The sequence below is a fragment of the Streptomyces sp. NPDC059371 genome (genome assembly GCF_042751995.1).
Lineage (GTDB): Bacteria > Actinomycetota > Actinomycetes > Streptomycetales > Streptomycetaceae > Streptomyces.
Map to the genome: position 1 here is coordinate 129,188 of NZ_JBHYXD010000002.1, position 44,084 is coordinate 173,271.

At 71.2% G+C, this 44,084-nt stretch carries 35 protein-coding genes and 1 tRNA gene; 14 read left to right on the forward strand and 22 right to left on the reverse strand.

Features of this window, described 5'->3' with window-relative positions:
- Nucleotides 1-165: 165 nt before the first annotated feature.
- From ACFXGX_RS01820 to ACFXGX_RS01835, 4 genes are all read right to left on the reverse strand, one after another.
- Nucleotides 166-1,101, reverse strand: coding sequence for a class I SAM-dependent methyltransferase (locus ACFXGX_RS01820; RefSeq protein WP_384783593.1), 936 nt, complete (start codon nucleotides 1,099-1,101; stop codon nucleotides 166-168).
- Nucleotides 1,098-2,321 carry a glycosyltransferase family 4 protein gene (locus ACFXGX_RS01825; RefSeq protein ID WP_384783595.1) on the reverse strand — a complete coding sequence of 408 codons (1,224 nt, stop codon included), beginning with the start codon at nucleotides 2,319-2,321 and terminating at the stop codon, nucleotides 1,098-1,100. Before ACFXGX_RS01825 ends, ACFXGX_RS01820 begins: the two co-directional genes overlap by 4 nt.
- Entirely contained in the window at nucleotides 2,318-2,716 is a 399-nt protein-coding gene (locus ACFXGX_RS01830) for a 6-carboxytetrahydropterin synthase (protein ID WP_355772219.1), read from the reverse strand. The genes ACFXGX_RS01825 and ACFXGX_RS01830 overlap by 4 nt, the downstream gene beginning before the upstream one ends.
- A gap of 137 nt (nucleotides 2,717-2,853) precedes the next feature.
- Nucleotides 2,854-3,834 (reverse strand): zinc-binding alcohol dehydrogenase, encoded by a 981-nt coding sequence (locus ACFXGX_RS01835; RefSeq protein ID WP_384783597.1) that lies wholly within the window; start codon nucleotides 3,832-3,834, stop codon nucleotides 2,854-2,856.
- A gap of 108 nt (nucleotides 3,835-3,942) precedes the next feature.
- On the opposite strand from ACFXGX_RS01835, the gene ACFXGX_RS01840 reads away from it, so the two are divergent.
- The 4 genes from ACFXGX_RS01840 (at nucleotide 3,943) to ACFXGX_RS01855 (ending at nucleotide 7,521) form a co-directional block, all read left to right on the forward strand.
- Entirely contained in the window at nucleotides 3,943-4,749 is an 807-nt protein-coding gene (locus tag ACFXGX_RS01840) for a CDP-alcohol phosphatidyltransferase family protein (protein ID WP_384783599.1), read from the forward strand.
- Nucleotides 4,750-5,009: 260 nt separating this feature from the next.
- Complete coding sequence (locus ACFXGX_RS01845) at nucleotides 5,010-6,149, forward strand: ABC transporter ATP-binding protein (protein ID WP_384783601.1); 1,140 nt, start codon at nucleotides 5,010-5,012, stop codon at nucleotides 6,147-6,149.
- The gene (locus ACFXGX_RS01850) at nucleotides 6,146-6,850 is read left to right on the forward strand and encodes an ABC transporter permease (RefSeq protein ID WP_384783603.1); all 705 of its coding nucleotides are present in this window, start codon (nucleotides 6,146-6,148) and stop codon (nucleotides 6,848-6,850) included. The genes ACFXGX_RS01845 and ACFXGX_RS01850 overlap by 4 nt, the downstream gene beginning before the upstream one ends.
- Complete coding sequence (locus ACFXGX_RS01855; protein ID WP_384783605.1) at nucleotides 6,847-7,521, forward strand: ABC transporter permease; 675 nt, start codon at nucleotides 6,847-6,849, stop codon at nucleotides 7,519-7,521. The genes ACFXGX_RS01850 and ACFXGX_RS01855 overlap by 4 nt, the downstream gene beginning before the upstream one ends.
- Nucleotides 7,522-7,657: 136 nt before the next feature.
- Here the strand turns inward: ACFXGX_RS01855 and ACFXGX_RS01860 are convergent, their stop codons facing one another.
- The 4 genes from ACFXGX_RS01860 to ACFXGX_RS01875 form a co-directional block, all read right to left on the reverse strand.
- On the reverse strand, nucleotides 7,658-8,296 hold the full coding sequence (locus ACFXGX_RS01860) for an ATP/GTP-binding protein (RefSeq protein WP_384783607.1): 639 nt from the start codon (nucleotides 8,294-8,296) through the stop codon (nucleotides 7,658-7,660).
- Nucleotides 8,247-8,678, reverse strand: coding sequence for a DUF742 domain-containing protein (locus ACFXGX_RS01865; RefSeq protein WP_355772201.1), 432 nt, complete (start codon nucleotides 8,676-8,678; stop codon nucleotides 8,247-8,249). The genes ACFXGX_RS01860 and ACFXGX_RS01865 overlap by 50 nt, the downstream gene beginning before the upstream one ends.
- 73 nt (nucleotides 8,679-8,751) lie before the next feature.
- Entirely contained in the window at nucleotides 8,752-9,225 is a 474-nt protein-coding gene (locus tag ACFXGX_RS01870; protein ID WP_365485868.1) for a roadblock/LC7 domain-containing protein, read from the reverse strand.
- Nucleotides 9,226-9,227: 2 nt separating this feature from the next.
- Nucleotides 9,228-11,678, reverse strand: a complete 2,451-nt coding sequence (locus tag ACFXGX_RS01875) for an ATP-binding protein (protein ID WP_384783610.1) — start codon at nucleotides 11,676-11,678, stop codon at nucleotides 9,228-9,230.
- 470 nt (nucleotides 11,679-12,148) lie between these two features.
- On the opposite strand from ACFXGX_RS01875, the gene ACFXGX_RS01880 reads away from it, so the two are divergent.
- From ACFXGX_RS01880 to ACFXGX_RS01890, 3 genes are all read left to right on the forward strand, one after another.
- A complete protein-coding gene (locus tag ACFXGX_RS01880) occupies nucleotides 12,149-13,093 on the forward strand; it encodes a glycine betaine ABC transporter substrate-binding protein (protein WP_384783812.1) in 945 nt (314 codons plus the stop codon).
- 103 nt (nucleotides 13,094-13,196) lie between these two features.
- Nucleotides 13,197-14,879: an aromatic amino acid ammonia-lyase gene (locus tag ACFXGX_RS01885; protein ID WP_384783612.1), complete on the forward strand. Its 1,683-nt coding sequence runs from the start codon at nucleotides 13,197-13,199 to the stop codon at nucleotides 14,877-14,879.
- A gap of 65 nt (nucleotides 14,880-14,944) precedes the next feature.
- A complete protein-coding gene (locus ACFXGX_RS01890) occupies nucleotides 14,945-16,606 on the forward strand; it encodes a serine/threonine-protein kinase (RefSeq protein ID WP_384783614.1) in 1,662 nt (553 codons plus the stop codon).
- Nucleotides 16,607-16,644: 38 nt separating this feature from the next.
- On the opposite strand, the gene ACFXGX_RS01895 is transcribed toward ACFXGX_RS01890, so the two are convergent.
- From ACFXGX_RS01895 to ACFXGX_RS01920, 6 genes are all read right to left on the reverse strand, one after another.
- Entirely contained in the window at nucleotides 16,645-17,049 is a 405-nt protein-coding gene (locus ACFXGX_RS01895) for a hypothetical protein (RefSeq protein WP_384783616.1), read from the reverse strand.
- A gap of 70 nt (nucleotides 17,050-17,119) precedes the next feature.
- On the reverse strand, nucleotides 17,120-18,874 hold the full coding sequence (oxc, locus tag ACFXGX_RS01900; protein ID WP_384783618.1) for an oxalyl-CoA decarboxylase: 1,755 nt from the start codon (nucleotides 18,872-18,874) through the stop codon (nucleotides 17,120-17,122).
- Nucleotides 18,875-18,999: 125 nt separating this feature from the next.
- Entirely contained in the window at nucleotides 19,000-19,212 is a 213-nt protein-coding gene (locus ACFXGX_RS01905) for a formate dehydrogenase subunit delta (protein WP_384783620.1), read from the reverse strand.
- Nucleotide 19,213: 1 nt separating this feature from the next.
- Nucleotides 19,214-22,036, reverse strand: a complete 2,823-nt coding sequence (gene fdhF, locus ACFXGX_RS01910; RefSeq protein ID WP_384783622.1) for a formate dehydrogenase subunit alpha — start codon at nucleotides 22,034-22,036, stop codon at nucleotides 19,214-19,216.
- Nucleotides 22,033-23,658, reverse strand: a complete 1,626-nt coding sequence (locus ACFXGX_RS01915; protein ID WP_384783624.1) for a formate dehydrogenase beta subunit — start codon at nucleotides 23,656-23,658, stop codon at nucleotides 22,033-22,035. Before ACFXGX_RS01915 ends, fdhF begins: the two co-directional genes overlap by 4 nt.
- On the reverse strand, nucleotides 23,655-24,119 hold the full coding sequence (locus ACFXGX_RS01920) for an NAD(P)H-dependent oxidoreductase subunit E (protein ID WP_384783626.1): 465 nt from the start codon (nucleotides 24,117-24,119) through the stop codon (nucleotides 23,655-23,657). The genes ACFXGX_RS01915 and ACFXGX_RS01920 overlap by 4 nt, the downstream gene beginning before the upstream one ends.
- A 349-nt stretch (nucleotides 24,120-24,468) precedes the next feature.
- On the opposite strand from ACFXGX_RS01920, the gene ACFXGX_RS01925 reads away from it, so the two are divergent.
- A complete protein-coding gene (locus ACFXGX_RS01925) occupies nucleotides 24,469-25,158 on the forward strand; it encodes a GntR family transcriptional regulator (protein WP_384783628.1) in 690 nt (229 codons plus the stop codon).
- A gap of 44 nt (nucleotides 25,159-25,202) precedes the next feature.
- On the opposite strand, the gene ACFXGX_RS01930 is transcribed toward ACFXGX_RS01925, so the two are convergent.
- Nucleotides 25,203-26,150 carry an acyl-CoA dehydrogenase family protein gene (locus tag ACFXGX_RS01930; protein WP_384783630.1) on the reverse strand — a complete coding sequence of 316 codons (948 nt, stop codon included), beginning with the start codon at nucleotides 26,148-26,150 and terminating at the stop codon, nucleotides 25,203-25,205.
- Nucleotides 26,151-26,293: 143 nt separating this feature from the next.
- Nucleotides 26,294-26,848, reverse strand: a complete 555-nt coding sequence (locus tag ACFXGX_RS01935) for a beta-class carbonic anhydrase (protein ID WP_384783632.1) — start codon at nucleotides 26,846-26,848, stop codon at nucleotides 26,294-26,296.
- A 683-nt stretch (nucleotides 26,849-27,531) separates the two neighbouring features.
- Between ACFXGX_RS01935 and ACFXGX_RS01940 the strand changes: the two genes are divergently transcribed.
- On the forward strand, nucleotides 27,532-28,410 hold the full coding sequence (locus ACFXGX_RS01940) for an ABC transporter substrate-binding protein (RefSeq protein ID WP_384783634.1): 879 nt from the start codon (nucleotides 27,532-27,534) through the stop codon (nucleotides 28,408-28,410).
- 129 nt (nucleotides 28,411-28,539) lie between these two features.
- Here ACFXGX_RS01940 and ACFXGX_RS01945 read toward each other — a convergent pair whose 3' ends face one another.
- Both ACFXGX_RS01945 and ACFXGX_RS01950 read right to left on the reverse strand, forming a co-directional pair.
- Nucleotides 28,540-31,185: a SpoIIE family protein phosphatase gene (locus ACFXGX_RS01945; protein WP_384783636.1), complete on the reverse strand. Its 2,646-nt coding sequence runs from the start codon at nucleotides 31,183-31,185 to the stop codon at nucleotides 28,540-28,542.
- Nucleotides 31,186-31,463: 278 nt separating this feature from the next.
- Entirely contained in the window at nucleotides 31,464-32,210 is a 747-nt protein-coding gene (locus ACFXGX_RS01950) for an SGNH/GDSL hydrolase family protein (RefSeq protein ID WP_384783814.1), read from the reverse strand.
- A 264-nt stretch (nucleotides 32,211-32,474) separates the two neighbouring features.
- On the opposite strand from ACFXGX_RS01950, the gene ACFXGX_RS01955 reads away from it, so the two are divergent.
- Nucleotides 32,475-33,071, forward strand: a complete 597-nt coding sequence (locus ACFXGX_RS01955; protein WP_384783638.1) for a 2'-5' RNA ligase family protein — start codon at nucleotides 32,475-32,477, stop codon at nucleotides 33,069-33,071.
- A 318-nt stretch (nucleotides 33,072-33,389) separates the two neighbouring features.
- On the forward strand, nucleotides 33,390-34,631 hold the full coding sequence (locus ACFXGX_RS01960; RefSeq protein ID WP_384783640.1) for an Ig-like domain-containing protein: 1,242 nt from the start codon (nucleotides 33,390-33,392) through the stop codon (nucleotides 34,629-34,631).
- A gap of 191 nt (nucleotides 34,632-34,822) precedes the next feature.
- On the opposite strand, the gene ACFXGX_RS01965 is transcribed toward ACFXGX_RS01960, so the two are convergent.
- A tRNA-Leu gene (locus tag ACFXGX_RS01965) sits at nucleotides 34,823-34,907 on the reverse strand.
- A 141-nt stretch (nucleotides 34,908-35,048) separates the two neighbouring features.
- Here ACFXGX_RS01965 and ACFXGX_RS01970 point away from each other — a divergent pair.
- Complete coding sequence (locus ACFXGX_RS01970) at nucleotides 35,049-36,380, forward strand: DUF2254 domain-containing protein (protein WP_384783642.1); 1,332 nt, start codon at nucleotides 35,049-35,051, stop codon at nucleotides 36,378-36,380.
- Nucleotides 36,381-36,598: 218 nt separating this feature from the next.
- Here the strand turns inward: ACFXGX_RS01970 and ACFXGX_RS01975 are convergent, their stop codons facing one another.
- The 3 genes from ACFXGX_RS01975 to sucC form a co-directional block, all read right to left on the reverse strand.
- Complete coding sequence (locus ACFXGX_RS01975; RefSeq protein WP_384783644.1) at nucleotides 36,599-38,194, reverse strand: aldehyde dehydrogenase family protein; 1,596 nt, start codon at nucleotides 38,192-38,194, stop codon at nucleotides 36,599-36,601.
- 144 nt (nucleotides 38,195-38,338) lie between these two features.
- Entirely contained in the window at nucleotides 38,339-39,277 is a 939-nt protein-coding gene (gene sucD, locus ACFXGX_RS01980; RefSeq protein WP_384783646.1) for a succinate--CoA ligase subunit alpha, read from the reverse strand.
- 11 nt (nucleotides 39,278-39,288) lie between these two features.
- On the reverse strand, nucleotides 39,289-40,419 hold the full coding sequence (gene sucC, locus ACFXGX_RS01985) for an ADP-forming succinate--CoA ligase subunit beta (protein WP_384783648.1): 1,131 nt from the start codon (nucleotides 40,417-40,419) through the stop codon (nucleotides 39,289-39,291).
- Between the two features lie 166 nt (nucleotides 40,420-40,585).
- Between sucC and frc the strand changes: the two genes are divergently transcribed.
- Both frc and ACFXGX_RS01995 read left to right on the forward strand, forming a co-directional pair.
- On the forward strand, nucleotides 40,586-41,818 hold the full coding sequence (frc, locus tag ACFXGX_RS01990; protein WP_384783650.1) for a formyl-CoA transferase: 1,233 nt from the start codon (nucleotides 40,586-40,588) through the stop codon (nucleotides 41,816-41,818).
- 1 nt (nucleotide 41,819) lies between these two features.
- Nucleotides 41,820-43,967 carry an acetate--CoA ligase family protein gene (locus tag ACFXGX_RS01995; protein ID WP_384783652.1) on the forward strand — a complete coding sequence of 716 codons (2,148 nt, stop codon included), beginning with the start codon at nucleotides 41,820-41,822 and terminating at the stop codon, nucleotides 43,965-43,967.
- Nucleotides 43,968-44,084 lie beyond the last annotated feature (117 nt).

The window sequence follows — 44,084 nt, forward strand, 5'->3', positions numbered from 1 at the left end:
CTCTCTCGCTGTGGCGGGGGGTCTCTTTGATCACCCCCCCCCCGGGGGGGCCCGCCCCCCCGCCCCCCCCCCCCCACTCCGCGGGGATGTTCAGGTGCGGGCCGTCGGGCTCCGGGGCCGCGGCCACCGGGGCGGCGACCGGTCCCAGTGTCTCCAGGCCCGCGCTCACGCCGCACCCCCGGCCGGGTGGGGCAGCGCCAGCACATCGCTGTGGTGGACGACCACGCGCAGCTCGCCCGCGGCGCTCGCCGCGATCCGGGACCGCAGATATGCCTCCGCCCGTTCGGCCAGCTCGGGGCGCTCCTCGACCGCGGCGCCGACCCAGCCGCGCAGCCACTCCTCGGTGAGGGCGGCCTCGTCGGGGCCGAGCCGCCAGGGGCTCGGGTGCACCCGCACGGTCGCGCCGTAGCGGGCGAACGCGTCGCAGGCGGCGGTGACGGCGTCCGGGCCGAGCAGTTCGCCGCGCCGCTGGTGGGCGTTGAACGCCTCGGTGATCTCGGCGTCCAGCGGGTCGGCGGGGGTGAGTTCGACCCGGCCGGCCACGGACAGCGTGAGCAGGGCGGGCACCCCCGCTCCGGCGCAGGCGGCCGCGAGCCGGTCGATCTCCTCGGCGGTGAGCACGTCGAGCAGCGCCGACGCGGTCACCAGGGAGGCGCCGGCCAGGGCGTCCACCGTCAGCCGCCCGATGTCGCCGCGCTGGGTGGTGACGGCGACATGGCTGCCGTCGGCCGCCGCCTTGGGCGCCCCGACCGTGGCGAAGTGCAGCAGGTACGGGTCGCGATCGTGCAGGATCCAGTGCTGGGCGCCGTCGAGCCGGGGCGCGAGCCAGCGGCCCATGGAGCCGGTGCCGCAGCCGAGGTCGTGAATGGCCAGGTCACCGCCGCGGACCGGCCGGTTGGCCAGCCGGATGCGCAGCGGGTCGAGCAGGTCGACCGCCCGCGCGGCGGCGTCGGCGGGCTCGCGCAACTGGAGCCACTGCGGTGCGTAGCGCACCTCTTCGGCGTCAGGGTCCCCGACTCGCTGACCGGGCACGCCCGTCCTCACCTTCTGCTCGGGGATGCCGGAGTCCGGCTCGCTCGCGGGCGTCGTGGCGGTGCTCATGCCGCCCTCCGGGGTTCCTGGGGCAGCCGGCCGAGCACTCCGGCCAGGCTGCGCGCGGTGGTCGCCCAGCCGTCGAGCGCGGCGCGCCGTCCGCGGGCGGCGGCCTTGAGCCGGCGGCGCACGTCGGCCTCGCCGAACCAGCCGCGCAGCTCGGCGGCGAGCGCCGCCGGGTCCTCCGGGGGTACGAGGATGCCGGGCACTCCGCCGTCGGGGGCGCGTCCGACGGCCTCGGGCACTCCGCCGACGTCCGTGGCGAGCACGGGGATGCCGCGGGCCAGTGCCTCGGTGACGGCCATGCCGTACGTCTCGGCGTACGAGGTGAGGACCATGAGGTCGGCCGCCGCGTAGCTGGCGTCGAGTTCGGCGCCGGCCTGGGGTCCGGCGAGGTGCAGCCGGTCGCCGAGGCCGTGCTGGGCGATCAGGGCGCGCAGATGGTCGACGTAGGCCGGGTCCTGGGTGAGCCCGCCGACGCAGACACAGCTCCAGGGCAGGTCGGTGACGGTGGCGAGGGCCTCGATGAGCCGGTGCTGTCCCTTGCGCGGGGTCACCGCGGCGACGCACAGCAGCCGCGAGACACCGTCGGTGCCGGAGGCGACCGGTGCGATGTCGGCGCCGGGCGCGGCCGCGTGGACCCGGTCGGGGGCGAGGCCGTGGTGGGCGACGAGCCGGCGGACGGCCCATTCGCTGGTGGCCACGACGGCCGACACGGCCCGCAGGGTCGTGCGTTCCAGGGCGTCCAGCTCGGCGGCCACGGCGGGATCGAGCCCCGTCTCGTCACCGAGCGGCAGGTGGACGAGGACGACGAGACGCAGCCGGTCGGCCTCGGGAGCGACGATCTCGGGGACTCCGCAGGCGACGATCCCGTCGAGGAGGACGACCGTGCCGTCGGGCAGGTCGGCCAGGGTCCGGGCGAGCTCCGTACGGGCCGCCGCGGAGGGACGGGGCCACTCGCCCGCGACGATGTGCCGCTGGACATGCCAGCCGAAGCCGGGCAGGTCGAGGCAGAGGCGGCGGTCGTAGGCGTTGCCGCCGCTCGGCGTGGCCGGGTCGTCGACGCCGCCCGGCATGACGAAGTGCACGGTGCGCAGGGACATGGGGATGATCTCGGCGTTCTTGAGAGCCGCGTTCTGCACGGGCACGTAGTTCAGGGCACCGGATCCGGCGGCCTGCGCGGCACGGCCGGACACCGGGGATGCCTTGTCGAGGGTCGCGTCGGTCACAGGTCACGCTCGTAACTCGCCCAGGCGATGTGCGATTCGTGGAGGGTGACGGTGATGCCGGTGAGGCCCCGGGCGCCCGCGCCCAGGGCTCCGGCGTGCACGCGGTCGGCGAGGCGGTCGGCGACGACCTTCGCCAGGAACTCGGTCGAGGTGTTGGTGTCCTTGAAGTCCGGCTCGCTGTCGAGGTTGCGGTAGTTCAACTCGCTCACGACGGCGCCGAGCTCCTGCGTGGCCAGGCCGATGTCGACGACGATGTTGTCGTCGTCCAGCTCGGGGCGACGGAAGGTGGCGTCCACCAGGAACGTCGCCCCGTGGAGGCGCTGCGCGGGTCCGAAGACCTCGCCACGGAAGCTGTGGGCGATCATCAGGTGATCGCGGACGGTGATGCTGAACAACGGACGACCCTCCAGGTGCGGTGCGTCTGATCCCCTGCCGGGATCACGTCGTGTAGTACGGCTGCCCGGTTCACCTTGTTCAGCCGTGCGTCGCCCTTTCTTCGGAGTCCGTGGAGGTCAGGCCGGTTCTCGTCGGCTCAAACCTGTTCGTAGGCGACTCGGTGACACAGGGCGGGTATCGATCCGGAGGTCAGTTCGCCCATCACGTCCGGGAGTTCACCGAAGGAGCACTCGCCGGTGATCAGGGCGTCGAAGGCCGGTTCGGCGAGGAGGTCGAGGGCGAGCGCCAGCCGGTCCGCGTACGTACGGCCGACCCGGGCGGAGGGGGATACGGAACCCACCTGGCTGCTGCGCAGGGTCAGCCGGCGGGAATGGAAGGCCTCGCCGAGCGGCAGGGCGATCCGGCGGTCTCCGTACCAGCTCAGCTCGATGACGGTTCCCTCGTGGGCGAGCAGGCGCAGGGAGCGGTCGAGTCCGGCCTCCGTGGCGCTGGCGTGCACGACGAGGTCGCGTTCGCCCTCGGCCTCCTCGGGGAGCGCGAAGTCCACCCCGAGCGCACGGGCGACGGCACCGCGTGCCGGGTCGGCGTCGACGAGCTGGACCCGCACGCCGGGGAAGCGGGCGAGCAGCGCCGCGACCGAGCACCCGACCATGCCGCCGCCGACCACGGCGATCCGGTCGCCGATGAGCGGGGCGGCGTCCCACAGGGCGTTCACCGCGGTCTCGACGGTGCCGGCGAGGATGGCGCGGGAGGCGGGCACCGACTCGGGTACGACGGTCACGGCGCTCGCCGGGACGACGTACCGCGTCTGATGCGGGTAGAGGCAGAAGACCGTCCGCCCGAGCAGATGCGCGGGTCCTTCCTCCACTTGGCCGACACTCAGATAGCCGTATTTCACGGGTGCGGGGAAATCCCCGTCCTGGAACGGCGCGCGCATCGAGGCGTGCTGGTTCTCCGGGACTCCCCCGCGGAACACGAGGGTCTCGGTGCCCCTGCTGACTCCGGAGTAGAGCGTACGGACGAGTACCTCGCCCTCCGCGGGTTCGTTCAGGGTGACGTCACGGATCTCGCCGTGGCCCGGAGAAGCGAGCCAGAAGGCGCGAGCTGTGAGTTCCATGAGCGTCCCCCTGAACGATTCCGCAGATCTTCACGTACGGAGCAGTGACAAGTCGCGCACACGGTACGCGGCGTTGATCGAATCTGTCATTCGGCCGGAGGATCTGCGGTGGCCCTGAACAACATGTACGGCGCAAGGCTTCCCCAGCAGGAGACCACGGTGGGAGCCGGCGTGCAGCTCCTGGTGCTGGCCCTGCTGGGCGCGGCGATCGGGATGGGGCCGGCGGGCTGGCTGACCGGTCTGGTGTTCGCCTTCGCCACCTGGGCGGTACTCACCCGCGCACTGCGGCGCACACAGCCCCGCTCCTTCGGACCCGCCAACCGGGTGACGCTCGGCCGCGCGATCCTCGTCGGCGGTGTCACCGCGCTGGTCGCGGACTCCTTCGAGAGCTCGCCGCCGGTGAGCCTGCTCGTCGGTCTGACGGCGGTCGCGCTGATCCTCGACGGCGTCGACGGCAAGGTGGCCCGGCGGACCGGCACGTCCTCGGCCCTGGGCGCCCGCTTCGACATGGAGGTGGACGCGTTCCTGATCCTCGTGCTGAGCGTGTACCTCGCGATGTCGCTCGGCCCGTGGGTGCTGCTGATCGGCACGATGCGGTACGCGTTCGTCGCCGCCGCCCGGGTGCTGCCGTGGCTGAACGGCGAGCTGCCGCCGAGCATGGCGCGCAAGACGGTGGCGGCACTGCAGGGCGTCATCCTGCTGGTCGCGGGCTCCGGACTCCTGCCGTACGAAGCGGAGATGGGCGCCGTGCTGACCGCGCTCGCGCTGCTCGTGTGGTCGTTCGGCCGCGACATCGGGTGGCTGTGGCGGCAGGGCGGCCGCGGGCTCACCGAGCAGGCCTGTCAGCCCCGGACGACCGAGCGTCCGCGCGAACTGGTCACCGCGGGCCGGGCGCCCATGGGTTCCAAGGGCTGATCACCGAACCGTCCGGTTCCGAGCGGGAGTCGGCACCGAACCGTCCGGTTTCAAGCGGGAGTCGGCACCGCACCGCACGGGTCCGAGTGGAGCTGAGGGAGTTCCCGGAAACGGGGCGCGCCCAGAAAAGACGGGCGTACGCACGACATTCACGATCTGTCATGGCCGGGAACGAACATCGACTGACTAGACTACGCACCCTCTCGTGCACGTGATCGCGCCACGCGCGGGCAAGGCCGTTCCCGAAGGGTTCTCGACGCTTGATAGCCATCGAAGATGTCAGCAAGCGATACGCCGACGGCACGGTGGCCGTCGATCGCCTGTCACTCCAGATACCGGACCGCTCCATCACCGTTCTCGTCGGACCTTCGGGCTGCGGCAAGACCACGACACTCCGCATGATCAACCGGATGATCGAGCCCAGCAGCGGCACGATCCGGGTCGACGGTGAGGACATCCGCAGCCGCCCGGTCAACACCCTGCGCCGCTCCATGGGTTACGTCATCCAGAACGCCGGCCTCTTCCAGCACCGGACCGTGGTCGACAACATCGCCACGGTGCCCCGGCTGCTCGGCTGGTCCAAGCAGCGGGCACGGGAACGCGCGACGGAACTGATGGAACGGGTCGGTCTCGACCCGGCCATGGCCCGCCGCTATCCGTACCAGCTCTCCGGCGGTCAGCAGCAACGGGTCGGCGTCGCCCGCGCGTTGGCGGCCGATCCGCCCATCCTGCTGATGGACGAGCCGTTCTCCGCGGTCGACCCGGTCGTACGCCGGGGCCTCCAGGAGGAGTTGCTGCGCATCCAGAGCGAACTGGGCAAGGCCATCGTCTTCGTCACCCACGACATGGACGAGGCGATCACCATCGGTGACCGCATCGCGGTGCTGCGCACCGGCGGCAAGCTGGCCCAGTTCGCGGCCCCGGACGAGATCCTCTCGGCGCCGGCCGATCCGTTCGTCGAGCAGTTCCTCGGCTCCGACCGGGGCATCCGAGGTCTGTCGTTCCTGAGTACCGACGATCTCGATCTCGACCGCTCCCGGGTCTTCCCCGTCGGCTCCGACTGGCGGGAGATCGCCGCACGCGAGCCCGAGGGGGCGCCCGTGCTGGTCACCGACGCGGACGGCAGGCCGATCGGCTGGGCCGACCCCGGGAGCTGGGGCGGAGAGGTCGGGGACCTCGAACCGTACGGCCCGGCCTTCGAGGTGGGCCGCGACTCGCTGCGGGTCGCCCTGGACCGGGCCGTGCTGTCGCCGACCGGCCAGGCCGTCGCGGTCGACGGTTCGGGGAAGGTTCTCGGGGTCGCCGGGCAGGATACGGTCGCCGCGGCGATCCGGTCGGCCCGGCGACGGCGGGCGGCGGACGCCCCTCAGGAGACGCCGACGGCGAAGGCCGCACGATGAACGGGTTCTTCGACATACCGAGCGCCATCCAGCACAGCTACGGCGGCCTGATCGCCCTCCACATGGAGGAGGCGCTCGTCCCCGTGCTGGCCGGTCTGCTGCTGGCCCTGCCGATCGGACTCCTCTGCGTCCACTTCGACTGGCTCTACGCGCCGGTGCTGTGGACCTCGACGATCCTCTACGCGATCCCCTCGATCGCCTTCTTCGTGGTGCTCATCGACTACACCGGGCTGAGCCGGCTCACGGTGATGATCCCGCTGTGTCTGTACAGCCTGGTCGTGCTCGTCCCGGCGGTCGTCGACGGGGTCCGTTCGGTCCCCGAGGAGACGAACGCCGCCGCCTCGGCCATGGGCATCGGCCTCGCGCGCCGCTATTTCCAGGTCCAACTGCCCATCGCCGTACCGGCGATCATGGCCGGACTGCGGGTGGCCGTCGCCTCCAGCATCAGCCTGGTGAGCGTCGGCGCGCTGATCGGCAACCAGGGCGCGTTCGGAAACCTGCTGACCTACGCGCAGTTGTACGGCCTCCCACGGCTCGCCGGCACCGCGGTGATCACCCTGGCCGTTCTCGCGGTCGTGATCGACGCCCTGCTGGTCCTGCTGCGGCGGGTACTCACCCCCTGGCAGCCCCCGTCCGGCCGCGCCAGGCGCTTCGGGGCCACGGCCGCGGACGCCACACCCGTTCAGGAGGGCGCCTCGTGAACGTACTGCACTTCATGCAGGCCTTCTTCAGCGACGGTTCGCACTGGCACGGCTACGACGGCATCCCGCAACGCGTGTGGGAGCACGTCCAGTACACGACCGGGGCCCTCGCGATCGCGTCGGCCATCGGTCTGCCGATCGGGCTGGTCACCGGGCACACCGGGCGCGGTGGCAACGCGCTGGCCTTCGTGTCCGCCGGGGCCCGGGCGCTGCCGACCTTCGGTCTCCTGGTCCTGATGTTCGTGTGGCTGGGTCTCGGCATCGTGCCGGTGATGATCCCGCTCGTGGTGCTGGCGATCCCGCCGGTCCTCATCACCACCTACGAGGCGGTCCGCACCGTGGACCCCTCCCCCGTCGACGCCGCCCGCGGCATGGGCATGCCGGAGGCGCGGATCCTGTTCCAGGTCGAGGTCCCGGCGGCACTGCCGCTGATCCTCAGCGGGCTGCGCTCGGCGACGGTGCAGATCGTGTCCACGGCCACGATCGCGGCCTATGTGTCCCTCGGCGGAGTCGGCCGGTACATCCTGGACGGCCTGTACCAGCACAACTACGAGAAGGTGGCCGGCGGAGCCGCTGTCACGGCCGTCCTCGCGGTGCTCGTCCTCGTGCTGTTCTGGGGCGTGGACCGGGTGGCGGTCTCCCCCGGAGTGAGCAGACGCCGGACCTCGTAGGGGGACGGGGGACGGACACGGACACGGAGAGGGGGACAGCCCACGGGCTGTCCCCCTCCGGTTTTCCGGGCATGTCGCCCTCGCCCTCGCTCGGGCTCAGGTGCTCAGGTGCTCAGGTGCTCAGGTGCTCAGGTGCTCAGGAAGGCTCTCCCGGCACGTGGGCCGCCCTCTCGGCCCTGGCGAGGGCGTGTTCCAGGACGACGAGCAAAGCGTCCCGCACGGACCCCCGGTCGCGTGCGTCGAACACGGTCAGCGGCACATGGTCGGCGACGTCGAGGGCCCACCGTACGTCCTCCAGATCGTGTTCGACCTTGCCGTCGAAGGCGTTGACGGCCACCGCGAAGGGGATCTCGCGGTGCTCGAAGTAGTCGACGGCCGCGTAGCAGTCGTCGAGCCGCCGGGTGTCGACGATGACGAGCCCGCCGAGCGCGCCCTCGACGAGGTCGTCCCACATGAACCCGAACCGCTCCTGGCCGGGGGTGCCGAACAGATAGAGCTTGAGCGTCGGGTCCAGGGTGACGCAGCCGAAGTCCATGGCGACGGTCGTCGTCACCTTCTCCGGGGTGTGGGTGAGGTCGTCGACACCGGCGGCGACCGAGGTGATGGACGCCTCGGTGGTCAGCGGCTCGATCTCCGAAATGGCCCCCACCGTCGTGGTCTTGCCCACGCCGAAGCCGCCCGCGATCACCATCTTCACCGGCAGAGGCGGCCGGGGACGCTCGTCGTCATCCCTCACGGATCGCGCCCCGGGAGTCGGGGACAGCTCTGAGACCATCGATCACCCTTCGCAGAACAGTGACATCGCGGTTGGAACGGGCCTGCGGCGCGTACAGGGCGAGTTGCCCGTCGGCGCGCAGATCGTCGGCGAGAACCCGGACCACATTCAAGTGCATCCGGAGCCTCGCCGCGATCTCCGCGAGCGACTGCGGCTCGCGGCAGACCGTGATGATGTCGCGGTGCTGGTCGAAGACGAAGCGGTCCAGTGCCGCCAGCCCCACACGCGTGGCCACCACCTGTGTCTCGATCGGGATCGGCGGTACGAGACTGTCCCCGCCGGCGACCCGTCCCGCGGTCAGCAGGAACGGGCGGACGACCGAGGCGGGGCGTTCCCCTCCCCGTTCGGCGTCGCCGCCGGCCAATGGCTCGCCGGACGTCATCACGTCCTCCCCCTTCAACTCGGCGCGCGTCACCGGTCATGTGACGTGCCGTCGGACAGCGGCCGGCCGGTGGTCAACCGGCCGGTGCGACACCCACGGTTCGCTTCAGTTCCATCACCAGCTGCGGACTGAGCACCGCACCGGCCCGGTTGGCGAACAGGGTCATCTCGTAGGCGATGTTGCCGAGCTTCGCCTCCTTCGAGGTGACCACGCCGAGCACCGCACCGGCGCCGAGCGAGGACACCAGCACGTGCCCTTCCTCCAGGTCGATGATGACCTTGTTGAGGCTGCCGAGGCCGTAGTTGCCGGAGGCCCCCATGGCGAGGCTGGTGATGCCGGAGACGATCGCCGCGAGCCGCTCGGAGTCGGCCTGGCCGCGCAGTTGGGAGACCGCGATGAGCAGTCCGTCGGAGGAGACACCGATCACGTCGACCACCCCGGCGGTCTCGGTGGCGAATCGGTTGAGCAGCCAGTTGAAGTCGGCAGCGGCGGTCTTCACGTCCGCCGCGGGTTCCGCTGTCCGGGACTCGGGTCCGCCTGTCCACATGGTCACGTGCTCATGCCTTCCGGGGAAGAGGGTCTTCTGTTCTGGGTTTCGGTCCCGGCCTGGCCGCCGGGTCTGCCGCCCGGCCGGGTCACCACGGTCGTGCGGTCCTCGGCCGCGCTCTCGCGTTCGGCCCGCAGGACGGCGGCCTCGAACTCGTCGAGTTCGGAGCGCGCGGCGTCGGCGTCCGTCGGCTGCCAGGAGGGCGGCCTGCGGTGGGTGGGTGGTTCCGTGGGCCGGGGCAGCCGGCTCGCCGCGGTCCCGGCCGACAGGGTCGCCCCGCGCACCCGGCGGCGCAGCGGACCTGCCTCGCCGGACCGCGCCGGTCCGGTGGGTGCCGGGTCGGCGCCGCTGCCGGGCCGGGCACCGCCGTGCGTGGTCGCGCGCTCGGCGCCGGTGTCCGTCGCTTCCGAGCGGCGGGCGTGGCCGGGGGACTCGGCGGTCCGGGACCAGGAGGGCACCCTGCGGGGCAGGCCCGCGGGTCCGGTCGGCGCCTCGATCCTCGCCTTGCGCGGCTCACCGGGTCCGGAGCGGCGCGGGGGCGGCTGCATACGCGGGGCCCGCGCGGGGGCGGAGACCTGGTCACCGGGCACGAGGTGGGCCGCGGGGACGGCGACGGTGGTGGTGACACCGCCGCCCGGGGTACGGGACAGGGCGACCTCGATGCCCCAGCGCCGGGACAGCCCGCCGACCACGAACAGACCGAGCACCTCCGTCGGCGCCAGGTCGAGGCGCTCGCGCCGGATCAGCCGGGCGTTCTCCTGCTCCAGCCGCTCGGGGCTCATGCCGAGTCCGTGGTCGATGATCTCCACGAGGGCTCCGCCGCCGTGGTGACGGGGCCGCAGGACGACTTCGACGCCGCTGGTCGCCGGGGAGAACATCACGGCGTTCTCCAGGAGTTCGGCGAGCATGAGGGTCAAATCGCCGACGATGTCGGGGACGACGATGACATCGCCCTCGGCGTGCGGGGTGACGCGCTGATAGCCCTCGATCTGGCCCAGCGCGGCGCGCACGATGTTGCTGAGCCGCATCGGTTCGGTGTTGAGGCCGGTCTCGCTGATCCCGGCGAGCAGCATGAGGCTGTCGGCGTTGCGCTGCAGACGGACGGCGATGTGGTCGATGCGGTAGAGCCGGTCCAGCACCTCGGGGTCGGTCTCGCCGCGCTCCACGGAGTCGATCAGGGCGAGTTGGCGGGCCGTCAGGTTGCTGACCCGGCGGCCGACGTTGCCGAACATCTCGGCGATGTTGCGCCGGCTGACGACCTGGCGTTCCAGCAGCGCGCTCGCGGTGACCTGAACCTGGTTGAAGGCTTCGGCCAGTTCACCGATCTCGTCGCGTACCGGCACCGGAACGGCTTCCAGGCGCGGTGGGCTCGCGTCGTCGGCGTCGTCGTCCGCGACCCGGGCGAGCTCGCTCTTGGCGGCGCCGGCCACGTGCTGGGCCGCCGCCGTGAGGGCGCGTACGGTCCGCACCACGGATCGCCGGGTCAGTACGGAGAACGCCAGCCAGGCCGCGAAGGCCGCCAGGATGCCGGCGATCAGCCAGGCCACTCTCCACCAGGCGGAGTTCGACGTGGACTGGGCGTTCCCCGCGATCCCGCCGATCAGCGACTGGACGATCTTCAGCCGGTTCTCGGCCTGCCGTTCATAGGTGGGACCGGCACGCAGCGCCTCGTCGAGCGCCGCCCGGAGCTGGGTCGCGTTCTCGGCGACGAGCGCTCCGGTGTCGACCTGGAGCGCTGCCCAGTGCTGGGTGATGACGCTCTGGTAGGGGCTGTGCTCGATCTCCGCGAGGTCGGTGCCCTGTTCCGGTCCCGCGAACCGGGTGAACCGCTCGGCCTGGTAGGCGTACTGGTCGTAGTCGCCGACGGCGCCGGTGAACTCGATGAGCGCGTTGGAGTCACGGGTGCGGGCGGCGAAGACACTGGTCTCGAAGGAGGCGTGGGCGGTGTCGGCGCGCAGCAGGGCGTCGAGCAGATTGCCCGCGGACGCGGAGGACTCGCTGCCCGACCGGCCGAGACCGAGGCCGTCGATGAGCCCCTCGATCACCGATCCGTACGCGGGGTCGATGTTGTCGGCGGGGATCGGTCCCTGCTCGACGGTCTCGCGGAGGCTGTCCAGGCCTTCGAGCTCCTTCAGCGCCTGGGCCTCGCCGTCGGGCAGCCGGTCGCCGTAGGCGGAGCGGACCTCCGCGATGCGCGCGGTGACCTTGTCCTGCGCGGCCAGATAGGCGGCGGTGTCCGGGCCGCTCTTGCCCTTCCCCGAACCGGCGGCCTCGTAGCGCAGGGAGACCAGGAGGGCCTGCCGGTGCTCGGTCTGCACGGCGTCGATGAGTTTCGTCACCTGCGTGCTGTCGCGCACGAGTTGGGCGGTGTCGGCGGCGGACCTGGCCTTGCCGATTTCACCGGACACGACATAGGCGAGCATCACGGAGATGACGGCGAGCGGCACGATCACCAGAACATTGAGTTTCCGGCGGAATGGCCAGCGGTCCAGCAGAGATGGTGTCCGGCCTGTCCCGAGAGCAGTGGACGGCTGCCCCGAGGCGGCTTTTCTGTGCGCGGGCACCCAACCTCCTTGACTTCATTCCCCGTTGGAAGCCTCGTAACAGGCCGCCTGCATGGATCAAATGGTCACGAGCAGCGCGATCGGGCCGACAAGTGGAAGGGGGCCCTCGACGCGGCCAACACTAGCGGCTGCCGTCAGACTACGGCCATGATCAACCGAAAAGTGGCACGGGAAGACGCCTGGTTCGCTCATGTTTCAGTCATGTTGCGCCTACGGGCTGAAGCTGCGCGGTCCCCATCGGTGATCTATTCGTGTCTTGACGGTAGTTGAGGCGGCTCGATTGGATCGTCAGGACCGTCACCCGAGCCCACCAGCCACCACCGCCCCGCCGATTGCCAAGTCTGGATGAACAAGTGACCATCGCCAGAAGCACTCGTACCTCCGCAACCTCCGCTGTTTCCCTGCTGGTTGTGGCCGCCGCCGCGCTGACGGGCTGCGGCTCCTCCGATGACTCGGGCAACAAGGACCCGTTGAAGGGCGACACCGCCAAGGCCGGTACGGTCGTGGTCGGTTCCAACAACTTCCCCGAGAGCATCCTGCTCGCCGACATCTACGGCGAGGCCCTCAAGGCCAAGGGAATCAAGGTCAGTTACAAGCTGAACATCGGCAGCCGCGAGACCACGTACGGACTGATCAAGAACGGCACGATCACGGTCCTTCCGGAGTACAACGGCGCGCTGCTCGCCTACCTGGACGCCAAGGCCGCGCCGACGTCCGTCGACGAGACCAGCCAGGCGATCTCGGCCAAGCTCGACCCGAAGCTGTCCCTGCTGGAGCCCTCCGAGGCCCAGGACAAGGACGCGATCGCCCTGAACGAGGCGACGGCCAAGAAGTACAACCTCACGGAGAAGTCGACCATCAGCGACCTCGCCGACCTGGCGAAGGACCTGGTCGTCGGTGGCTCGCCGGAATTCCAGACCCGGCAGCAGGGCCTGAAGGGTCTGAAGTCCGTATACGGTCTCGATTTCAAGAGCTTCAAGGCGCTGGACGCGGGCGGCCCGCTCACCGTGGCGGCGCTCAAGGGGAACAGCATCCAGGCCGCGGACATCTTCACGACGGACCCCGGAATCAGCAAGAACAAGTTCGTCGTGCTCCAGGACCCGAAGAATCTCTTCGGATTCGAGAATGTCACACCGCTGACATACAAGAGCGCTCTGCCCGCGGCCGGAGTCTCGGTCCTCAACGACGTCTCGGCGAAGCTCGACACCGAAACCCTGGTGAAGCTCAACAGCGACGTGCAGAACGGCAGCAAGGACCCGCTGGACGTGGCCAAGAACTGGCTGGCCTCGGCGGGACTGAGCTGACCCGGCGCCGGCAACCGGACGACGGATGCCTCGGGCCGGGAGGACAGCCTCCCGGCCCGGCCTGTTGACGGCGACGGTGTACGGCTGAGGAGTGAAGACCGTCATGCTCGAGCGCACGGCCGAGGCCGATCCGGTCACCCCCGGCACCTCGGTCACCCCTGGCTCCCCGGCCACCGGCGGTCCCGCTACCGGCAGTCCGGCCGCCGGGAGCACCGACGCGTGGAGCGCGCCGCCCGGTGCCGTCCTCGACGGCCGGGGTCTCGACGCCGCCACGGTGGCCCGGGTCGCCGACGGGGCGCCGCCATTCCCCTTGTGTCCGACGGCACTCGAGGCGATGGAGCACACCCGACGGGCGGCGCACCGGCTGGCGGCCGAGGGTGCCCGCGTCTACGGACGCAGCACCGGGGTGGGAGCGCACCGGGGACTCGCCGTCGAGGAACACGACGGCGCGGGCCACGATCTGCGGCTGCTGCTGAGCCACGCGGGCGGGGTGGGCGAAGCGCTGCCCGCCCGCCAGGTCCGCGCGATGATGGTGGTACGCGCCAACCAACTCCTGGCCGGAGGGTCGGGATTGGGCCCCGAGATCGCCACGGCCATCGCGCGGGCGCTGCGGGCCGGCGTATATCCCCGGGTGTCCGAGTACGGGTCCGTGGGCACCGGCGACCTGACCGCGCTGGCCCGACTGGGCCTCGCGCTCTTCGGCCACGACGCGTGGTCGCCCGAGGGTCCGCTGTCCGAGAGGCCGTTGGCCCAGCAGCCGATACCCGAGCCTCTTCCGCTGCAACGCGGGGACGCGCTGGCCCTGTTGAGCAGCAACGCCCTCACCCTCGGGGAGTCCGCGCTCGCCTGGCACGACCTCGGGACACCGCTGCGTGCCGCGCACGTCGTGGCCGCGCTCGCCCTGCACGCGGTGGACGGCTCCCTCGAACCGTACGCACCGGAGGTCCACGCGGCCCCTGCTCACCCGGCGATCGCGCGGGTGGCGAGGCATGTCCGGTGGCTGCTCGGCGCGGCGGCCGGATCGGGGACGGGTGTTCCGGGGCGGGCGGGCAGTGTGCCGGCACGGGTGCAGGACCCCTTCGGCTTCCGGTGCTTCCCGCAGGCTCACGGCCCCGCGATGGAGGCGTGGTCCGGCCTGGAGCGGGTGCTGTCCATCGATCTCAACTCCGCCACCGAGAACCCCCTCATCGGCTGGGACGACTTCACGGCCGCTCCCGTCGCCCGGCATCACGGCGGCTTCTTCACCGCGCCGCTGACCCTCGCACTCGATCAGCTGGCCCTCGCCGTGCTCGGCACGGCCCGGCTCTCGGCGGCGCGGCTGTCCGCCCTCGGCCGTCCCGAACTGACCGGACTTCGCTCCTACCTGGCCGACGCATCCTCGGCCGGGTCGGGAATGATGATCCTGGAGTACGGCGCCGCCTCCGCCCTCGCCGAGATACAGGCGTGCGCCACCCCGGCCTCGCTCGGGCATGTCGTGCTGTCCCAGGGCATGGAGGAAGCGGCGACCTTCGCGACCCAGGCCGCACGCAAGGCGCTGCGCGCGGCGGAGGCCTACCGGCTGGTCCTGGCCTGCGAACTCGTAGCGGCCGTGCGGGCGTTGCGTCTGCGTGGCACTCCGCCCGCGCCCGGCACCCCGGCGGGCCGCGCCTATCTGCGCGCGACGGCGGCGCTGGACCCGGACATGCGGGACCGCCCGCTCACCGACGATGTGACCGCGGCGGCGGCCCTGCTGGACGGGTTCGCCGAACTCACCGGCGGCGAAGGAGAGCCCGCCCGCCTGGGTTAGAGTCGGCGCGGTCCCGGTCGGAGGTTCTGCCGTGGGCGGGCTGTGCGTTGGGGGATGACGGCACCATGCGGTACGAACACGTGGAACTCTCCGGGTACGAGATCCAGGGGGTCCTCGGCCGGGGCGGCTTCGCCACGGTCTACCGGGCACATCAGGTGGCGGTGGGCCGGGAAGTCGCGCTGAAGGTCGACAGCAGGGTCCTGGCCTCGGACCGCGACCGGCAGCGCTTCCTGCGCGAGGTCACGGCAGCGGGCCGGTTGTCCGGACATCCGCACGTGGTCCCGGTGTACGACGCGGGCGTCCTCGGCGACGACCGCCCGTACATGGTCATGGAGCTGTGTCCGGGAGGCTCGCTCGGCGACCGCCTGCACCGCCATGGACCGCTCTCCGTCGAGGAGGCCCGGGACATCGGGCTCGGCATCGCCGACGCGCTGGCCGCGGCGCACGCCGCCGGGGTGCTGCACCGCGACATCAAGCCGGGCAACATCATGGTCAACCGGTACGGCGGGGCCGCCCTCACCGACTTCGGTCTGGCCGCCATGCCGAGGCCCGGCCGGGAACTGTCGGTGACACGCGAGGCGCTGACTCCGGCGTACGCGCCGCCCGAGGCGTTCCACCTGTCCGAACCCACCACGACGGGCGACGTCTACTCGCTCGCCGCCACGCTCTACGCCCTCCTGCGGGGCCGCCCGCCCCACCACCCGGACGACGGCACCCAGCTCAGTCTCGCGGAGCTCATCGTCCGGCACACCTGGCCCTACGCCGACCTGCCGGGCGTGCCGGGCGCCCTCAACGAGGTCCTCAGGCAGGCACTGGAGACGGATCCGGCCTCACGGACACAGGACGCGTCGGCGTTGCGGGACGCTCTGGCCGCCGTCGACGTCGACAGCGCCGCCCGGAGCGTGTTCGGACCGGCGCCCCGGACGGCCACCACCGTTCCCGCTCACCGGGACGCGCCTCCCACCTCGTACGAACCGCCCGCTCCCACCTCGTACGGCCCGCCCGTCACCGTTCCCCCGCCACCCTCGGACCCGTACCCTCCGGGCCCGGTGTCTCCGGGCGACCGCCCCGACGGCGGTGGAGCGGCGAGCACGGTGGCGGAGCCGGCGACCCGCGGGTCCTCGCGATGGCGTCCGGGCCTGATCGGCGTGCTGGCGGCGGTGGTCTCGGTGAGCGTGTCCGTCACCTGGGTGGTCCATGAGTACGGGTCGCCGGGCGGCCCCGGCTCCTCAAGGGGCGGAACCCCGACCTCCAGCACCTCGGGCAAGGCCTCGCCGGGCGCCGACGCGGCCTTCGGCGGCGTGCGGGCCACGCGGAGCGGCTGCGCGGCCGCCGGCGTCGAAGGGGTGGGCGGCCGCTGTGTCACGACCCCCGAGTGCTGGAGCGGCATCACCGACATCTCGGGGACGATCACCGTCAGCCGCGCCGACTGTCACGTCGCGCACGTGTGGCAGACCTTCGCCGTCGCCCCGCTGCCCAAGGACGGGATGACGTACAACGCGAGGGATCTGGTCAGGCATCCCGACGTGAAGGCGTTGTGTTCCCAGCAGGTGATGCGTGACTCCCTGACGTCCGCGAGCCGTTCCGACGGCACCCGCTGGGACGTGGACGTCCTGCCGCCGACCGCCCCGCAGTGGGCCGAGGGCCTCAGGGTGTTCCGTTGTGTCGCCGCGGCGGAAACGGACGACGGCGAGATCACCGATAGCCACTTCGGCGCGAGCGGCTGACCGCGCACGGTCCGAACGGGCCCCGCCCGGACCGGGGTTCAGACCGCCGGGCGGTCTTTTCCGGGCAGGCTCAGCAGCCAACGCCAGCGCCGGCCTTCGGTCACGCAGGTCGCGGCGGCCAGCACGGTGACCAGGACCGCCGCCCAGGCGGGCCAGGCGAGCCACGAGAACACCACCGCCGCGACGAGTTGCAGCAGCACCAGCAGCACGGTCGCCCAACCCGGCACCGGTACGACGACGTTGGCCTTGTCCCCCGGCGTCGAGAAGACCGTCGGCAGACCGATGAGCAGCACCACGGAAGCAACGGCGAGCAGCCACGAACGGTCGGACAGCGCCCAGGGGGTGGCCACCCAGGCCACGATCTCCGTCGTGAAGCGAAGGACGGACGGTATGCGGTCGTCGGGTCGCCCCGACGCGGTCGTTCCGGGCGCGGTATCGGTCACCGCGAAACGATCCCACGCCGGACTCCCGATCACCAGACGGGCGCGCTCCCGAGGAGACGCGGTCCGCGGATCACCGCGCGGCGGACGCGATGTTTCCGCCCGTGATGCCCTTCGGGTTCAGGTGGGCGATGTGACCGCTCTCGGTGCCGGCGGAGGGATCGATGACGCAGTCGATGAGCGCCGGGCGGCCGGAGGCCAGTGCCTCGGTGAGGGCCGCGGTGACCTCGGCGGGCGTGGTCGCGCGGTAGCCCCTGCCACCGAACGCCTCGATCATCAGGTCGTGCCGGGCCGCGACCATCAGGGTGGTCGGTGAGGGCGCGTCACCGCGGGGATTGACGTCGTCGCCTCGGTAGACACCGCCGTTGTTCATGACCACCGTGACGACGGGCAGCTCGTACCGGCAGATCGTCTCCAGCTCCATGCCGCTGAACCCGAAGGCGCTGTCGCCCTCCACGGCGACGACCGGGGCGCCGCCGCTCTCGACGGCGGCGGCGATCGCGTAGCCCATGCCGATGCCCATGACACCCCAGGTGCCGCTGTCGAGGCGGTGCCGCGGTACGCGCATGTCGATGACGTTGCGCGCGATGTCCAGCGCGTTCGCGCCCTCGTTGACGATGTACGTCTCCGGGTGCTCGCGCACGACGTCGCGTACGGCCTTCAGGGCGCCCAGGAACTGCATGGGACGCGGATCCGCCGTCAGCCGCTCCGCCATCCTCGCGACGTTCTGCGCCGACCGCGCGCCCAGTTCCGCGCGCCAGGCGGCGGGGGCCGCGATCCGGCCCGGTTTGGCGCGCTCGGCGATCGCGTCCAGCACCGACTCGATGTCTCCGACGAGCGGGGCCGCGATGGGCTGGTTGCTGTCCATCTCCCTGGCCTCGATGTCGACGTGGATGAACCGGGCGGCGGGGTTCCACTGCGGTGCCTGGCCGTGGCTCAGCAGCCAGTTGAGGCGGGCGCCGACGAGCATCACGACATCGGCCTTCTTCAGGGCCAGCGAACGGGCGGTCGCCGCCGACTGCGGGTGGTCGTCGGGCAGCAGGCCCTTGGCCATCGACATGGGTATGAACGGGATGCCGGTGGACTCCACGAACTCGCGGACGCGTTCGTCGGCCCGCGCGTACGCGGCACCCTTGCCGAGCACCAGAAGCGGCCGCTCCGCGCCCGCGAGCAGCTCGACGGCCCGGTCCACCGCCTCGGGCCCGGGGAACTGGCGCGGCGCGGGATCGACGAGCCGGCTGAGCGTCCGCGCGCCCGCCTCCGCGTCCATGACGGAGCCGAGCACCGCGGCGGGGATGTCGAGATACACGCCGCCGGGGCGCCCCGAGACCGCGGTGCGCAGGGCGCGGGCGATGCCCCGGCCGATGTCCTCCACGCGGCTCACCCGGTAGGCGGCCTTGCAGAACGGCTGCGCGGCGGCGAGCTGGTCCATCTCTTCGTAGTCACCCTGTCTGAGGTCGACCAGGTGCCGTTCGCTGGAGCCGGAGATCTGCACCATGGGGAAGCAGTTGGTGGTGGCGTTGGCCAGGGCGACCAGACCGTTGAGGAATCCCGGCGCGGACACGGTCAGACAGATTCCGGGCTTCCTCGTGAGGAAGCCGGCGGCCGCCGCGGCGTGACCGGCGTTGCTCTCGTGGCGGAACCCGATGTAACGGATGCCCCGCGCCTGCGCGAGGCGGGCCAGATCGGTGATCGGGATGCCGACGACCCCGTAGATCGTGTCGACGTCGTTCATCTGCAGCGCGTCGACGACCAGGTGATACCCGTCGGTGAGCTCGGTCTGCGCGTCGGCGTTCGGCGCGGTCTCCGGTGTCGAGGGAGCGGTCATGGTCCGAGGTCCTCCTTGGGCTGGTCCTGCCGGTTTCCGGTTCTGCGGTTTCCGGTTCTGGCGGTGGCTGATCCTGGTGGTTCCCGGTTCTGGCGGTGGCTGGTCCTGGTGGTGGTCACCCTCGCTCAGCGCAGGAGCCGCACCGCCGCGATCACCAGCGGATGCAGCCCGTCGGCTCCGGCGTCGGCGTACGCGAGGAGCCGGGAGCGCATGCGGGGGTCCCAGAAGCGGCTGATGTGCCCCGCGACGGCCTCGGCGGCCGACTCCTCCGGCAGGTGCCCGAGGTTCACGGCGATGTCGTTGGCCATGCGGCGCTCCGGTGGCACGGTCGCCGTCATCTCAGTCCACCACCGTGAGGACGTCGTCGGCGGCCCGTTCCGGTGACCTCGCGGCGTGCCCGAGCGGATGGGCGAGTCCCACCTGTACGGCGGTCACCTTGTACTCGGGGCAGTTGGTCGCCCAGTCCGAGTTCTCGGTGGTCACCACGTTGGCTCCGGTCACGGGGTGGTGGAACGTCGTGTAGACGACGCCGGCCGGCATCCGGTCGGAGATCTCCGCCCGCAGGGTGGTGCGCCCGACGCGGCTGGCCAGCGTCACCAGCGCGCCGTCGGTGATGCCACGGACCTCGGCGTCGTGCGGGTGCAGCTCCAGGATGTCCTCGGGATGCCAGGCGACGTTGCCCGTTCGCCGGGTCTGCGCGCCGACGTTGTACTGGCTGAGGATGCGCCCGGTGGTGAGCACCAGCGGGAAGCGCCGGGTGCTGCGCTCGTTGGTCGGCACATAGGCGGTGACGACGAACCTGCCCTTGCCGCGCACGAATTCGTCGACGTGCATGACGGGAGTCCCCTCGGGAGCGCAGGCGTTGCACGGCCACTGCACGCTGCCCAGCTTGTCGAGCAGGCCGAAGGACACTCCGGTGAACGTCGGGGTGACGGCGGCGATCTCGTCCATGATCCGGCCGGGATGGTCGTACGTCATCGGGTAGCCCATGGCGGTGGCGATCTCGCACACGATCTGCCACTCGTGCCTGCCGGTCCTCGGCTTCATCACGGCGCGCACCCGGTTGATCCGGCGTTCGGCGTTGGTGAAGGTGCCGTCCTTCTCCAGGAAGGACGCGCCGGGCAGGAAGACATGGGCGAACCTGGCCGTCTCGTTGAGGAACAGGTCCTGCACGACGACGAGTTCCATGGCTTCGAGCGCGGCGGTGACGTGCTGGAGGTTGGGGTCGGACTGCGCGATGTCCTCGCCGTGCACGAACAGGCCGCGGAACGTCCCGTCGATCGCCGCGTCGAACATGTTGGGGATCCGCAGTCCGGGTTCGGCGAGGAGGGTGCCGCCCCACAGGTTCTCGAACACCTCACGGACGGCGTCGTCGGACACATGGCGGTAGCCGGGCAGTTCGTGCGGGAAGGAGCCCATGTCGCAGGAGCCCTGGACGTTGTTCTGCCCGCGCAGGGGGTTGACCCCGACGCCGTCGCGGCCGATGTTGCCGCACGCCATCGCGAGGTTGGCCATTCCCATGACCATGGTGGAGCCCTGGCTGTGTTCGGTGACACCGAGGCCGTAGTAGATGGCGCCGTTGGGTGCCGTCGCGTACAGCCGTGCGGCGGCGCGCAGTTGGCCGGCCGGGACACCGCTGAGCTCCTCGGTGGCCTCCGGGCTGTTCTCGGGCCGGGCGACGAACTCCGCCCACGCGTCGAAGCCCTCGCACCGGGTGTCCACGAAGGACCGGTCGACCAGCCCCTCGGTGACGACCACATGGGCCATGGCGTTGACGACGGCGACATTGGTGCTGGGCCGGAGCTGGAGGTGGTGCGCGGCCTCGATGTGCGGGGAGCGCACCAGGTCGATGCGGCGGGGGTCGACGACGATCAGCTCCGCGCCCTCGCGCAGGCGCCGCTTCATCCGGGAGGCGAACACCGGGTGTCCGTCGGTGGGGTTGGCCCCGATCACCATGATGACGTCGGCCTCCGCCACGGAGCGGAAGTCCTGGGTGCCGGCCGACTCGCCGAAGGTCTGCTTGAGTCCGTATCCGGTCGGGGAGTGACAGACGCGGGCGCAGGTGTCCACGTTGTTGTTGCCGAACGCGGCGCGCACCATCTTCTGGACGACGTACACCTCCTCGTTGGTGCACCGCGACGAGGAGATCGCGCCGATCGAACCCTGCCCGTACCGGTGCTGGATGTCCCGCATCCGGCGGGCGACCGTGCCGATGGCCTCGTCCCAGCCGACCTCGCGCCAGGGGTCGGTGATGCTGTCGCGCACCATGGGCTTCAGGACCCGGTCGGGGTGGCTCGCGTAGCCGAAGGCGAAGCGGCCCTTCACACAGGAGTGGCCCTCGTTGGCTCCGCCGTCCTTGTACGGCACCATCCGGACGAGTTCGTCGCCGCGCAGCTCGGCCTTGAAGGAGCAGCCGACACCGCAGTAGGCGCAGGTGGTGACCACCGACCGGGTCGGCATGCCGAGTTCGACCACCGACTTCTCCTGGAGCGTGGAGGTCGGGCAGGCCTGGACGCACGCGCCGCAGGAGACGCACTCGGAGTCCATGAACGTCTCCGCGGCGCCGGGTGAGACCTTGGAGTCGAAGCCGCGTCCCTCGATGGTGAGCGCGAAGGTGCCCTGGACCTCGCCGCAGGCGCGGACGCAGCGGGAGCAGGCGATGCACTTGGCGGGGTCGAAGTCGAAGTACGGGTTGGAGGTGTCCTTCTGCGCGTCGAGGTGGTTCTCGCCCTCGTAGCCGTACCGCACCTGGCGCAGGCCCACCACGCCCGCCATGTCCTGGAGTTCGCAGTCGCCGTTGGCGGGGCAGGTGAGACAGTCGAGCGGATGGTCGGAGATGTACAGCTCCATGACGCCCTGGCGGAGCTTCTCCACCTTCGGTGTCTGGGTCCTGACCGTCATCCCGTCCGCCACCGGTGTGGTGCAGGAGGCCGGGGTGCCGCGCCGGCCGTCGATCTCCACCACGCACAGCCGGCAGGAGCCGAACGCCTCCAGGCTGTCGGTGGCGCACAGCTTGGGTATGCCGACGCCGGCGAGCGCGGCGGCACGCATCACCGAGGTGCCCTCGGGGACGGTCACCGCCAGCCCGTCGACCTCCACCGACACGGTGGCCGCCCCGGGCCGTTCCGGGGTTCCGAAGTCGGGTTCCTTGAGCAGTGTCATGAGGTGCCCTCCCGCCTCGCGCCGCCGTGCCGCCGGGAGTCGGGCTCCCGGCCGGATTCGCGGGCGAGGAAGTCGTCGGGGAAGTGGGTGAGGGCGCTCCGTACGGGCATCGGGGTGAGCCCGCCCATCGCGCACAGCGAACCGTCGGTCATCAGGTCGCACAGGTCCTCCAGGAGCGCCAGGTTCTCGTCCCGGTTCCGGCCGGCCACGATCCTGTCGATGACCTCGACGCCGCGTACCGAACCGACCCTGCACGGTGTGCACTTGCCGCAGGACTCGGCGGCGCAGAACTCCATCGCGAAGCGGGCCTGGGCGGCCATGTCGACGGTGTCGTCGAAGACGACGACACCCCCGTGGCCGACCAGCGCACCGGCTTCCGCGAAGGCCTCGTAGTCCATGGGCAGGTCGAACATCGAGGGGGGCAGGTAGGCGCCGAGCGGTCCGCCGACCTGCACCGTGCGCACCGGGCGCCCGGAGAACGTACCGCCGCCGAAGTCCTCGACGAGTTCGCGCAGGGTGACGCCGAACGCGGTCTCGACGATGCCGCCGTGCGCGATGTTGCCGCCGAGCTGGAAGACCTGGGTGCCGCGCGAGCGTTCGACACCGAGTCGCTCGTAGGCGCGCGCTCCGGCGGCGAGCACGACGGGGACGGTCGCGAGGGTGAGTACGTTGTTCACCACGGTCGGTCTGCCGAACAGGCCCTCGATCGCCGGGATCGGGGGTTTGGCCCGGACCGTGCCGCGTTTGCCCTCCAGGCTCTCCAGCATGGAGGTCTCCTCGCCGCAGATGTACGCGCCGCCGCCGACGCGCACCTGCAGGTCGAAGTCGAGTTCCGAACCGAGGATGCCCTCGCCGAGCCAGCCGTGTTCGCGGGCGACGCCGATCGCGGCCCGCATCGTGGCCACCGCGTCCGGGTATTCCGAGCGGATGTAGACGTAGCCCTCGCTCGCCCCGACCGCGTGCGCGGCTATGGTCATGCCCTCGATGAGCATGAACGGGTCGCCCTCCATGACCATCCGGTCGGCGAAGGTGCCGCTGTCGCCCTCGTCGGCGTTGCAGCAGACGAACTTGAGGTCGTCGGCGCGGTCGAGGACGGTCTTCCATTTGACGCCGGCCGGGAAGCCCGCGCCGCCCCTGCCCCGCAGCCCGGACGCGGTGACCTCGGCGACCACGTCCGCGGGCGGACGCTCCAGCGCGGCGCGCAGTCCGGCGAGGCCACCGTGTGCCACGTAGTCGTCCGTGGACAGCGGGTCGGTGACGCCGATCCGGGCGAAGGTGACCCTGTTCTGCCGCGCCAGCCACGGGAGTTGGTCCACGACACCGAGCCGCAGCAGATGGTCGGCACCGTCGAGCAGGCCCGCGGCGAGCAGGTCCTCGACGTCCGACGGGGCCACGGGGCCGTATCCGACGCGGCCGACCGGGGTCACCACCTCGATCAGGGGCTCCAGCCAGAGCATGCCGCGTGAGCCGTTGCGTACGACGTCGAGGGGGACGCCGTCGCGCACGGCGGCCTGCCGCAGCGCGTCCGCGACGTCGTCCGCGCCGACGGACCGGGCCGCCGAGTCGCGGGGGACGTAGACGGTGGTCGCGGGGGGCGCAATGTCATTGACGTCGTCGTTCACGAGGAGACCGTCCCCTCCAGGATCGCGCCCAGCCGGACGGGTCCGACGCGTCCGTAAAGCCGCCCGTTCACCTCGACCGACGGGCCCAGGGCGCAGTTGCCGAGGCAGAAGACCTGCTCGACGGTGACGGCGCCGTCCGCGCTGGTCTCCCCGAGTTCCAGTCCGGCCTCTCGGACGTAGACCACCAGACGTTCGGCGCCGAGCGCCTGGCAGGCCTCCGCCCGGCAGACGCGCACGGTGGTGCGTCCGGCCGGTTCACCGCGGAAGTCGTGGTAGAAGGTCACCACTCCGTGGACGTCCGCCCGGGAGAGGTTGAACTCGTCGGCGAGCACGGGAATCGCCTCCGGCGGCACACAGCCCAACTCGGCCTGTACGGAGTGCAGTACGGGCAGGAGCGCGCCGCGCTGATCCCGGTGAACGGCCGCCGCCCTCCGGACCACGCTCTCGACCGTGTCATCCACGCTGGCCGTCATAGTCGCTCCGCCTTCCGTCGTGCGGGTCCCGGGCGATGCCTGCGAGACTGAGACAATACCCCATACAGGCTTCTGTATACAGAACTCAATCCAAATCAACTTCCGTCGGCCGAGCGACAATTGACCCCGGGGGACGACGACCGTCGGCGCGTCGCGAGCGCCCCGCACACCGTGGATGCCCTGCCGGCACCCCTGCCGACCTGGGAATCACCTCCCGGCGACCCATCGTCCTGCATACGAAAACCTGTATGCTGACGCGGCCGTCGGCAACCCTTTCGGCGGCCACCTCTTGGCAGAGCCGTCGGCCCCGCGGGCCCGGTGGCGGAACGGGGTTCCCATGCGTGAGGCACTCACGGCCGCCGCGACCCGGCGCGTCACCCGCCCGGCGCCGCTTCGGCAGGCGGTGTACGACGCCCTGACCGAGCTGATCGTCAACGGCTCCCTCAAGCCCGGCCAGCATCTCGTCGAGGCCGAGCTCGCCGAGCATCTCGGGGTCAGCCGACAGCCCGTACGGGAGGCCCTGCAGCGGCTCCAGACCGACGGTTGGGTCGATCTGCGCCCCGCGCAGGGGGCCTTCGTCCACTCCCCCACCGAGGAGGAGGCCGCCCAACTCCTGGACGTCCGGGCGGTGCTGGAGACCTACTCGGCCCAACTCGCCGCCCAGCAGGCGAAGCCCGGGGACGTCGAAAGGCTCTGGGAGTTGCACCAGGAGGGCGTCGACGCCCTCGCCGCGAGCGACATCGAGCGGCTGGTCGCGGCCAACACCGCACTGCACACCTTCATCACCTCGATCGCCGACAACGCCGTACTGGCCGAACTGATCGCGGGGGTCAGCCAGAAGGTGCGCTGGTACTACACGCCGATCGCGCGGCCCCGCGGCAAGGAGGCCTGGAACGAACACGCCCAGCTCATCAGGGCCATCGCCAAGGGCGACTCCGACCGCGCCGGCGAGGTCATGCGCAAGCACACCGAGCGCACCACCGGCTTCTACCGCAAGCAGCTCGCCGCCGGGACGAACCAGGACTGACCGGAGGGGCCCTCGCGCGGAAGCCATGACGCGCGTCCGCCGCGTCACGCCGCGGGGGCGGGCCGAAGCCCGGCGTCTCCGGGCTTGAGCGTTTCGCCCGCGGGCCGGAGGGTTCCGTCCCCCTGCCCGCGCCCTTCGTCTCCGGGCCTGAGCCGTTCGTCTCCATGATTGAGCCCTTCGTCTCCGGGCCGGAGCTGTCGCCCCCCGGACCGCAAGACGTTCGGCTCGGGTCCGGATCCGGGAAACGCGCCGGCTGCCGCCGCCGTCAGTTCCAGCAGCCACGGCCGCACGGTGCACAGCAGCACGTCGAGTCCTCCACCGTCCGGTCCGAGCATCACGTCGGCGGGCACGAGCACCGGATCCGCGTGCAGGGTGGAGGTGGCACTGCCCCTGGGTCCTCCCCCGCCGGACCGGGCCGGGACGAACAGGTCCGAGGCCTGCGCCGGGACGACCCACAGCGTCAGACCGTCCCGCCCGGCGAGCGGCCGCGAGGACCAGAGGTAGCTGTCGGCCTCGCCCGCCGCGACCACCTGGTGCTTGCGGCCTCGCAGGGCGACCACGTCGGCGAATCGGGCGGCGACCGAGCGGGACTTCCCGTACGACCTCTCGTACGTCGTCCCGTACGTCGTCTCGTACGTCGCCCCGTAGGGATCCTCGTCCAACGCCAGGCCGGCGAGATGCCGCCCCGCGGCGACCTCCTCCCGCACCCAGGAACCGCCGCAGGACTCGATGGCGGCGACCGCGGCGAAGTGGGACGCGAGCACGGCGGCGGTCGCCGGGCAGACGCGGGCGGTCCGCGCGACCACGTCGGCGGCCGCGGACAGCCCGAGGCCGGCGCCGCCGGACTCCCGGGGGACGGTGAGACCGAGGAGTCCGGCGCGACCGAAGGCCGACACCGCGTCACGAGGGAACCGGCCTTCCACGGCCGTCAGTTCGGCGGCGGGTGCGACGACTTCGACCAGGACGGCCGAGAGAGAAGTGCGGTGGGACACGGGGTGACCCCCTCCTCGCGAACAGCTTCCCACGGGAACTGCATACAGTATGCAGCTCGTAATCGCGTTGGACCAGAGAGGCGGGACGGCGAATCCCGGCGACCCGGCCGGCACCAATGGATCGGGACCCCGATCTCGACTCCTCAGTCCCGCGGGTCGATCTCCCTCAGCAGCCCGGTCGTGACGTCGAAGACGAAGCCGCGGACATCGTCGGTGTGCGGAAGGAACGGTGACGTCCGCACCCGCCGCATCGACTGCCGTACATCCTGGTCGACATCACGGAACGCCTCGACCGCCCAGGCCGGCCGCTGCCCGACCTCCATCTCCAGCTCGTGCCGGAACTCCTCGGTGATGCTCTGCAGACCACAGCCGGTGTGGTGGATGAGTATGACGCTGCGCGTACCGAGGGCACGCTGACTGATCGTCAGGGAACGGATGGTGTCGTCGGTGACGACACCGCCCGCGTTGCGCACGGTGTGACAGTCGCCCAGTTGGAGACCGAGGGCGGCATGCAGATCGATGCGGGCGTCCATGCAGGCCACGACGGCGACGCCCTGAACCGGCCGCGCGTCCCTGCCCGGGTCCACGAACCCGGCGGCATAGGCGCGGTTGGCGGCCACGAGCCGGTCGATGACCGTCCCGTCACCCGGAAGGCGGTCGGCGGACGGGGCGGGACGACGGGATGCTGAAGTCGACATTGCGGGGCTACCTCACTCCGGTCGATGACGGGAAGACCTCTACCCCTTTCATGTATGCGATATGCGATAACCCACGTTCTCCCCGACCTCTTGCGGAGCCGTCACGCCATCCGGCGGGAAGGAAGGGCGTCCACCCCCGGAGCGGCACGGGGTCGCCGACCGCCGCGCCAGGCCCTGCCGACACGGCACCTCGCCTCGGCGTGAAGCCCACACCGCACCGCGCCTCGGTGTGGAGCCGACACAGCACCGCGCCTCGGCGTGAAGCCGACACAGCACCGCGCCTCGGCGCCACCTGACCCGAACGGCAGGCCCCCGGGACTCCGCGCACCCCACGACCGTACGGGGCATGACGCGACGACCGTACGGGGCACGGCGCGCGAGGGCCGTGCGGGGCCCTGCGCGCGCCGCCTTTCATCGGCGGCGGAACGGTCCTGTCCCTCGGTGTCGCAGGGCGGTCATCGACGGTGATGGCACCCGGCCTGCACAAACGGGCGCGTGGCGCGGGTCTCGCCATGGAACCGGCCGCGTCGGCCGCCGTGGCCGTGCTGATCACGGCCACGGCCCTGTCGATCGACAGGCCGCGCGGCATCACGCCGTGCGGACGGCGGCTCCAGAGCGCGCGACGACGGGTTCAGGGTGATTTATGGTGACTCAAGGAGGACGCCCCGACCGGAGGTGCAATGATGCGCGCCGCGGCAGCGATCGGCTCTCTGGCTGTCAGCGTGGCGCTCATCGTCGCGACATCGGCTTGCGACGAGGGTGAGCCGGAGTCGACGAAGACCCAGTACGGGGACTGTGACGTCTCGGGACACCACGGAGAGTTCCACCTGTCGCCCAAGACGGCGGGCGCCCTCACGGTCAAGACGACCCTGCCCGCCCCCGGCTGGTGGAACGGCGACACGCCGGCCTCCGTCAAGAGCGGCTACGAGTACTGCATGGCCGCCAACATCGCCTACCGGTCCGGGCTCGACCGGCTGAAGGTGGAGAACGCCCCCTTCCCCGAGGTCGTGTCCGGCCGGACCACGAACTTCGACCTGGCCCTGGCGCAGATCACGATCACCCCGGAACGGAGCAAGGTCGCCGCGTTCTCCCCGCCCTACCTCGACTCGACCCTGGGAGTGCTGATCAGGGACGGCGAGAAGATCAATGAGAACAACCTCCGCGACGTGCGTATCGGAGTGGCCGAGGGCACCACGGGTGAGGCGTTCGTCAAGAACCGCCTCAAGCCGACGAAGCCCGTCACCGCCTACGCCAACGACCCGGAGATGGTCACGGCGCTGGAGAAGGGCCGGATCGACGCGGTCGTCCACGACACGACGATCCTGCTGGCGTACCCCCAGAAGCGGGAGGGCAGGGTGCGCATCGTGGGGCAGTACCGGACCGACCAGGGTTACGGCGCCCTGTACCCGAAGGGGTCACCGAACAAGAGCGAGCTCGACCATGTGATCAAGCAGCTCATCGACGACGGGACGCTCGCCAAACTGTCGGTCGTCTATCTCGGGGCCGCTTTCGGCCAGGACCCGGACAAGATCCCTTACTTCACGGTGAAGGAAGGTTCCTGAACGCTCCGGCCCGCCCCGCACCGCACCACTCGCCCCGCACCTCGCGCCCCACACCACGCGGCACGCACCCCGCACCACTCGGCACGCACCCCACACCACGCACCCCGCGGCGGTCCGGTCCGCCCCGTTTCACAGGTCCGCCAGCAGAAGACTTCCCAGGTCCCCGGCGGCTCCGGCGTCGAGCGCCTGCTCAGCCCAGATGATCTTGCCCCGGTCGGTGTACCGGGTCCCCCAGCGGCGGGACATCTGCGCGACGAGGAACAGACCACGGCCCCCCTCGTCGGTGAAGGCCGCGCGGCGCAGGTGCGGGGAGGTACTGGTGCCGTCGGCGACCTCGCAGATGAGACTGTCGCGATCGCGCAGCAGCCGCAGACTGATGGGGCTCCCGCCGTAGCGGATGGCGTTCGTCACCAGTTCGCTGAGGATCAGCTCGGTCGTGAAGGCGGCCGCGCCGAGCCCCCAGGCCTCCAGCCGGCGGGTGGCCTCGGCGCGGATCCGTGAGACGGCCGCGGGGTCTTCCGGCACCTCCCACTCCGCGACCTGGTCGGGGTCGAGCAGCCGGGTGCGTGCGACGAGCAGGGCGACATCGTCAGTCGCCCTGGTGCGCAGCATCGCGTCGAGCACCGCCTGGCAGGTGTCTTCGGGGCTGGTGCCCTCCGTATGGGCGAGCGCGTCCTTCAGCATGCCGAGCCCGGTGTCGATGTCACGGCCGCGGGCCTCGACCAGGCCGTCGGTGTAGAGAACCAGCCGGCTGTCGGCGGCGAGCCGGAGTTCGGCCGTCTCGACCGGCAGGCCCGCCCCCACGCCCAGGGGCGGGGCGACGGGGATGTCGGGGAAGGTCACGGAGCCGTCGGGCGAGACCAGCGCCGGACCGGGATGGCCGGCCCGGGCGATGACACACCGCCCGGAGACCGGATCGTAGACCGCGTACAGACAGGTGGCACCGGTGATGGCCTCCGCCGCCGCGTCCTCGTCGATCCGGGTGATCAGGTCGTCCAGGTGCCCGAGAATCTCGTCCGGAGCCAGGTCCAGGGCGGCGAAGTTGTGCACCGCCGTCCTCAGGCGTCCCATCGTCGCGGCCGCGTGCAGACCGTGTCCGACGACGTCGCCGACGACCAGGGCCACCCGGGCCCCCGGCAGCGGGATGACGTCGTACCAGTCGCCGCCCACCCCCGCCTGGGCCGGCAGGTACCGGTGTCCGACATCCAGCGCGGACAGCTCGGGGAGCACCCCGGGCAGCAGGCTGCGCTGGAGGGTGACGGCCGTGATGTGCTCGCGGGTGTAGCGGCGGGCGTTGTCGATGCACACGGCCGCCCGGGCGGCGAGTTCCTCTGCCGGGGACAGGTCGTCCGGCTCGAACGGGTCCTGCTCCGAACGCCAGAACTCCACGACTCCCAGCAGTTGTCCCCGCGCCTGGAGCGGCACCGAGATCATGGAGTGGATGCCGTAGTCGATGATCTTCCGCGTCCGCTCCGGGTCCTGGGCCCGCCATCCGTCGGCCGTGGCGAGGTGCTCCACGAGGACCGGCCGGCCGGTGACGATACCGATGGCCACGGGGTTGCCCGGCACGTGGTGCATGCGGGTCCCGACTGGGGAAAGCGGCGCGTCGTCCCGGACGCCCGCCGCCGCGACGCGGTGCATCTCCATGTTCGCCCCGGTCGGTTCACCACCGTGCAGCACGGGTTCCACCAGCTCGATGGTCGCGAAGTCGGCGAAGCGCGGGACGGCCACCTCGGCCAGTTCCTCGGCGGTGCGCTTCACGTCGAGGGTGGTGCCGATCCGCGTACTGGCCTCGTAGAGCAGTCGCAGGCGCCCGCCCGCCACGTCCGCCCGGCCCGCGAGGGCGCGCAGCTCCGTGGTGTCCCGCAGGGTGGCCACGCTGCCCCCCTTCGGCCCCACCGGCCGCACGTTGACCGCGAGCAGGGTGTCCCCGGCCAGGAAGACCTGGTCGGTGACGGCCTGGCCGGATCCCAGCAGTGCGGCCAGGGCCGGGCTCAGCCCGAGTGCGGTGACCGCCCTGCCCTCGGCCTCCGGCGGCAGCGCGAGCAGCCGGCGCGCCTCGTCGTTGGCCAGTTGCAGTGTTCCGTCACCGTCCAGGATGATCACGCCTTCGCGGACCGCGTGCAGCACCGCGTCGTGGTGCTCGTACATACGGGTCATCTCCACCGGCCCCAGGCCCGCGGTCTGGCGCCGCAGACGCCCGCTGACGAGTGCGGACCCACCCGCGGCCAGCAGCAGCGCCACACCGCCGGCGGCGAAGATCACCGGCAGTTGGTTCTGGACCACATTGGCCACCTTGTCCACCGTGACCCCCACGGTGATGAGGCCGACGACGGTCCCCCTCTCGTCGAAGACGGCCACCGTCGAGTCGACGGCCTTCCCCAGACTGCTGTCGAAGGTGGTCTGGTGGGGCTGGCCTCCGAGCGCCTCGCCGTAAGACGTGGAGACGTGCTTGCCGATCTGGTCCGGGTCCGGGTGGGTCCACCGGAAGCCGTACGGGCTCAGCGCCACGACGTAGTCGACGCCGGTCTTCTTGCGCACCACCTCGGCATGGGGCTGGAGTGCCGCCGTGGGGTCCTTGCTCTTCATCGCCGCCGCGGTGCCGGGGGCGTTCGCGAACGTCTCGGCCACCGCCAGTGACCGGTCGCCGGCCTCCCGGATCGCCCGGTTGCGGTCTTGGAACACGAGCACCACCACGGCCGTGGCGATGAGCAGCAGGACGACCGCCAGTTGCAGCAGGAAGACCTGACCGGCGACGCTCCGCGGAGTCAGCATCGACCGCACACGCCGGCCAACCGATCGGCGATGGGCCTCCGGGCCCGACTCCGGCGGCCCGGCCTTCGGCTGCACACGGTCGCCCCGTCGGCTCGCTGGGACATGTCGCCCAAGTTTGCCCATTTCATCAGTATCAGTGACTGCCCCGGCGGGCGCGGCTCAGGACAGGCCGATCCCGGGTTCCCGGTGCTTTCGCCGAGACGGCCGACCGGGGTACGGCCGGCCGTTCGACGGCGGAGGTCCGGGGGCGAGCCGGGCCGGCCCGCCCCCGGGGGAGATCAGCTGTTGGCGTTGAGGACGGGGTAGTAGCCACTGGCGTGGCCGGTGGCGGTGGGGTGGTACGACTCCCAGCTCGGCGAGACCACCAGGGAGTGCAGCCAGCCGTCGCTGGAGCACAGCTCATGGCCGCCGAACGTGGTGCGGACGTCTCCGAAGACGAAGCCGTGGGCGGCGGCACGGCCGGCGATCACGCTGTCGATGACGTCCGACGCCTCGTCGATCTTGCTGTGCTTGGTGGCGCTGAGGCCGACGCAGAAGACGTTGAGCGTATACATGTGCGGGTAGCCGAGAACGACCACCTTGGCGTTGGGCGCCTTGGCGCGGATGGCGTCGTACGTGGCGTCCAGGCGGGCGGGGAGCGTGTTCCGGGCGTAGTTCTCGGCCGTGTTCACGCGATTGACGCAGTCGGTGTCCGAGCCGGTCACGCAGGTGGTCATGACGTCCGAGAAGCCGGCGTCGTTGCCGCCGATGGTGAGTGAGACGAGGCCGGTGGAGGAGTTCAGAGGGGCGAGCTGGCTGTTCGTCACATCAGTGGTGACCGCACCCGAGCAGGACGTGTCGGCGAACGTGGACGGTGCGTGGGCGTTTTTCCACAGGTAGGGGTAGGCACTGAGGCTGCGGTGGCAGCCTCCGCTCGAACTGTCGTAGTTCCCTGCGCCGTTGCCGGCCGAGTACGAGTCACCCAGCGCGACATAGGCCGGTCCGGCGGCATGCGCCGGACCGGTCAGCACCAGGCCGAACATCATCGCGAGACCGAGGGCGACAAGGGTGGATCGCAATTTGACGCGTCTCACAGGACCTCCCTGAGCGGGAAAGCTGGCCCTCATTTGGTACAACGGGCAACCACTTAACGGAAGTGTTCATGTCAACATTGTTTCCGTATTCAACATCACGTTTGACGTCACGGAAACACGTCGGGGACCGGACGCACGGCACCCTGGAGGAGGAGGTGTGACGGTGGGAGAGGACGCGTGATGCGAACCGGCGACGGGATGCGTCCATCAGACGGGATGCGTCACTCGGCGGTGGCCTGGATCCCGCCCGCGGAGCTGTGGCCGCCGATCCAGGACATCCGCCGGGACTACGATCCGCAGATCCACCGCTGGCCGCCGCACGTCAATCTGCTCTTCCCTTTCGTGCCCGAGTCCGATTTCGAGCGGGCCGCCTCCCCGCTCGCCGCGGCGACGGCCGAGGCACCGGTCTTCACCGCCCGGCTGGACGGGGTGCGGACCTTCCGGCACAGGGCGTACTCCACCGTGTGGCTCGATCCGGCAGCGGCCGGCACGGCACCCTGGGAGAACCTGCACCACCTGCTGCGGCAGCGGTTCCCGCTCGGCCATGGGCCCGCCAGGAACTTCACTCCGCACCTGTCCCTGGGCCGGACCCGGGATCCGCGGCGCGTCGGCGCCGACTGCGCCACCCGGCTCGACGCGATGACGGCGACGGTCTGGGAACTCGTCCTGCTCTCGCGCACGGGTCACGGGCCGATGCGGCCACGGGCCACGATCGCCCTGAGCACGGGCGAGATCCGCCGGCTGCCCGCACCCGGCCTCGAAGCGCCCGGCCCGGAGGACACGGCCTGGCTCTCCGCGATCTCCGACAGGTGAGGCCACGGCCGGGCGGCGGGATGGCGGGCCGAGCGCCAGTCACGGCCCGGCGGCGGCCCGGTGCCAGGCCGGCAGTCGGCCGCGCCGGCCCCCTCACCCCCCTGCCGCCGTACGACCCGCTCCGCTCGGCGAGCGCGGATCGATCACGTGCCGTCCGGCCGTCGAGCGGAGCCCCGGCGACGCACGCGCAACACGGTGAGGCTCGCCACAAACCCCTCCCCAAAAACGGACGAATAGATAAAAATGCTTCTTTGGAGCTGATTGCCCCCTTTGCAACCGGCTCCATGGACTCAACGACCAGCGGCATGGGAGAAGCGTTTGATCACCGTACGCAAGCGGCGCACCGGGCTGATGGCTACGGCCGGGGCACTCGCACTCACGGCGCTGGGCGGTACCAGTTACGCCGCCACCAACGACACCGGGACTCACCCGGAGACACGGGCACAGGCGCACACACAGGCACAGACAACCCAGACGGACGCCCAGGACGTCTCCGACGCCCGAATAAGGATCACGCCCGGGCAAGGAGTCCACAGCCTCGGGGTCAACGACCCCGTAAACGTCACCGTCGGCGACGGCAGACTCACCAAGGTGACCATGACCGCCGTCGCGACCGGCACCGAGGTTCAGGGCACCCTGTCCGCGGACGGCACGTCCTGGAAGGCGGACGGCCCGCTGAAGCAGGCCACCCGTTACCAGGTCGCCGCGGAGGCCGTGGACGCGAAGGGCCGCGCCGCCACCGAGAACGCCACGGTCTCCACGGTCTCCCCGGCCAACGACTTCCTCGGGCACCTCTCCCCCGAGAACGGCTCGACCGTCGGTGTGGGCATGCCGGTGACCTTCAACTTCGACAAGGCGATCGGCGACAAGGCCGCCATGGAGTCGAAGATCCAGGTCAGCTCCAGCAGCGGCGAACAGGTCGTCGGTCACTGGCTCAACAACAGCCGTCTGGACTTCCGCCCCGAGCACTACTGGAAGCCCGGCTCCACCGTCACCGTCAACATGAACCTCGACGGCGTCCAGAAGACGGTCACGTTCAAGATCGGCCGGAGCCAGATCAGCACCGTCGACGCCAAGACGAAGCAGATGACCGTCAAGCGGGACGGCAAGACGATCAAGACCATCCCGATCTCGTCCGGCAGCGCCGAGCACCCGACGTACAACGGCCAGATGGTCATCTCCGAGAAGTACCGGCAGATCCACATGAACGGTGCGACCGTCGGCCTCACGGAGAAGAACGGCAAGCCCTCGTACGACATCGAGGCCGTACCGCACGCCATGCGCCTGACCGCCTCGGGCACGTTCATCCACGGCAACTACTGGGGCGGCGACTCGGTCTTCGGCAAGGTCAACACCAGCCACGGCTGCGTGGGCCTGAAGGACGTCAGGAACGCCGGCGACGGCAAGCTGCCCGCGGCGTGGTTCTTCGACAACTCGCTGACCGGTGACGTCGTGATCGTCAAGAACTCCGGGGACAAGGCCACGGTCGCCCCGGACAACGGCCTCAGCGACTGGAACATGCCGTGGAGCGAGTGGGTCTCCGGCAGCGCGTCGAACTGACGCCACGCCATTCGCGCACGCGAACCTGAATCCCCTCCGCCCGGGCGGCGGCCGACACACCACCGGCCGCCGCCGCGCGACGCCAGGGACGCTCGGACGGCCCTCACCCCGAGGAGTCCTTGAGCCAGGGAAACGCGACGAGGACCACGACCGTCAGGTCGGGGTCCTCGTTCGTGCATCACTACACAATGTGTCCGAGGGGGGACTTGAACCCCCACGCCCGATAAAGGGCACTAGCACCTCAAGCTAGCGCGTCTGCCATTCCGCCACCCGGACAAGGTGTCTGCCGCCTGGCCGGGGGTGTTCCCCGCGGCGACATGGATAACAATACCAAGCTTTCGGAGTGCCCTTCACCTGCATATCCGGCCCCCGGAGCGGGTCCGCGGAGCGGGGCGGGGGTGCGCCTACAGTCTCACCATGGGTGACTGGATGACTACCGGCGGTCTGCGGCAAGGGCGGCGGCCGAGAGCGCTGTCGCCGTGGCGGGAGCATCTGCGGGACACGTTCTGGTTCGCGCCCACCGCGGCCATGGTGCTGGTCTTCGTGGTGTGGGCGGCGGCGACCGCGCTCGACACCGCGATCGTCGACGCGCTGCACGACGCGCGCGACTACGACACCCTCGACGATCTGCTGCGTCTGGCCGACGACGCGAAAGCCGTGGTGACCGTGGTCAGCTCGGCGATGATGACCTTCATCGGTGTGGTCTTCAGCATCTCGCTGGTCGCCGTGCAGATGGCGAGCGGGCAGTTCAGTCCGCGCGTGGTGCGGATCTTCGTACGGAGCCGGATCACCAAGGCCACCTTCGCGGTGTTCCTCGCCACCTTCCTGCTGTCGCTCCTCGTGCTGACCTCGTACGAGGGGCAGGCCGAAGCGATGTACGTGACCTCGATCCCCCTGGTCCAGTCGATGCTGACACTCACGATGCTGGGGCTGAGCCTGCTGCTCTTCGTGCTGTACGTGAACCAGACCCTGCGGCTCATGCGCATCAGCCATGTCATCGACCGCATCACCCGCGAGGCGTTCAAGGTGGTCGCGCGCATGCCCGTGGCCCGCTCGACCGGCGAGGAGGACGCGCTCGGGCCCGAGACCGCCCGGGTCGCCCACCACGGGCGGGCCGGCGTTCTGCGGGACGTGAACATCGCCCGGCTGGTGCGGGCGGCCAAGGGGGAGGACGTCGTGCTGCGGCTGCTCCCGCGGATCGGCGACTTCGTCGTACCGGGCACTCCGCTGTTCGCCGTGCACGGAGGTCCCGCCCCGGCCGGGCGGTCGCTGAACCACACCGTGTCCGTCGGGGTGGACCGCACCTTCCACCAGGACTTCGCGTTCGGACTGCGTCAGCTCGCCGACATCGGGCTGCGGGCGCTGTCGGCCGCGGTGAACGACCCGACCACGGCCGTGCAGGCGATCGACCGCATCGTGCAGTTCCTGGCCGCCGTCGCCGGCCGGCCCCTCGACCCCGCTCTCTACCGGGACCGGCGCGGGAACGTACGGCTGGTGCAGCCCGTGCCGGGCTGGACGGAGCTGGTCGATCTCGGGTTCGCGGAGATCCGGGGCTGCGCGGTGGGCACTCCGCAGGTCACCCGGCGCATCGTCGCCGGCCTGGACGATCTCGCCGCGATCGCTCCCGAGGACCGCCGTCAGCCCCTGCTCCGCCACCGCGCGCTGCTCGTCGAGGCCGTCGAGCGCTCCGTACCCGAGCCCTCGGACCGCGCGTTCGCGCTGCACCCGGACCGGCAGGGCATCGGCTAGCCGACCGGCACCGCACGGCACGGCACCCCACGGCAGCAGGGCATCGCCTTGCATGGCATACATATCCCTGCATTGGCACTGCATAGCCCTGCAAAGCCCTGCATGGCGTGCCGGGGCAGCACGGCGCGGGACTCGTGCAGCCGACCCCGGTCGGCCGGGGCACCGCGCCACCGGCCGGGCCGGCTCACGGCATCAACCGGCTCAGGTCATCAAGTGGCTCACGGCATCAAGTGGTACTCCGGGAAGTTCCCCGGCAACCGCTCCCCCGCCGGGCCCTGGGTCACCGCTCGCACCAGGAGTTCCCCGCCAACGAACGCGCCGCGCCACGACGCGCCGAAGCCGCCGAAGAGTTCGTCGCGGTCGCCGCGGGAGCGGGGCCTGCCGTGGCCGACCTTGAACGCGCGGATCTGGGGGGCCAGCCGGGTGTACGTCGCCTCGTCGTCCGTGGACAGGGTGGCGACCAGCGCCCCGTTCGAGGCGTTCATCGCGGCGAGCAGTTCGGCCTCGGTGTCGACCAGGACGATCGTGTCGACCGGGCCGAAGGGTTCCGCGTGGTGCAGCGGTGAGGAGGGGGGCGGGCTGAGGAGCGTCACGGGCTGGACGTACGCCGCCGTGTCCTGGCCGGGCAGGAAGCGGGCGTCGGACGGCTTGCCGCGGTACAGCGGGACCGCGCCCCGGTCGATGGCCTCGGCGACCTGGTCGTTCAGCTCCTTGGCCTTGGCCGCGTTGATGACCGGGCCGAAGTCCAGCGACGGATACGGGTCGCCGGGCCGCTCGACGGCCAGCGGGTGACCGGTGCGCAGGGTGCGGACGGCCGGCAGGTACGCGGCGAGGAAGTCGTCGAACAGCGCGCGCTGGACGACGAAGCGCGGGTACGCGGTGCAGCGCTGCTTGCCGTAGTCGAAGAGCTTGGGAACGACCGCCGTCAGCGCGTCCCAGTCGCTGTGGTTCCAGACGCCCCAGGTGTTGAGCCCCTCCTGTTCGAGGACATGGCGCTTGCCGAGGTCGGCGACGGCGGTGGCCACCGCGGCGCCGGTGTCCCGGCCGCCGACGAAGGAGACGCAGCCGATCTCGGGCGCGCGCACGAGCGCCTCCGACAGTTCGCTCCCGCTGCCGCTGACCAGGGTGAGGGGAATGCCTTCGCGTACGGCGAGCGCGCAGGCCAGGGTGAGACACGCGACGCCGCCGTCGGTCGGGGTCTTGGCGATGACCGCGTTGCCCGCCAGTGCCTGCACCAGCATCGCGTGGACGAGAACGCTCATCGGGTAGTTCCAGCTCGCGATGTTGGAGACGGGGCCGTCGAGCGGGGTCCGGCCCTCCACCATGGGTTCGATGCCGTCGACGTACCAGCGCACGCCGTCGATCGCGCGGTCCACGTCGGCCGTGGCGAGCCGCCAGGGCTTGCCGATCTCCCAGACGAGCAGGAGCGCGAGCAGTTCACGGTGTTCGGTGAGGGCGTCGAGGGCCGCCGCCACGCGGGCCCGGCGTTCGGCGAGGGGCACGTGCCGCCAGGCGCGGTGCTGGTCGAGCGAGGCGCGGACGGCCGCCCGGGCGGCGGCGCCGTACAGGCGTGGGGGTCCCGCGACGGGTCCGCCGTCGACGGGGCTGGTGGCGGGCAGGGCCCGGCCGTCGGTCTGCCAGCCGGAGTTCCAGAGGTTGAGCACCCGGTCGTCGCGGAACGCCTCGGGGGCGACGGCGAGGGACCGCCGCCAGGCGTCGGTCCAGGACGTGCCGGACTTGAGGACGAGGGGGGCGGGGGCGTCGGGGCCGCGGCGGAGCGGCGGGGCGGACGGGGTGGGGCCGGGGGTTGTCACGCGTGTCTCCGCTCTCGGTGCACAGTCGGGGGCGGGGGGCCCGGCCCCTGCCGGACGGGCAGGTCGTACGGGCCCTCGCGAACAGTTGTCGCGTACGTAAGGGGAAGGCGGTGCGCGCGGGCGGCTTCCGTCAGTCACCTCAGGTCAACTATGGGTGACATCACTCGGGGTCGCTCGCTCCGCCAGCCGCGCGAGGACCAGCCGGGCCGTCTCGGTCGGGGTTCCGCCGACCTGGACCCCGACCGCCTCCAGGGCCTTCCTCTTGGCCTCGGCGGTGCCCGAGGAACCGGAGACGATCGCGCCGGCGTGCCCCATGGTCCGGCCCTCGGGGGCGGTGAATCCGGCGATGTAGCCGACGACGGGCTTGGTGACGTGATCGCGTATGTACGCGGCCGCCCGTTCCTCGGCGTCGCCGCCGATCTCCCCGATGAGAACGATCAGCTCCGTGTCGGGGTCCTTCTCGAAGGCCGCCAGACAGTCGATGTGCGAGGTCCCGACGACGGGGTCCCCGCCGATGCCCACACAGGTCGAGAAGCCGATGTCCCTGAGTTCGTGCATGAGCTGGTAGGTGAGGGTGCCGGACTTGGAGACCAGACCGATGCTCCCCGGGCCGGTGATGTCGGCGGGGACGATGCCCGCGTTCGCCTGTCCGGGGGAAATGAGGCCGGGACAGTTGGGGCCGATGACGCGGGTCCCGTGGGCGGCGGCGTGCGCGCAGAAGGCGACCGAGTCGTGGACGGGGATGCCCTCGGTGATGACGACGGCGAGCGCGATCCCGGCGTCGGCGGCCTCCAGCACGGCCGCGCGGGCGAAGGCGGGCGGCACGAACACGACGCTCACGTCGGCTCCCGTCGCCTCGATCCCCTCGCGCACCGACCCGAAGACGGGGACGGTCCTCGGCGCTCCTCCCCCGCCCTCGGGGCCGGGGAGGTCGAACTCCACGGTCAGACCAGCCTTGCGCGGATTGACCCCGCCGACGACGTCGGTGCCGGCGGCGAGCATCCGCCGGGTGTGCCGCATGCCCTCGGCGCCGGTCATGCCCTGGACGAGGACCCTGGACTCCTGGGTGAGAAAGACGGCCATGTCCCGCTCCTTCAGCTCGTGTGGGCCAGTCGGGCGGCCAGGCGGGCGGCGGCGTCCATGGTGGCGGCCTGGTGCACCAGGGGGTGCGCGCGGTCGCCGAGGACGGCGCGGCCCCGGGCCGCGTTGTTGCCGTCGAGCCGGACCACGATCGGTCTGGTCGGCCGTACGGCGTCCAGGGCCCGCACGATGCCGTCGGCGACGGCGTCGCAGGCGGTGATGCCGCCGAAGACGTTGACGAGGACGGACCTGACTCCGGGGTCGGACAGGACCACGGACAGTGCGTCGGACATGATCCGCGCGGAGGCCCCGCCGCCGATGTCGAGGAAGTTGGCGGGGCGGGCGCCGCTTGCGGCGACCACGTCGAGCGTCGACATGACGAGGCCGGCGCCGTTGCCGATGACACCGACCTCGCCGTCCAGCTTCACGTAGTTGAGGCCCTTGGCGGCGGCCGCGGATTCCAGCGGGTCGTCGTGCGAGGTCTCCTGTCCGTCCCAACGCGCCTGACGGTAGCGGGCGTTGTCGTCGAGGGTGACCTTGCCGTCCAGGGCCATGAGCTGCCCCTGGGCGGTGCGGACGAGGGGGTTCACCTCGACGAGGAGGGCGTCCTCGCGGACGAGCACCTGCCAGAGCCGGACGAGGACGTCGGCGGTGCGCGGTGGCAGTCCGGCCGCCCTGACGATCTCGGCGGCCTTCTCCGGGGTGACGCCCTCCGCGGGGTCCACGGGGACGCGCGTCACCGCCTCCGGCCTGGTCGCCGCCACCTCCTCGATCTCGGTGCCGCCCTCGGCGGAGGCGATCGCGAGGAAGCGTCCGGCGGCGCGGTCGAGGACGTACGAGACGTAGAACTCGGCCTCGATGTCGACGGGTCGGGCCAGCATGACCGTGCGGACCGGGTGGCCCTTGATGGTCATGGCGAGGATCTCGCGCGCCGTGCGTTCGGCGGCGTCCGGGTCCTCGGCGAGCCGCACTCCGCCCGCCCTGCCGCGCCCGCCCGTCTTCACCTGGGCCTTGACGACGGCCCGGCCGCCGAGCCGGCGGGCGATGTCGCGCGCCCCGCCGGGCGAGTCGGCGACCTCGGCGGGAGGCACCAACAGCCCGTGTTCCGCGAAGAGTTGACGCGCCTGATGTTCGTACAGGTCCACGATTCGGCTCCTGTCCTGAAAGTGGTGCGCGACCCCTGGACATCACCCATCGGATGCGGGATAACCATCTTCATACAGTATTCGTCGACTGTATGCAATGTACGAACCTGGCCCGCCCGCCGCCGCGACCGGGGCGGCTCACCGCAACAAACAAGTGAGGTGACCTGTGACGACCAAGGCTCTCGAAGGCATCCGGGTCCTGGACATGACGCACGTTCAGTCCGGCCCCTCGGCGACCCAGTTGATGGCATGGCTCGGCGCCGACGTGGTCAAACTCGAGGCGCCGAGCGGTGACATCACCCGCACCCAGCTGCGGGACATCCCGGACGCCGACTCGCTCTACTTCACCATGCTCAACAGCAACAAGCGCAGCATCACCCTCAACACCAAGACCGAGCGCGGCAAACAACTCCTGACCGAGCTGATCCGCCGCTCCGACGTCCTCGTGGAGAACTTCGGCCCCGGCGCGATCGACCGTATGGGCTTCACCTGGGACCGTATCCGCGAGATCAACCCGCGGATCGTGTACGCCTCCATCAAGGGCTTCGGGGACGGCCCCTACACCGACTTCAAGGCGTACGAGGTGGTCGCGCAGGCCATGGGCGGCTCCATGGCCACCACCGGGTTCGAGGACGGCCCGCCGATGGCCACCGGCGCCCAGATCGGCGACTCGGGCACCGGCGTCCACGCCGTCGCCGCCGTCCTCGCCGCACTGCTCCAGCGCACCCGCACCGGACGCGGCCAGCGCGTCAACGTGGCCATGCAGCACGCCGTCCTCAACCTCTGCCGGGTCAAGCTGCGCGACCAGCAGCGCCTGGCCCACGGGCCGCTCGCCGAGTATCCCAACGACGACTTCGGCGACGAGGTCCCCCGCTCGGGCAACGCCTCCGGCGGCGGCCAGCCCGGCTGGGCCGTCAAGTGCGCGCCCGGCGGCCCCAACGACTACGTCTACGTGATCGTCCAGCCCACCGGCTGGAAACCGATCACCCGGCTGATCGGCCGCCCCGAACTGGCCGACGACCCCGGCTGGGCCACCCCGCGGGCCCGGCTGCCCCGGCTCGCCAAGATGTTCCAGCTCATCGAGGAATGGACCACGACATTGCCCAAATGGCAGGTGCTGGAGAAACTCAACGCCGAGAGCATCCCGTGCGGACCGATCCTGTCCACCAAGGAGATCATCGAGGACGCCTCGCTCGCCGCCAACGACATGGTCGTCGAGGTCGCGCACCCCGAGCGCGGCTCGTACGTCACCGTCGGCAGCCCGCTCAAACTCTCCGACTCCCCCGTCGACATCACCGCCTCCCCGCTGCTCGGCGAGCACAACGAGGAGATATACATCGGCGAACTCGGCCTCGGCGACGAGGAATTGCGGCTTCTCAAGACGGGCGGGGTGATCTGAGGTGACCGCTCAGGACCGGGTGGCGCGGGTGCGGGCGCTCCTCGACGGCGTACGGCGCGAGGGCCGCACCGCGCTGACGGCGCCCGAGGGCAAGCGGATCGCCGACGCCTACGGGATCGCCGTGCCCGGCGAGGAGACCGCCCGCGACGAGGACGAGGCGGTGGCCCACGCGGAAGGGTTCGGCGGCCCCGTCGTGATGAAGATCGTCTCCCCCGACATCCTGCACAAGACCGACGCGGGCGGGGTGCTGGTCGGTGTCGAGGGGGAGGCGGACGTACGGGCCGCCTTCCGGACGATCATCGGCAACGCCCGTGCGTACGACGCCCGCGCCCGCGTCGACGGCGTCCAGGTGCAGGAGCTGATCCCGCCCGGGCAGGAGGTCATCGTCGGCGCGGTGACCGACCCGACCTTCGGCAAGATCGTCGCCTTCGGACTCGGCGGTGTGCTCGTCGAGGTGCTCAAGGACGTCACCTTCCGGCTCGCCCCCGTGGACGCCGGTGAGGCGCTGTCGATGCTCGACTCGATCCGCGCGGCGCAGATCCTGCGCGGGGTGCGCGGCGGGCCCGCGGTGGACCGGGCGGCCCTCGCCGAGCAGATCCGCCGGGTCTCCGAACTCGTCACGGACTTCCCCGAGATCGCAGAGGTGGACCTCAACCCGGTGATCGCGACCCCGCGCGGCGCGATCGCGGCGGACATCCGCGTGATCCTCGGCGCGAGCGCCCCGGCCGGGCGGCGCCGGTACACCCGTGAGGAGATCCTCGCCTCCATGGACCGGCTGATGCGGCCGAGGTCGATCGCCGTGATCGGCGCCTCCAACGCCCCGGGCAAGATCGGCCACGCCGTGCTGCGCAACCTCGTCGACGGAGGCTTCGCGGGCGAGATCCACCCGGTGAACCCCAAGGCCGACGACATCCAGGGCCGCAAGGCCTACGCCAGTGTCACGGACATCCCCGGCGAGGTGGACGTCGCGGTCTTCGCCGTCCCCGCCCGGGCGGTGCCACGCGTCCTGGAGGAGGCCGGACGCAAGAACATCCCCAACGCGGTCCTGATCCCCTCCGGTTTCGCGGAGACCGGCGAACAGGCGCTCCAGGACGAGATCACGGCCATCGGCGAGCGGTACGGCATCCGGCTGCTCGGTCCGAACATCTACGGCTACTACTCGACCTGGCAGGACGTGTGCGCCACGTTCTGCACGCCCTACGACGTGAAGGGCGGTGTCGCGCTCTCCTCGCAGTCCGGTGGAATCGGCATGGCCGTACTGGGGTTCGCCCGCACCACGAGAACGGGTGTCTCGGCGATCGTCGGGCTCGGCAACAAGGCGGACCTGGACGAGGACGACCTGCTCACCTGGTTCGGCGAGGACCCGCACACCCGGTGCGTGGCGATGCACCTGGAGGACCTCAAGGACGGCCGCGCCTTCGTGGAGGCGGCCGGGGCCACCGTCCCGAAGAAGCCCGTCGTCGTCCTGAAGGCGGGGCGGACCGCCGCCGGCGCCCGGGCCGCGAACTCGCACACCGGAGCCCTCGCGGGCGACGACGCCGTGTACGACGACATCCTCAGGCAGGCCGGGGTCATCAGGGCTCCCGGTCTGAACGACATGCTGGAGTACGCGCGCGCCCTGCCGGTGCTGCCCGCTCCCCGGGGCGACAACGTCGTGATCATCACCGGCGCGGGCGGCAGCGGCGTGCTGCTGTCCGACGCGGTCACCGACAACGGGCTGTCCCTGATGGAGATCCCGCCGGACCTCGACGCCTCCTTCCGGGAGTTCATCCCGCCGTTCGGGGCCGCGGGCAACCCGGTGGACATCACGGGCGGCGAGCCGCCGTCGACGTACGAGGCGACGATCCGGCTCGGTCTGGAGGACCCGCGCGTCCACGCGCTCGTCCTCGGCTACTGGCACACGATCGTGACCCCTCCCATGGTCTTCGCCGAGCTCACCGCGCGCGTGGTGGCCGAATTCCGCGAACGCGGCATCGAGAAGCCCGTGGTGGCGTCGCTCGCGGGCGACGTCGAGGTCGAGGAGGCGTGCCGGTACCTCTACGAGCGAGGGGTCGTGGCCTACCCGTACACCACCGAGATGCCGGTGGCCGTCCTCGGCGCGAAGTACCGCTGGGCGCGTGCGGCGGGCCTGTTGGGGGGTCGTTCATGACATGAGGACGCGGGGGGCCGGCCGACGGGGCGCCGCGGCCCCCCCCCCCGCCCCCGTGCCCCCCAAAAACCAATGGGCGGGGGGGCGGGCACCAACAATATAAGCCACGCGGACTCG

Excerpts from the sequence above, each read along its gene's own strand:
- ACFXGX_RS01950 (WP_384783814.1), bottom strand. The coding sequence starts at position 32,210 with ATGATGTTCGGCCTGGTGCTGACCGGTCCGGCGCATGCCGCCGGACCG.
- ACFXGX_RS01925 (WP_384783628.1), top strand. The coding sequence starts at position 24,469 with ATGCGTGAGGCACTCACGGCCGCCGCGACCCGGCGCGTCACCCGCCCG.
- ACFXGX_RS01865 (WP_355772201.1), bottom strand. The coding sequence starts at position 8,678 with ATGACGTCCGGCGAGCCATTGGCCGGCGGCGACGCCGAACGGGGAGGG.
- ACFXGX_RS01905 (WP_384783620.1), bottom strand. The coding sequence starts at position 19,212 with ATGACGGCGACCGTGCCACCGGAGCGCCGCATGGCCAACGACATCGCC.
- ACFXGX_RS01945 (WP_384783636.1), bottom strand. The coding sequence starts at position 31,185 with ATGCTGACTCCGCGGAGCGTCGCCGGTCAGGTCTTCCTGCTGCAACTG.
- ACFXGX_RS01890 (WP_384783614.1), top strand. The coding sequence starts at position 14,945 with ATGCGGTACGAACACGTGGAACTCTCCGGGTACGAGATCCAGGGGGTC.
- ACFXGX_RS01870 (WP_365485868.1), bottom strand. The coding sequence starts at position 9,225 with ATGTGGACAGGCGGACCCGAGTCCCGGACAGCGGAACCCGCGGCGGAC.
- ACFXGX_RS01970 (WP_384783642.1), top strand. The coding sequence starts at position 35,049 with ATGGGTGACTGGATGACTACCGGCGGTCTGCGGCAAGGGCGGCGGCCG.
- ACFXGX_RS01955 (WP_384783638.1), top strand. The coding sequence starts at position 32,475 with ATGCGTCACTCGGCGGTGGCCTGGATCCCGCCCGCGGAGCTGTGGCCG.
- ACFXGX_RS01935 (WP_384783632.1), bottom strand. The coding sequence starts at position 26,848 with ATGTCGACTTCAGCATCCCGTCGTCCCGCCCCGTCCGCCGACCGCCTT.
- ACFXGX_RS01940 (WP_384783634.1), top strand. The coding sequence starts at position 27,532 with ATGCGCGCCGCGGCAGCGATCGGCTCTCTGGCTGTCAGCGTGGCGCTC.
- ACFXGX_RS01860 (WP_384783607.1), bottom strand. The coding sequence starts at position 8,296 with ATGGTCTCAGAGCTGTCCCCGACTCCCGGGGCGCGATCCGTGAGGGAT.
- ACFXGX_RS01820 (WP_384783593.1), bottom strand. The coding sequence starts at position 1,101 with ATGAGCACCGCCACGACGCCCGCGAGCGAGCCGGACTCCGGCATCCCC.
- oxc (WP_384783618.1), bottom strand. The coding sequence starts at position 18,874 with ATGACCGCTCCCTCGACACCGGAGACCGCGCCGAACGCCGACGCGCAG.
- ACFXGX_RS01850 (WP_384783603.1), top strand. The coding sequence starts at position 6,146 with ATGAACGGGTTCTTCGACATACCGAGCGCCATCCAGCACAGCTACGGC.
- sucD (WP_384783646.1), bottom strand. The coding sequence starts at position 39,277 with ATGGCCGTCTTTCTCACCCAGGAGTCCAGGGTCCTCGTCCAGGGCATG.
- fdhF (WP_384783622.1), bottom strand. The coding sequence starts at position 22,036 with ATGACACTGCTCAAGGAACCCGACTTCGGAACCCCGGAACGGCCCGGG.
- ACFXGX_RS01885 (WP_384783612.1), top strand. The coding sequence starts at position 13,197 with ATGCTCGAGCGCACGGCCGAGGCCGATCCGGTCACCCCCGGCACCTCG.
- ACFXGX_RS01835 (WP_384783597.1), bottom strand. The coding sequence starts at position 3,834 with ATGGAACTCACAGCTCGCGCCTTCTGGCTCGCTTCTCCGGGCCACGGC.